57 protein-coding genes and 3 rRNA genes (1 of these 60 running past the window's edge) are annotated in these 56,769 nt (G+C 69.3%); 59 read left to right on the top strand and 1 reads right to left on the bottom strand.

The genetic code is table 11. The features are described from left to right. Positions 1-117: 117 nt before the first annotated feature. The 57 genes from rpoB (at position 118) to aspS (ending at position 53,861) form a co-directional block, all read left to right on the top strand. The gene (gene rpoB, locus ACI3EY_RS11260; RefSeq protein WP_405036468.1) at positions 118-3,591 is read left to right on the top strand and encodes a DNA-directed RNA polymerase subunit beta; all 3,474 of its coding nucleotides are present in this window, start codon (positions 118-120) and stop codon (positions 3,589-3,591) included. 122 nt (positions 3,592-3,713) lie between these two features. After that, a complete protein-coding gene (locus tag ACI3EY_RS11255; protein WP_405036469.1) occupies positions 3,714-7,640 on the top strand; it encodes a DNA-directed RNA polymerase subunit beta' in 3,927 nt (1,308 codons plus the stop codon). 393 nt (positions 7,641-8,033) lie between these two features. Next, a complete protein-coding gene (gene rpsL / locus ACI3EY_RS11250; protein ID WP_010148679.1) occupies positions 8,034-8,408 on the top strand; it encodes a 30S ribosomal protein S12 in 375 nt (124 codons plus the stop codon). Beyond that, complete coding sequence (rpsG, locus tag ACI3EY_RS11245; protein ID WP_405036470.1) at positions 8,408-8,878, top strand: 30S ribosomal protein S7; 471 nt, start codon at positions 8,408-8,410, stop codon at positions 8,876-8,878. The genes rpsL and rpsG overlap by 1 nt, the downstream gene beginning before the upstream one ends. A gap of 45 nt (positions 8,879-8,923) precedes the next feature. Then, positions 8,924-11,026 carry an elongation factor G gene (gene fusA / locus ACI3EY_RS11240; protein WP_405036471.1) on the top strand — a complete coding sequence of 701 codons (2,103 nt, stop codon included), beginning with the start codon at positions 8,924-8,926 and terminating at the stop codon, positions 11,024-11,026. Between the two features lie 112 nt (positions 11,027-11,138). Then, positions 11,139-12,332 carry an elongation factor Tu gene (gene tuf / locus ACI3EY_RS11235; RefSeq protein ID WP_405036472.1) on the top strand — a complete coding sequence of 398 codons (1,194 nt, stop codon included), beginning with the start codon at positions 11,139-11,141 and terminating at the stop codon, positions 12,330-12,332. 99 nt (positions 12,333-12,431) lie between these two features. Further along, positions 12,432-13,058 carry a histone deacetylase gene (locus ACI3EY_RS11230; protein ID WP_405040460.1) on the top strand — a complete coding sequence of 209 codons (627 nt, stop codon included), beginning with the start codon at positions 12,432-12,434 and terminating at the stop codon, positions 13,056-13,058. Positions 13,059-13,355: 297 nt separating this feature from the next. Further along, the gene (gene rpsJ / locus ACI3EY_RS11225) at positions 13,356-13,664 is read left to right on the top strand and encodes a 30S ribosomal protein S10 (protein ID WP_006946210.1); all 309 of its coding nucleotides are present in this window, start codon (positions 13,356-13,358) and stop codon (positions 13,662-13,664) included. Between the two features lie 8 nt (positions 13,665-13,672). Next, complete coding sequence (rplC, locus tag ACI3EY_RS11220) at positions 13,673-14,335, top strand: 50S ribosomal protein L3 (protein ID WP_405036514.1); 663 nt, start codon at positions 13,673-13,675, stop codon at positions 14,333-14,335. Between the two features lie 4 nt (positions 14,336-14,339). Then, positions 14,340-14,990 (top strand): 50S ribosomal protein L4, encoded by a 651-nt coding sequence (rplD, locus tag ACI3EY_RS11215; RefSeq protein WP_405036474.1) that lies wholly within the window; start codon positions 14,340-14,342, stop codon positions 14,988-14,990. Continuing rightward, positions 14,987-15,289 (top strand): 50S ribosomal protein L23, encoded by a 303-nt coding sequence (rplW, locus tag ACI3EY_RS11210; RefSeq protein WP_405036475.1) that lies wholly within the window; start codon positions 14,987-14,989, stop codon positions 15,287-15,289. Before rplD ends, rplW begins: the two co-directional genes overlap by 4 nt. A gap of 38 nt (positions 15,290-15,327) precedes the next feature. Beyond that, the gene (gene rplB / locus ACI3EY_RS11205; RefSeq protein ID WP_405040459.1) at positions 15,328-16,158 is read left to right on the top strand and encodes a 50S ribosomal protein L2; all 831 of its coding nucleotides are present in this window, start codon (positions 15,328-15,330) and stop codon (positions 16,156-16,158) included. Between the two features lie 19 nt (positions 16,159-16,177). Beyond that, positions 16,178-16,459, top strand: a complete 282-nt coding sequence (gene rpsS / locus ACI3EY_RS11200; RefSeq protein ID WP_405036477.1) for a 30S ribosomal protein S19 — start codon at positions 16,178-16,180, stop codon at positions 16,457-16,459. Positions 16,460-16,494: 35 nt separating this feature from the next. Next, complete coding sequence (gene rplV / locus ACI3EY_RS11195; RefSeq protein ID WP_405036515.1) at positions 16,495-16,860, top strand: 50S ribosomal protein L22; 366 nt, start codon at positions 16,495-16,497, stop codon at positions 16,858-16,860. Then, the gene (gene rpsC / locus ACI3EY_RS11190) at positions 16,860-17,714 is read left to right on the top strand and encodes a 30S ribosomal protein S3 (protein ID WP_405036478.1); all 855 of its coding nucleotides are present in this window, start codon (positions 16,860-16,862) and stop codon (positions 17,712-17,714) included. Before rplV ends, rpsC begins: the two co-directional genes overlap by 1 nt. After that, entirely contained in the window at positions 17,714-18,133 is a 420-nt protein-coding gene (rplP, locus tag ACI3EY_RS11185; RefSeq protein WP_405036479.1) for a 50S ribosomal protein L16, read from the top strand. The genes rpsC and rplP overlap by 1 nt, the downstream gene beginning before the upstream one ends. Beyond that, positions 18,133-18,399, top strand: a complete 267-nt coding sequence (gene rpmC, locus ACI3EY_RS11180) for a 50S ribosomal protein L29 (RefSeq protein ID WP_405036480.1) — start codon at positions 18,133-18,135, stop codon at positions 18,397-18,399. Before rplP ends, rpmC begins: the two co-directional genes overlap by 1 nt. 2 nt (positions 18,400-18,401) lie before the next feature. Then, a complete protein-coding gene (gene rpsQ, locus ACI3EY_RS11175) occupies positions 18,402-18,725 on the top strand; it encodes a 30S ribosomal protein S17 (RefSeq protein WP_405040458.1) in 324 nt (107 codons plus the stop codon). Between the two features lie 118 nt (positions 18,726-18,843). After that, positions 18,844-19,212: a 50S ribosomal protein L14 gene (rplN, locus tag ACI3EY_RS11170; RefSeq protein WP_405036482.1), complete on the top strand. Its 369-nt coding sequence runs from the start codon at positions 18,844-18,846 to the stop codon at positions 19,210-19,212. 3 nt (positions 19,213-19,215) lie between these two features. Further along, positions 19,216-19,569: a 50S ribosomal protein L24 gene (gene rplX, locus ACI3EY_RS11165; protein WP_405040457.1), complete on the top strand. Its 354-nt coding sequence runs from the start codon at positions 19,216-19,218 to the stop codon at positions 19,567-19,569. A gap of 14 nt (positions 19,570-19,583) precedes the next feature. Continuing rightward, positions 19,584-20,147, top strand: a complete 564-nt coding sequence (gene rplE, locus ACI3EY_RS11160; protein ID WP_405036516.1) for a 50S ribosomal protein L5 — start codon at positions 19,584-19,586, stop codon at positions 20,145-20,147. A 3-nt stretch (positions 20,148-20,150) separates the two neighbouring features. After that, the gene (locus ACI3EY_RS11155; protein ID WP_109473932.1) at positions 20,151-20,336 is read left to right on the top strand and encodes a type Z 30S ribosomal protein S14; all 186 of its coding nucleotides are present in this window, start codon (positions 20,151-20,153) and stop codon (positions 20,334-20,336) included. Between the two features lie 122 nt (positions 20,337-20,458). After that, positions 20,459-20,857 carry a 30S ribosomal protein S8 gene (gene rpsH, locus ACI3EY_RS11150; protein WP_405036484.1) on the top strand — a complete coding sequence of 133 codons (399 nt, stop codon included), beginning with the start codon at positions 20,459-20,461 and terminating at the stop codon, positions 20,855-20,857. Between the two features lie 28 nt (positions 20,858-20,885). Further along, the gene (gene rplF, locus ACI3EY_RS11145; RefSeq protein WP_405036485.1) at positions 20,886-21,425 is read left to right on the top strand and encodes a 50S ribosomal protein L6; all 540 of its coding nucleotides are present in this window, start codon (positions 20,886-20,888) and stop codon (positions 21,423-21,425) included. A gap of 3 nt (positions 21,426-21,428) precedes the next feature. Beyond that, positions 21,429-21,806: a 50S ribosomal protein L18 gene (gene rplR / locus ACI3EY_RS11140; RefSeq protein ID WP_405036486.1), complete on the top strand. Its 378-nt coding sequence runs from the start codon at positions 21,429-21,431 to the stop codon at positions 21,804-21,806. Positions 21,807-21,839: 33 nt separating this feature from the next. Further along, a complete protein-coding gene (gene rpsE, locus ACI3EY_RS11135; RefSeq protein ID WP_405040456.1) occupies positions 21,840-22,499 on the top strand; it encodes a 30S ribosomal protein S5 in 660 nt (219 codons plus the stop codon). Further along, entirely contained in the window at positions 22,499-22,681 is a 183-nt protein-coding gene (rpmD, locus tag ACI3EY_RS11130) for a 50S ribosomal protein L30 (RefSeq protein WP_066641584.1), read from the top strand. Before rpsE ends, rpmD begins: the two co-directional genes overlap by 1 nt. 2 nt (positions 22,682-22,683) lie before the next feature. Continuing rightward, entirely contained in the window at positions 22,684-23,151 is a 468-nt protein-coding gene (gene rplO, locus ACI3EY_RS11125; protein ID WP_405036488.1) for a 50S ribosomal protein L15, read from the top strand. Between the two features lie 173 nt (positions 23,152-23,324). Beyond that, positions 23,325-24,650 (top strand): preprotein translocase subunit SecY, encoded by a 1,326-nt coding sequence (gene secY, locus ACI3EY_RS11120; RefSeq protein ID WP_405036489.1) that lies wholly within the window; start codon positions 23,325-23,327, stop codon positions 24,648-24,650. Further along, positions 24,650-25,234, top strand: a complete 585-nt coding sequence (locus ACI3EY_RS11115; RefSeq protein ID WP_405040455.1) for an adenylate kinase — start codon at positions 24,650-24,652, stop codon at positions 25,232-25,234. The genes secY and ACI3EY_RS11115 overlap by 1 nt, the downstream gene beginning before the upstream one ends. Continuing rightward, positions 25,234-26,109, top strand: coding sequence for a type I methionyl aminopeptidase (gene map / locus ACI3EY_RS11110; protein WP_405036491.1), 876 nt, complete (start codon positions 25,234-25,236; stop codon positions 26,107-26,109). The genes ACI3EY_RS11115 and map overlap by 1 nt, the downstream gene beginning before the upstream one ends. 148 nt (positions 26,110-26,257) lie before the next feature. Beyond that, positions 26,258-26,479 (top strand): translation initiation factor IF-1, encoded by a 222-nt coding sequence (infA, locus tag ACI3EY_RS11105; RefSeq protein WP_010148648.1) that lies wholly within the window; start codon positions 26,258-26,260, stop codon positions 26,477-26,479. A 73-nt stretch (positions 26,480-26,552) separates the two neighbouring features. Then, positions 26,553-26,666: a 50S ribosomal protein L36 gene (gene rpmJ, locus ACI3EY_RS11100; protein ID WP_022925314.1), complete on the top strand. Its 114-nt coding sequence runs from the start codon at positions 26,553-26,555 to the stop codon at positions 26,664-26,666. Positions 26,667-26,872: 206 nt separating this feature from the next. Continuing rightward, positions 26,873-27,250: a 30S ribosomal protein S13 gene (gene rpsM, locus ACI3EY_RS11095; RefSeq protein WP_405036492.1), complete on the top strand. Its 378-nt coding sequence runs from the start codon at positions 26,873-26,875 to the stop codon at positions 27,248-27,250. Positions 27,251-27,364: 114 nt separating this feature from the next. Then, positions 27,365-27,772, top strand: a complete 408-nt coding sequence (gene rpsK, locus ACI3EY_RS11090) for a 30S ribosomal protein S11 (RefSeq protein WP_405036493.1) — start codon at positions 27,365-27,367, stop codon at positions 27,770-27,772. A gap of 27 nt (positions 27,773-27,799) precedes the next feature. Beyond that, positions 27,800-28,408 carry a 30S ribosomal protein S4 gene (rpsD, locus tag ACI3EY_RS11085; RefSeq protein ID WP_405036494.1) on the top strand — a complete coding sequence of 203 codons (609 nt, stop codon included), beginning with the start codon at positions 27,800-27,802 and terminating at the stop codon, positions 28,406-28,408. Positions 28,409-28,577: 169 nt separating this feature from the next. Next, entirely contained in the window at positions 28,578-29,597 is a 1,020-nt protein-coding gene (locus ACI3EY_RS11080; protein WP_405040454.1) for a DNA-directed RNA polymerase subunit alpha, read from the top strand. A gap of 21 nt (positions 29,598-29,618) precedes the next feature. Beyond that, a complete protein-coding gene (gene rplQ, locus ACI3EY_RS11075) occupies positions 29,619-30,233 on the top strand; it encodes a 50S ribosomal protein L17 (RefSeq protein WP_405036496.1) in 615 nt (204 codons plus the stop codon). Between the two features lie 106 nt (positions 30,234-30,339). Next, positions 30,340-31,188: a tRNA pseudouridine synthase A gene (locus ACI3EY_RS11070; RefSeq protein WP_405040453.1), complete on the top strand. Its 849-nt coding sequence runs from the start codon at positions 30,340-30,342 to the stop codon at positions 31,186-31,188. A gap of 9 nt (positions 31,189-31,197) precedes the next feature. After that, entirely contained in the window at positions 31,198-32,172 is a 975-nt protein-coding gene (locus ACI3EY_RS11065; protein WP_405040452.1) for a zinc-binding dehydrogenase, read from the top strand. 346 nt (positions 32,173-32,518) lie between these two features. Next, a 16S ribosomal RNA gene (locus ACI3EY_RS11060) occupies positions 32,519-34,046 on the top strand. 483 nt (positions 34,047-34,529) lie between these two features. Next, positions 34,530-37,657: ribosomal RNA gene (locus ACI3EY_RS11055) — 23S ribosomal RNA — on the top strand. Positions 37,658-37,738: 81 nt separating this feature from the next. Then, positions 37,739-37,855: ribosomal RNA gene (rrf, locus tag ACI3EY_RS11050) — 5S ribosomal RNA — on the top strand. Together the 16S, 23S and 5S rRNA genes form the textbook arrangement of a ribosomal RNA operon. Positions 37,856-38,209: 354 nt before the next feature. Beyond that, positions 38,210-38,980 (top strand): tetratricopeptide repeat protein, encoded by a 771-nt coding sequence (locus tag ACI3EY_RS11045; RefSeq protein ID WP_405040451.1) that lies wholly within the window; start codon positions 38,210-38,212, stop codon positions 38,978-38,980. Then, on the top strand, positions 38,977-39,828 hold the full coding sequence (locus tag ACI3EY_RS11040; protein WP_405040450.1) for an HAD-IIA family hydrolase: 852 nt from the start codon (positions 38,977-38,979) through the stop codon (positions 39,826-39,828). The genes ACI3EY_RS11045 and ACI3EY_RS11040 overlap by 4 nt, the downstream gene beginning before the upstream one ends. After that, positions 39,825-40,058, top strand: a complete 234-nt coding sequence (locus ACI3EY_RS11035) for a hypothetical protein (protein WP_405040449.1) — start codon at positions 39,825-39,827, stop codon at positions 40,056-40,058. Before ACI3EY_RS11040 ends, ACI3EY_RS11035 begins: the two co-directional genes overlap by 4 nt. After that, positions 40,055-40,924, top strand: a complete 870-nt coding sequence (locus tag ACI3EY_RS11030) for a TlyA family RNA methyltransferase (protein WP_405038896.1) — start codon at positions 40,055-40,057, stop codon at positions 40,922-40,924. Before ACI3EY_RS11035 ends, ACI3EY_RS11030 begins: the two co-directional genes overlap by 4 nt. Beyond that, the gene (locus ACI3EY_RS11025) at positions 40,921-41,853 is read left to right on the top strand and encodes an NAD kinase (RefSeq protein ID WP_405038895.1); all 933 of its coding nucleotides are present in this window, start codon (positions 40,921-40,923) and stop codon (positions 41,851-41,853) included. The genes ACI3EY_RS11030 and ACI3EY_RS11025 overlap by 4 nt, the downstream gene beginning before the upstream one ends. Beyond that, positions 41,850-43,625 (top strand): DNA repair protein RecN, encoded by a 1,776-nt coding sequence (gene recN / locus ACI3EY_RS11020; RefSeq protein WP_405040448.1) that lies wholly within the window; start codon positions 41,850-41,852, stop codon positions 43,623-43,625. The genes ACI3EY_RS11025 and recN overlap by 4 nt, the downstream gene beginning before the upstream one ends. After that, on the top strand, positions 43,622-44,800 hold the full coding sequence (steA, locus tag ACI3EY_RS11015; protein ID WP_405040447.1) for a putative cytokinetic ring protein SteA: 1,179 nt from the start codon (positions 43,622-43,624) through the stop codon (positions 44,798-44,800). Before recN ends, steA begins: the two co-directional genes overlap by 4 nt. Then, the gene (locus ACI3EY_RS11010) at positions 44,800-45,879 is read left to right on the top strand and encodes a copper transporter (protein WP_405040446.1); all 1,080 of its coding nucleotides are present in this window, start codon (positions 44,800-44,802) and stop codon (positions 45,877-45,879) included. Before steA ends, ACI3EY_RS11010 begins: the two co-directional genes overlap by 1 nt. Further along, positions 45,876-46,703: a hypothetical protein gene (locus ACI3EY_RS11005; protein ID WP_405040445.1), complete on the top strand. Its 828-nt coding sequence runs from the start codon at positions 45,876-45,878 to the stop codon at positions 46,701-46,703. Before ACI3EY_RS11010 ends, ACI3EY_RS11005 begins: the two co-directional genes overlap by 4 nt. Beyond that, positions 46,700-48,331, top strand: a complete 1,632-nt coding sequence (murJ, locus tag ACI3EY_RS11000) for a murein biosynthesis integral membrane protein MurJ (protein WP_405040444.1) — start codon at positions 46,700-46,702, stop codon at positions 48,329-48,331. Before ACI3EY_RS11005 ends, murJ begins: the two co-directional genes overlap by 4 nt. Positions 48,332-48,343: 12 nt before the next feature. Next, the gene (locus tag ACI3EY_RS10995; RefSeq protein WP_405040443.1) at positions 48,344-49,462 is read left to right on the top strand and encodes a glycosyltransferase family 4 protein; all 1,119 of its coding nucleotides are present in this window, start codon (positions 48,344-48,346) and stop codon (positions 49,460-49,462) included. 60 nt (positions 49,463-49,522) lie between these two features. Next, positions 49,523-51,214 (top strand): CTP synthase, encoded by a 1,692-nt coding sequence (locus tag ACI3EY_RS10990; RefSeq protein ID WP_405040442.1) that lies wholly within the window; start codon positions 49,523-49,525, stop codon positions 51,212-51,214. Beyond that, entirely contained in the window at positions 51,214-51,819 is a 606-nt protein-coding gene (locus tag ACI3EY_RS10985; RefSeq protein ID WP_405038887.1) for an NUDIX domain-containing protein, read from the top strand. Before ACI3EY_RS10990 ends, ACI3EY_RS10985 begins: the two co-directional genes overlap by 1 nt. Positions 51,820-52,043: 224 nt before the next feature. Then, positions 52,044-53,861 carry an aspartate--tRNA ligase gene (gene aspS, locus ACI3EY_RS10980; protein WP_405038886.1) on the top strand — a complete coding sequence of 606 codons (1,818 nt, stop codon included), beginning with the start codon at positions 52,044-52,046 and terminating at the stop codon, positions 53,859-53,861. A gap of 67 nt (positions 53,862-53,928) precedes the next feature. Here the strand turns inward: aspS and ACI3EY_RS10975 are convergent, their stop codons facing one another. Then, positions 53,929-54,729 (bottom strand): GNAT family N-acetyltransferase, encoded by an 801-nt coding sequence (locus ACI3EY_RS10975; RefSeq protein WP_405038885.1) that lies wholly within the window; start codon positions 54,727-54,729, stop codon positions 53,929-53,931. On the opposite strand from ACI3EY_RS10975, the gene ACI3EY_RS10970 reads away from it, so the two are divergent. Together ACI3EY_RS10970 and alaS are read left to right on the top strand one after the other, a co-directional pair. Then, complete coding sequence (locus tag ACI3EY_RS10970; RefSeq protein WP_405038884.1) at positions 54,709-56,166, top strand: replication-associated recombination protein A; 1,458 nt, start codon at positions 54,709-54,711, stop codon at positions 56,164-56,166. The two genes, ACI3EY_RS10975 and ACI3EY_RS10970, sit on opposite strands and share 21 nt — an antisense overlap. Positions 56,167-56,202: 36 nt before the next feature. After that, positions 56,203-56,769, top strand: partial view of an alanine--tRNA ligase gene (gene alaS / locus ACI3EY_RS10965; protein WP_405038883.1) — the 5' portion only. It continues 2,127 nt past the right edge of the window; 567 of the gene's 2,694 nt are visible here — the first part of the coding sequence; the start codon lies at positions 56,203-56,205; its stop codon lies off the right edge, out of view.

Here is a 56,769-nt window from a genome sequence, read left to right as displayed (position 1 = left end):
GTGCGCGCCCCGGCCGGTCGACCGAGGCGCCTGACACCCTCGAATCGCGCTGTATCCGAAGCAGGTCCTGGTCACGCCTGACCGCCGCTCAACCATAGGCCCGTGGAAGGACCATCCTTGGCTGCCTCGCGCACTGCGAAGAAGACTGTGTCCACCGCTCAGACGGCGTCCGGCCGCCTGAGCTTTGCAAAGATCCGGGAGCCGATGGAGGTCCCAGACCTCCTCGCTCTCCAGACGGAGAGCTTCGACTGGCTCCTGGGCAACGAGGCCTGGCAGGCGCGGGTCGCCGCTGCCCAGGCCGAGGGACGTGACGACATCCCGGCCGCCTCCGGTCTGGAGGAGATCTTCGAGGAGATCTCCCCGATCGAGGACTTCTCCGGTTCCATGTCGCTCAGCTTCCGGGACCACCGGTTCGAGGAGCAGAAGTACACGGTGGAGGAGTGCCAGGAGAAGGACATGACCTACTCCGCGCCGCTCTTCGTGACCGCGGAGTTCATCAACAACTCCACCGGTGAGATCAAGAGCCAGACGGTCTTCATGGGCGACTTCCCGCTGATGACCCCGCGCGGCACGTTCATCGTCAACGGCACCGAGCGTGTCGTCGTCTCCCAGCTGGTGCGAAGCCCGGGCGTCTACTTCGAGCGCAGCCTCGACAAGACCTCCGACAAGGACATCTACTCCTCCAAGGTCATCCCGAGCCGCGGCGCCTGGCTGGAGTTCGAGATCGACAAGCGCGACCAGGTGGGCGTGCGCGTCGACCGCAAGCGCAAGCAGAGCGTCACCGTCCTGCTCAAGGCCCTGGGCTGGACCAACGAGCGGATCCTCGAGGAGTTCGGCGACTACGAGTCGATCCGCCTCACCCTGGAGAAGGACCACACCACCAACCAGGACGAGGCGCTGCTCGACATCTACCGCAAGCTGCGTCCGGGCGAACCGCCCACCAAGGAGGCCGCGCAGACGCTGCTGGAGAACCTCTACTTCAACCCCAAGCGCTACGACCTGGCCAAGGTCGGCCGGTACAAGCTGAACAGCAAGCTGGGTCAGCAGGCGCCGCTGGGTGACTCGGTGCTCGCCATCGACGACATCGTGGCCACCATCAAGTACCTCGTCGCGCTGCACGCCGGCGAGGTCACGGTGCCCAGCCCGAGCGGCGAGGTACCGGCCGAGGTCGACGACATCGACCACTTCGGCAACCGTCGTCTGCGCAGCGTCGGCGAGCTCATCCAGAACCAGGTCCGTACCGGCCTGTCCCGGATGGAGCGCGTCGTCCGCGAGCGGATGACCACCCAGGACGTCGAGGCGATCACGCCCCAGACGCTGATCAACATCCGGCCGGTCGTCGCCTCCATCAAGGAGTTCTTCGGCACCAGCCAGCTGTCCCAGTTCATGGACCAGAACAACCCGCTCTCCGGGCTCACCCACAAGCGTCGTCTCTCGGCGCTGGGCCCCGGCGGCCTGTCCCGTGACCGGGCCGGCATGGAGGTCCGTGACGTCCACACCAGCCACTACGGCCGGATGTGCCCGATCGAGACCCCTGAGGGACCGAACATCGGTCTGATCGGGTCGCTGGCCTCCTACGGCCGGATCAACCCGTTCGGCTTCGTCGAGACCCCCTACCGGCGGGTCAAGGACAACAAGGTCACCGACGTCGTGGACTACCTCTCGGCCGGCGAGGAGGACCGTTTCGTCATCGCGCAGGCCAACGCCCAGCTGGCTGACGACGGCACCTTCCTCGACGAGCGCGTGCTGGTCCGGGCCCGTGACGGCGAGGCCGTCGACGTGCCCGCCGAGGACGTGGACTACATGGACGTCTCGGCGCGCCAGATGGTCTCCGCCGCGACCGCGATGATCCCGTTCCTCGAGCACGACGACGCCAACCGCGCCCTGATGGGTGCCAACATGCAGCGTCAGGCGGTGCCGCTGGTCCAGGCCGAGGCCCCGCTGGTCGGGACCGGTATGGAGCACCGCGCCGCGCTCGACTCCGGCGACGTCGTCCGGGCCATCAAGCCCGGCGGGGTCCAGGAGGTCTCCGCGGACCTGGTCACCGTCGCCAACGACGACGGCACCTACCAGTCCTACCGGATCAACAAGTTCACCCGCTCCAACCAGGGCAACTGCTACAACCAGCAGGTCCGGGTGGACGTGGGTGACCGCGTGGAGGCGGGTCAGCTCATCGCCGACGGTCCCGCCACCGACGGTGGCGAGATGGCGCTAGGACGCAACCTGCTCGTCGCGTTCATGCCGTGGGAGGGCTACAACTACGAGGACGCGATCATCCTGTCCCAGCGGTTGGTGCAGGACGACGTGCTCTCCTCGATCCACATCGAGGAGCACGAGATCGACGCCCGTGACACCAAGCTGGGTCCGGAGGAGATCACTCGGGACATCCCGAACGTCTCCGACGACGTGCTGGCCGACCTGGACGAGCGCGGCATCATCCGCATCGGTGCCGAGGTCCGCGACGGCGACCTGCTGGTCGGCAAGGTCACGCCCAAGGGCGAGACGGAGCTGACCCCGGAGGAGCGCCTGCTGCGCGCCATCTTCGGCGAGAAGGCGCGCGAGGTCCGCGACACGTCGATGAAGGTCCCGCACGGCGAGACCGGCACGGTCATCGGCGTCAAGGTGTTCGACCGCGAGGAGGGTGACGAGCTGCCCCCGGGCGTGAACCAGCTGGTGCGCGTCTACGTCGCCAACAAGCGGAAGATCACCGACGGCGACAAGCTCGCCGGCCGGCACGGCAACAAGGGCGTCATCTCGCGCATCCTGCCCGTCGAGGACATGCCGTTCCTGGAGGACGGCACCCCGGTGGACGTCATCCTCAACCCGCTGGGCGTGCCCGGCCGGATGAACATCGGCCAGATCCTGGAGCTGCACCTCGGCTGGGCCGCGGCGCAGGGCTGGGAGATCGTCGACAACCCCGAGTGGGCCGAGCTGATCCCGTCGGACGCCCGCACCGCACCGCCCCGGACCCGGGTCGCCAGCCCGGTCTTCGACGGCGCCCGCGAGGAGGAGATCGCCGGTCTGCTCGACTCGACGACCCCGACCCGTGACGGCGACCGGCTGATCGGTCGCAGCGGCAAGACGAAGCTCTACGACGGTCGCTCCGGCGAGCCGTTCCCCGAGGACATCTCCGTCGGCTACATGTACATCCTCAAGCTGCACCACCTCGTGGACGACAAGATCCACGCGCGCAGCACGGGTCCGTACTCGATGATCACCCAGCAGCCGCTCGGTGGTAAGGCGCAGTTCGGTGGACAGCGCTTCGGTGAGATGGAGGTGTGGGCGTTGGAGGCCTACGGCGCCGCCTACGCGCTGCAGGAGCTGCTCACCATCAAGTCGGACGACGTCACCGGCCGGGTGAAGGTCTACGAGTCGATCGTCAAGGGCGACAACGTCCCCGAGCCGGGGATCCCGGAGTCCTTCAAGGTGCTCATCAAGGAGATGCAGTCGCTGTGCCTGAACGTCGAGGTCCTCTCCTCGGACGGCAGCCACATCGACCTGCGCGAGTCGGACACCGAGGTGTTCCGCGCCGCCGAGGAGCTCGGGATCGACCTGAGCCGCCGCGAGCCCTCCTCGGTCGAGGAAGTCTGATCGAGGAGCGCGCGTAGCGCCCGCTCCTCGCACGTAGGTCGCCGGGCGGAGCCCGACAGCTCCGCCCGGCGACAAAGCAGAACGAATTCTTTAATGCATACCTGACGACAAGGGAGCACGAAGTGCTGGACGTCAACTTCTTCGACGAGCTGCGGATCGGCCTGGCCACGGCCGAGGACATCCGCACCTGGTCCCACGGCGAGGTCAAGAAGCCGGAGACCATCAACTACCGCACCCTGAAGCCCGAGAAGGACGGCCTCTTCTGCGAGAAGATCTTCGGCCCCACCCGGGACTGGGAGTGCTACTGCGGCAAGTACAAGCGGGTCCGCTTCAAGGGCATCATCTGCGAGCGCTGCGGCGTCGAGGTGACCCGGGCCGGGGTGCGCCGTGAGCGGATGGGCCACATCGAGCTCGCCGCCCCGGTCACCCACATCTGGTACTTCAAGGGTGTCCCGAGCCGGCTGGGCTACCTGCTGGACCTGGCGCCGAAGGACCTGGAGAAGGTCATCTACTTCGCGGCCTACATGATCACGCACGTGGACGTGGACGGTCGTCACGACGACCTGCCCAGCCTCGAGGCGCAGATCCAGACCGAGAAGAAGCAGCTGGAGACCCGGCGTGACTCCGACGTCGAGACCCGCGCCAAGAAGCTCGAGTCCGACATCGCCGAGCTGGAGGCCGAGGGCGCCAAGTCCGACGCCAAGCGCAAGGTCAAGGACGGCGCCGAGCGCGAGATGAACCAGATCCGGCGTCGCGCCGACGCGCAGATCGAGCGCCTGGAGCAGGTCTGGGACCGGTTCAAGAACCTCAAGGTCCAGGACCTCGAGGGCGACGAGATCCTCTACCGCGAGATGCGTGACCGCTTCGGCATGTACTTCGAGGGCGGCATGGGTGCCGCGGCGCTGCAGAAGCGCCTCAAGAGCTTCGACCTGGACGCCGAGGCCGACTCGCTGCGCGAGATCATCGCCAACGGCAAGGGGCAGCGCAAGACCCGCGCCATCAAGCGGCTCAAGGTCGTCAGCAGCTTCCAGCACACCAAGAACGAGCCGGCCGGCATGGTCCTGGACTGCGTCCCGGTCATCCCGCCGGACCTGCGGCCGATGGTCCAGCTGGACGGTGGCCGGTTCGCGACCTCCGACCTCAACGACCTCTACCGCCGCGTCATCAACCGCAACAACCGCCTCAAGCGGCTGCTCGACCTCGGCGCCCCCGAGATCATCGTGAACAACGAGAAGCGGATGCTGCAGGAGGCCGTCGACAGCCTCTTCGACAACGGCCGTCGCGGCCGCGCGGTGACGGGCCCGGGCAACCGGCCCCTGAAGTCGCTGTCCGACATGCTCAAGGGGAAGCAGGGTCGCTTCCGGCAGAACCTGCTGGGCAAGCGCGTCGACTACTCCGGCCGTTCGGTCATCGTGGTCGGCCCGCAGCTGCGCTTGCACCAGTGCGGTCTGCCCAAGCAGATGGCGCTGGAGCTGTTCAAGCCGTTCGTGATGAAGCGCCTGGTGGACCTGGACCACGCGCAGAACATCAAGTCCGCCAAGCGGATGGTGGAGCGTGGCCGGCCGGTCGTCTGGGACGTGCTGGAAGAGGTCATCACCGACCACCCGGTGCTGCTCAACCGGGCACCCACCCTGCACCGCCTGGGCATCCAGGCCTTCGAGCCGCAGCTGGTCGAGGGCAAGGCCATCCAGATCCACCCGCTGGTCTGCACCGCCTTCAACGCCGACTTCGACGGCGACCAGATGGCGGTCCACCTGCCGCTGTCCGCGGAGGCGCAGGCCGAGGCCCGGATCCTCATGCTCAGCTCCAACAACATCCTCAAGCCGGCCGACGGCCGACCGGTGACCATGCCCACCCAGGACATGATCATCGGCCTGTTCCACCTCACCTCGCCGACCCTCGCCGGTGACCCCGGCGCGGCCTGGCTGGTGGACGAGGACGGCACCAAGCACCTGCGCAGCTTCGGCTCCGTGGCGGAGGCCCAGATGGCCTTCGACGCCGGGCAGATCGGTCTGGGCACCCAGATCCGGCTGCGCCTGAACCAGACGGCACCGCCGCTGGGCTTCGAGCTGTCCGAGGACGCGGTGGTGAGCGAGGACGGGGTCGTCGAGACCTTCGTCATGGAGACCACGCTGGGCTGCGCGCTCTTCAACGACGCGCTGCCGCCGAACTACGACTACGTCAACGAGGTCGTCGACAAGAAGCGTCTGTCCGGGATCGTCAACGACCTGGCCGAGCGCTACACCAAGGCGCAGGTCGCGGCCAGCCTGGACTCGCTCAAGGACGCCGGCTTCTACTGGGCGACCCGCTCGGGCACCACGGTGGCCGTCTCGGACGTGCAGACGCCGGAGCGCAAGATCGAGATCCTGTCCACCTACGAGGCCAAGGCCGCGAAGGTGCAGCTGCAGTACGAGCGTGGTCTGATCACCGACGACGAGCGCCGTCAGGAGCTCATCGAGATCTGGACCCAGGCGACCAACGAGGTGGCCAAGGAGCTCGAGACGACGATGCCCAAGGACAACACCATCTACCGGATGGTCACCTCGGGCGCCCGAGGCAACTGGTTCCAGCTGCGGCAGATCGCGGGTATGCGTGGCCTGATGGCCAACCCGAAGGGCGAGATCATCCCGCGTCCGATCAAGTCGAACTTCCGCGAGGGCCTGTCCGTCCTGGAGTTCTTCATCTCGACGCACGGCGCCCGTAAGGGGCTGGCGGACACCGCGCTGCGGACCGCCGACTCCGGGTACCTCACCCGTCGTCTGGTCGACGTCAGCCAGGACGTCATCATCCGCGAGAACGACTGCGGCACCGACCGCGGCTTCGTGATGCCGATCGCCCAGCGGGGCGCCGACGGCGCGCTGCGCGAGCACGACGACGTGGAGACCTCGGTCTACGCCCGCTCGCTGGTGGGTGACGTCGAGGTGGACGGCGAGGTGCTGGCCGAGAACGGCATGGACCTCGGCGACGTGGTCATCGACCGCCTGGTCGCGGCCGGTGTCGAGGAGGTCAAGGTCCGTTCGGTCCTGACCTGCGAGTCGCTGGTCGGCACCTGCGCGAAGTGCTACGGCCGCAGCCTGGCGACCGGCAAGCTGGTCGACATCGGCGAGGCCGTGGGCATCATCGCGGCGCAGTCGATCGGTGAGCCCGGCACCCAGCTGACGATGCGGACCTTCCACACCGGTGGTGTGGCCGGTGACGACATCACCCAGGGTCTGCCGCGTGTGGTCGAGCTCTTCGAGGCACGCACCCCGAAGGCGGTCGCCCCGATCGCCGAGGCGACCGGCCGGATCGAGGTGGAGGACACGGACAAGAGCCGTCGCCTCCTGCTCACCCCGGACGACGGCTCGGACGAGCACGCCTACCCGGTCAGCAAGCGGGCCCGCCTGCTGGTCGCCGACGGCGACCACGTCGAGGTCGGCACCCAGCTGGTGGTCGGCGCGATCGACCCGAAGCAGGTGCTGCGCATCCTCGGTCCGCGGGCCACCCAGCAGCACCTGGTCGACCAGGTGCAGGGTGTCTACCGCCAGCAGGGCGTGTCGATCCACGACAAGCACATCGAGGTCATCGTCCGGCAGATGCTGCGTCGGGTGACGATCATCGAGGCCGGCCAGACCGAGCTCCTCCCGGGCACCCTCGCCGAGCGTGGGCGCTTCGAGACCGAGAACCGTCGGGTCGTCTCCGAGGGCGGACGTCCGGCCTCCGGTCGTCCGGAGCTGATGGGCATCACCAAGGCGTCGCTGGCGACCGACAGCTGGCTGTCGGCGGCCTCCTTCCAGGAGACCACCCGCGTCCTCACCGAGGCCGCGATGGAGGCCAAGAGCGACCCGCTGCTGGGCCTGAAGGAGAACGTCATCCTCGGCAAGCTGATCCCCGCCGGGACCGGCCTGAACCGTTACCGCAACCTCACCGTGGAGCCCACGGAGGAGGCGAAGGCCGAGGCCTACGCGGTGCCGGACTACGAGGACTTCGACTACGCGGGTGCCTTCGGCCAGGGCAGCGGCGAGGCCGTGCGCCTCGACGACGTCCCGGTCGACGACCGCCGCTTCTGAGCAGCTGAGCACCGCCAGGGGCGGGTATGCCGTGACCCACGGCATACCCGCCCCTGGCGTCTGTCCCGGGTCGGTCCCCACGCCCGGGCGGCCGCTGCCGCCGCCCGGTGATGATTTGGCCGGACCCCCCGGCTGCCGGTAGTCTGGAGAGCCGTGTGTGGGCTAGGTCCTGCACGCGAGCGGGTGCACCTCACCCGCACCACCTCCCGCCGGGCAGCCCGCCCTGGTCCCCGTGCCGCAGCTGCGGCGCACCGGAGCAGGACGGGAAGTGCAGGGGGGAGCAGCGTGACCGACACACCCGAGGTCGGGTGCGCCGGGAGCGCACAACCCAAGGAGCGTGCCACGGGCAGCAGCCCGGGCGCACGAGAGACCACGACGACTGACGGAGAATCAGTGCCTACGATCAACCAGCTTGTCCGCAAGGGCCGGCAGGACAAGGTCAAGAAGACCAACTCCCCGGCCCTCAAGGGCAACCCGCAGCGCCGCGGCGTCTGCACCCGCGTCTACACGACCACCCCCAAGAAGCCGAACTCCGCCCTGCGCAAGGTCGCCCGTGTGCGGCTGACCAGCGGCGTCGAGGTGACGGCCTACATCCCGGGTGTCGGTCACAACCTGCAGGAGCACTCGATCGTGCTCGTGCGCGGTGGCCGGGTGAAGGACCTGCCCGGTGTCCGCTACAAGATCATCCGTGGCTCGCTCGACACCCAGGGTGTCAAGGGTCGCAACCAGTCCCGCTCCCGGTACGGCGCGAAGAAGGAGAAGAAGTAATGCCTCGTAAGGGCCCTGCTCCCAAGCGTCCGCTGATCAACGACCCGGTCTACGGCTCGACCCTGGTCACCCAGCTGGTCAACAAGATCCTGACCGACGGCAAGAAGTCCACCGCCGAGCGCATCGTCTACGGCGCCCTGGAGGGCTGCCGCGCCAAGTCCGGCACGGACCCGGTGCAGACCCTCAAGCGCGCGCTGGACAACGTCAAGCCCGCCCTCGAGGTGAAGTCCCGCCGCGTCGGTGGCGCCACCTACCAGGTGCCGATCGAGGTCAAGCCGAACCGGTCCACGACCCTGGCCCTGCGCTGGTTGGTCGGCTACTCGCGGCAGCGCCGTGAGAAGACGATGACCGAGCGGCTGATGAACGAGATCCTCGACGCCAGCAACGGTCTGGGTGCCGCGGTCAAGCGCCGCGAGGACACCCACAAGATGGCTGACGCCAACAAGGCGTTCGCGCACTACCGCTGGTAAGCGGCACCCCGAACCCTTCCCGACCCGAACCAGAGAAGAGAGACTGTGGCACTCGACGTCCTCACGGACCTCAACAAGGTCCGCAACATCGGCATCATGGCTCACATCGATGCCGGCAAGACGACGACCACCGAGCGGATCCTGTTCTACACCGGTATCAACTACAAGATCGGTGAGACCCACGACGGTGCATCCACGATGGACTGGATGGAGCAGGAGCAGGAGCGCGGCATCACCATCACGTCGGCCGCGACGACCTGCTTCTGGAAGGACTCCCAGATCAACATCATCGACACCCCCGGGCACGTCGACTTCACCGTCGAGGTGGAGCGGTCGTTGCGGGTGCTCGATGGTGCGGTCGCCGTCTTCGACGGCAAGGAGGGCGTGGAGCCGCAGTCCGAGACGGTGTGGCGCCAGGCGGACAAGTACGACGTCCCGCGCGTCTGCTTCGTCAACAAGATGGACAAGCTCGGTGCGGACTTCTACTTCACCGTGCAGACCATCAAGGACCGCCTGGGCGCGACTCCGCTGGTGATCCAGCTGCCGATCGGTGCCGAGAACGACTTCATCGGCGTCGTCGACCTGGTCAAGATGCGCGCCCTCACCTGGCGCGGCGAGGTCGCGATCGGTGAGGACTACACCGTCGAGGAGATCCCGGCCGACCTGCAGGACAAGGCCGCCGAGTACCGCGAGAAGCTCGTGGAGCAGGTCGCGGAGTCCACCGACGAGCTGATGGAGAAGTACCTCGACGCCGGTGAGCTGACCGAGGACGAGCTGGTCGCGGGGATCCGCGAGCTGACCGTCACCTCCCAGGCCTACCCGGTGCTGTGCGGCTCGGCGTTCAAGAACAAGGGCGTGCAGCCCATGCTCGACGCCGTCATCTCCTACCTGCCCTCGCCCCTGGACGTCCCGCCGATGGTCGGCCACGACGTCAAGGACGAGGAGGTCGAGATCATCCGCAAGCCCTCCTCCGACGAGCCCTTCGCGGCGCTGGCCTTCAAGGTCGTGACGCACCCGTTCTTCGGTCGTCTCACCTACGTCCGGGTCTACTCGGGCCGGGTCGAGGCCGGAACCGGCGTGCTCAACGCCACCAAGGGCTCCAAGGAGCGCATCGGCAAGCTGTTCCAGATGCACTCCAACAAGGAGAACCCGGTCGAGTTCGCAACCGCCGGCCACATCTACGCGATGATCGGCCTCAAGAACACGACCACCGGGGACACCCTCTCCGACAGCGCCAAGCCGGTGCTGCTGGAGTCGATGAGCTTCCCGGAGCCGGTCATCCACGTGGCGATCGAGCCCAAGACCAAGAGCGACCAGGAGAAGCTGTCCACGGCGATCCAGAAGCTCGCCGAGGAGGACCCCACCTTCTCCGTGAAGCTGGACGAGGAGACCGGCCAGACCGTCATCGGCGGGATGGGCGAGCTCCACCTGGACATCCTGGTCGACCGGATGAAGCGTGAGTTCAAGGTCGAGGCGAACGTGGGCGCCCCCCAGGTCGCCTACCGGGAGACCATCCGCAAGACGGTCGAGAAGTACGACTACACCCACAAGAAGCAGACCGGTGGGTCGGGCCAGTTCGCCAAGGTCCAGATCCGGCTCGAGCCGATGGAGACCACCGACGGTGAGCTCTACGTGTTCGAGAACGCGGTCACCGGTGGTCGTGTGCCGAAGGAGTACATCCCCTCGGTCGACCACGGCATGCAGGACGCCATGCAGCTCGGCATCCAGGCCGGCTACCCGGTGGTGGGCATCAAGGCCACGCTGCTGGACGGCGCCTACCACGACGTCGACTCCTCGGAGATGGCGTTCAAGATCGCCGGCTCGATGGCCTTCAAGGAGGCGTCGCGTCGGGCCGACCCGGTCCTGCTCGAGCCGACCATGGCCGTGGAGGTCCGGACCCCGGAGGAGTACATGGGTGAGGTCATCGGCGACATCAACGCGCGCCGTGGCCAGATCCAGTCCATGGAGGACGTCTCGGGCGCCAAGGTCGTCCGCGGTGTCGTGCCGCTCTCCGAGATGTTCGGGTACGTTGGTGACCTTCGGTCCAAGACCCAGGGACGCGCCAACTACACGATGCAGTTCGACTCCTACGCCGAGGTTCCCCGGAACGTCGCGGAGGAGATCATCAAGAAGGTCCGCGGCGAGTGAGCTGACTCACTCCGTCCGCGGAGTGATGGACCGAGCAACACCCATCCATTGAACGTCGTCACGGCCCCGCGCCGATGACGGTCGCACATCGCAAGTCCAGGAGGACACCCAAGTGGCGAAGGCCAAGTTCGAGCGGAGCAAGCCGCACGTCAACATCGGCACCATCGGTCACATCGACCACGGTAAGACGACCCTGACTGCTGCCATCTCCAAGGTGCTGCACACCAAGTACCCGGACCTGAACGAGGAGTCGGCCTTCGACTCCATCGACAAGGCTCCGGAGGAGAAGCAGCGCGGGATCACGATCTCGATCGCGCACATCGAGTACCAGACCGAGAAGCGCCACTACGCGCACGTCGACTGCCCCGGTCACGCCGACTACGTGAAGAACATGATCACCGGCGCGGCGCAGATGGACGGTGCGATCCTCGTGGTCGCGGCGACCGACGGTCCGATGCCGCAGACCAAGGAGCACGTCCTCCTGGCCCGCCAGGTCGGCGTCCCCTACATCGTGGTGGCCCTGAACAAGGCCGACATGGTGGACGACGAGGAGATCATGGAGCTCGTCGAGATGGAGGTCCGCGAGCTGCTGTCCTCCTACGAGTTCCCGGGTGACGACCTGCCGGTCGTGCGCATCTCCGCGCTGAAGGCGCTGGAGGGCGACGAGAAGTGGGGCCAGAGCATCCTCGAGCTCATGGACACGGTGGACGAGTACATCCCCGAGCCCGAGCGTGACCTGGACAAGCCGTTCATGATGCCCGTCGAGGACGTCTTCACGATCACCGGTCGTGGAACCGTCGTCACCGGCCGTATCGAGCGCGGCATCCTCAAGGTCAACGAGGAGATCGAGATCGTCGGTATCCGTCCTGGCTCGACCAAGACGACCGTCACCGGCATCGAGATGTTCCGCAAGCTGCTCGACGAGGGTCGTGCGGGCGAGAACGTCGGTCTGCTGCTGCGTGGCACCAAGCGTGAGGACGTCGAGCGCGGCCAGGTCATCGTGAAGCCGGGCACCATCACCCCGCACACCGAGTTCGAGGCGCAGGCCTACATCCTGTCCAAGGACGAGGGTGGCCGTCACACGCCGTTCTACGACAACTACCGCCCGCAGTTCTACTTCCGTACCACGGACGTGACCGGCGTCGTGCACCTCCCCGAGGGCACCGAGATGGTCATGCCGGGCGACAACACCGACATGAAGGTCGAGCTCATCCAGCCGATCGCCATGGAGGACGGCCTGATGTTCAACATCCGTGAGGGTGGCCGCACCGTCGGCGCCGGTCGGGTCACCAAGATCCTCAAGTGAGGATCTGAGTTCCCCGCCCCGCACGGCGAGGTCGAGCCCCCGTCACCAGCTGGTGACGGGGGCTCGTCCGTGTCCGGGGCCGTGTGACACGCTGTGTCCATGCTGCTGTGGTACGCCAGTTACGGCTCCAACCTGTGCCGGGACCGCTTCCTCACCTACCTGCACGGGGGACGGGCCGTCGGTGCCGCACGCGGCCATGCCGGGGCGCGGGACCGGAGCCTTCCGCTCGGCGACCAGCCGCTGCACCTGCCCGGGGGTCTGCACTTCGCCGGGACGTCGACGACCTGGGGTGGGGGAGGGATGGCGTTCTACGACCCCTCGGTGCCGGGGGAGGTGCTGGCCCGGGCATACCTGGTCACCGAGGAGCAGTTCGCGGACGTCGCAGCCCAGGAGATGCGGCGGCAGCCGGGAGCCGACAGCCACGAGGGTGCGGCGGTCGCCGCCGCGCTGTCCCAGGGCAGGCACGTCGGGGGGCCGGGGAACTACGAGACCGTCCACCGGGTCGGTGAGATCGATGGTGACCCGGTGGTGACCTTCACCGCGGACGTGCCGTCCCGGATCCCCACCAACCCCCCGGTGGCGGCCTACCTGCAGGTGATCGCCCGCGGCCTGCGGACGGGTCACGGGCTCGGCCCGGTCGAGGTGACGGACTACCTGATGCGCAGCCCGGCGGTCGGTGAGCACTGGGAGCGGGCGGACGTGCACCGTCTCGCGGTCGCCGCCTGAACCCCGATTTGAGGTCCGGGTGCGCGCCGTGGCACACTAGGCAGGTTGCTTGACGCGTGCTGCACACCCACGTGTGCGTCACCGGCCGTCGACACGCGGATCCGACAGGGTCCCGGGTGATGGCAGCGCAAGCCCCGGCGCGAGAATCGCCGGCACGGACACCGCCCCGGTCATGAGCAGGACGACGGGGATGCGTCCGCGGAGAGGGCGACACGCCCGACCGCGGGGGCCGGTGATCCTGCCGAGTGGCCGGCCAAGATTGTTCCAGCATGACGACGAGAGAGAGTCAGACAAGCGATGGCGGGACAGAAGATCCGCATCCGGCTTAAGTCGTATGACCACGAAGTCATCGACAGCTCGGCGCGCAAGATCGTTGACACGGTGACCCGTGCTGGCGCCACGGTGGTCGGCCCAGTGCCGCTCCCGACGGAGAAGAATGTCTTCTGCGTCATCCGGTCGCCGCACAAGTACAAGGACAGCCGCGAGCACTTCGAGATGCGCACGCACAAGCGCCTGATCGACATCGTCGACCCCACGCCCAAGGCGGTCGACTCGTTGATGCGTCTCGACCTGCCGGCGGACGTGAACATCGAGATCAAGCTGTGAGTGTGACGATGACGACGACCACGACGACGAGCCGCACCTTCAAGGGCATCCTCGGCGAGAAGCTCGGGATGACCCAGGTCTGGGACGCCGACAACAAGCTGGTACCTGTGACGGTCATCAAGGCCGGTCCGGCTGTCGTCACCCAGGTCCGCAACGTCGGGACCGACGGTTACGACGCGGTGCAGATCGCCTACGGGACGATCGACCCGCGGAAGGTGACGCAGCCGCTCAAGGGCCACTTCGCCAAGGCCGGGGTCACCCCGCGCCGGCACATGGTCGAGCTGCGCACCGCCGACGCCGCCGAGTACGAGCTCGGTCAGGAGCTGACGGCCGAGACCTTCGAGGGTGGACAGACGGTCGACGTGACCGGGACCACCAAGGGCAAGGGCTTCGCCGGCGTCATGAAGCGCCACGGCTTCCACGGCGTGGGTGCCTCGCACGGTGCCCACCGTAACCACCGCAAGCCCGGCTCCATCGGTGGCTGTGCCACCCCGGGGCGGGTCTTCAAGGGTATGCGCATGGCCGGCCGGATGGGCGGCGTGCGTCAGACCACCTCGAACCTGACCGTCCATGCCGTGGACGCAGAGAAGGGCCTGCTGCTGATCAAGGGTGCCGTTCCCGGCGCCCGTGGCGGCGTGGTCCTCGTGCGCACGGCCGCGAAGGGTGCGTGACCTCATGACCTCCATCACCATCACCAAGCCCGCCGGTGGCGACGCCGGCACGGTGGAGCTGCCCGCCGAGCTCTTCGACGTGCAGACCAACGTGCCGCTGATCCACCAGGTGGTCGTCGCGCAGCTGGCCGCAGCCCGCGCCGGGACGCACTCCACCAAGACCCGCGGCGAGGTCCGCGGCGGTGGACGCAAGCCGTACCGGCAGAAGGGCACCGGTCGTGCCCGCCAGGGTTCGACGCGTGCGCCGCAGTTCGCCGGCGGTGGCACCGTCCACGGTCCGCAGCCCCGCAACTACGCGCAGAAGACGCCCAAGAAGATGAAGGCCGCCGCCCTGCGCGGGGCCCTGTCGGACCGGGCGCGTCACGGCCGCATCCACGTGCTGACCGCCCTGGTCGAGGGGGAGAGCCCCTCCACCCGGAGCGCCCGCTCCGCGATCGCGGCGCTGGCGGACCGGCCGAACTTCCTCGTGGTCCTGCACCGCGAGGACGAGCTGGGCCTGCGCAGCGTGCGCAACATGCCCGACGTGCACGTGCTGTTCGTCGACCAGCTCAACACCTACGACGTGCTGTGCGCCGACGACGTGGTCTTCACCCAGGCTGCGCTCGACGTCTTCATCTCGGGCGGCAGCGCCAAGAACGCCGAGGAGACCAAGTGAGCACCCTGATCAGCCGCAAGGACCCGCGCGACGTCCTGCTCTCGCCCGTGGTGTCGGAGAAGTCGTACGCGCTGCTGGACCAGGGCAAGTACACCTTCCTGGTCGACCCGCGTGCCAACAAGTCGGAGATCAAGAAGGCCGTCGAGTCGGTCTTCGGCGTGAAGGTCTCCACCGTGCACACGATGAACCGCTCGGGCAAGGCCCGCCGTACCCGGTTCGGGATGGGCAAGCGCAAGGACACCAAGCGCGCGATCGTGACGCTGCGCGAGGGCACCATCGACATCTTCGGCACGCTCTGAGCCGGGACACTGAGACGAGAAGCTAGAGGAATCCCAGTATGGCTATCCGCAAGTACAAGCCGACGACTCCGGGCCGCCGTGGCTCGAGCGTGGCCGACTTCGTCGAGGTGACCCGCTCCACTCCGGAGAAGTCCCTGGTCAAGCCGTTGTCGAAGTCCGGTGGACGCAACGCGTCCGGTCGGATCACCACGCGCCACATCGGTGGCGGGCACAAGCGTGCCTACCGCGTGATCGACTTCCGCCGGAACGACAAGGACGGCGTCAACGCCAAGGTCGCCCACATCGAGTACGACCCCAACCGGACCGCGCGCATCGCGCTCCTGCACTACACCGACGGCGAGAAGCGGTACATCATCGCGCCGAACCGGCTGAAGCAGGGCGACGTGATCGAGAACGGCCCGTCCGCCGACATCAAGCCCGGCAACAACCTGCCGCTGCGCAACATCCCGGTCGGTACCGTGATCCACGCGATCGAGCTGCGGCCCGGTGGCGGGGCCAAGATCGCCCGCTCCGCCGGCGCCCGCGTGCAGCTGGTGGCCAAGGAGGGTCCGATGGCCCAGCTGCGGATGCCCTCCGGCGAGATCCGCAACGTCGACGCACGCTGCCGCGCCAGCATCGGCGAGGTCGGCAACGCCGAGCAGAGCAACATCAACTGGGGCAAGGCCGGCCGTATGCGGTGGAAGGGCACCCGCCCGACCGTCCGCGGTGTGGTGATGAACCCGGTCGACCACCCCCACGGTGGCGGTGAGGGTCGTACCTCCGGTGGTCGCCACCCGGTGAGCCCCTGGGGCCAGCCCGAGGGCCGTACCCGTAAGCCCAACAAGCCCAGCGACAAGCTGATCGTTCGTCGTCGCCGCAAGAAGCGCTGAGTAGGAGTGAGACGCAAGCATGCCTCGTAGCCTCAAGAAGGGTCCGTTCATCGACGACCACCTCGCCAAGAAGGTGGACGCGCAGAACGAGGCCGGCACGAAGAACGTCATCAAGACCTGGTCCCGCCGATCGATGATCAGCCCCGACATGCTCGGCCACACGCTGGCCGTGCACGACGGCCGCAAGCACGTCCCGGTCTTCGTGACCGAGTCGATGGTCGGCCACAAGCTCGGTGAGTTCGCTCCGACCCGCACGTTCAAGGGTCACGAGAAGGACGACAGGAAGGGCCGGCGGCGATGACGACCACCACCAACACCAGCGAAGAAGGGATCGCCATGGCAGCCAGGGCACAGGCGCGGCACGTCCGCGTCACGCCGATGAAGGCCCGCCGTGTCGTGGACCTGATCCGCGGCAGGCGTGTGCACGACGCCCAGGCCCTCATGCGGTTCGCTCCGCAGAGCGCCAGCGAGGTCGTGCTCAAGGTCCTGAACAGCGCGGTCGCCAACGCACGCCACGCCGCCGAGAACTCCGGCACCGCCTTCGACGAGGCCAGCCTCGTCGTGACGGCCGCGTTCGTGGACGAGGGGCCCACCATGAAGCGGTTCCGGCCGCGGGCCCAGGGTCGCGCCAGCCGAATCAACAAGCGCACGAGCCACATCACCGTGGTCGTGGGCGAGCACATCAAGGGAGGTGCCCGCTGATGGGGCAGAAGATCAACCCGAACGGGTACCGTCTCGGCATCACGACCGACCACCGCAGCCGCTGGTTCGCCGACTCCACCAAGGAGGGTCAGCGTTACCGCGACTACGTGAAGGAAGACGTCGCGATCCGCGAGCTGCTGTCGACCGGTATGGACCGGGCCGGCATCTCGAAGGTCGAGATCGAGCGGACCCGTGACCGGGTCCGCGTGGACATCCACACCGCACGTCCGGGCATCGTCATCGGCCGCCGCGGCGCCGAGGCCGACCGCCTGCGTGGTGCGCTGGAGAAGCTCACCGGCAAGCAGGTCCAGCTCAACATCCTCGAGGTCAAGAACCCCGAGGTGGACTCGCAGCTGGTGGCCCAGGGCATCGCCGAGCAGCTCGCCGCGCGTGTCACCTTCCGTCGGGCCATGCGCAAGGGGATGCAGTCCTCCCTGCGCGCGGGCGCCAAGGGCATCCGCATCCAGTGCTCGGGCCGCCTCGGTGGCGCCGAGATGTCCCGCTCCGAGTTCTACCGAGAGGGCCGGGTGCCGCTGCACACGCTGCGCGCCAACATCGACTACGGCTTCTACGAGGCCAAGACGACGTTCGGTCGCATCGGTGTGAAGGTCTGGATCTACAAGGGCGACATGACCGCCAAGGAGCTCGCCCGCGAGGAGGCCCAGGCCCCCCGCGGTGGTGGCGCCGACCGTCGCGGCGGCCGTGGTGGCCGTGGCCCGGGTGGCCCCGGCCCCGACCGTGGTGACCGCAGGGGTCGGGCCCCGCGTCGTGAGGAGTCGGCCTCGGCCCAGGCTCCCGCGGCGGAGGCGCCCCAGGCCGCTGCCCCAGCTACCACAGAGGGAGAGCAGTCCTGATGTTGATCCCCCGTCGAGTGAAGCACCGCAAGCAGCACCACCCGGACCGCACCGGCAAGGCCAAGGGCGGCACCGAGCTGGCGTTCGGCGACTACGGCATCCAGGCGCTCGCGCCGGCCTACGTCACCAACCGTCAGATCGAGTCCGCGCGTATCGCCATGACCCGGTACATCAAGCGTGGCGGAAAGGTCTGGATCAACATCTACCCGGACCGCCCGCTCACCAAGAAGCCCGCCGAGACCCGCATGGGTTCCGGTAAGGGTTCGCCGGAGTGGTGGATCGCCAACGTCAAGCCCGGGCGCGTCATGTTCGAGCTGTCCGGTGTGTCCGAGGACGTGGCCCGCGAGGCGCTGCGGCTGGCGATGCACAAGCTTCCGATGAAGTCCCGCTTCGTGTCCCGTGAGGGTGGTGACATCTGATGGCCGTCGGTTCCAAGAACCTGACCCCCGAGCAGCTGCGCGGCCTGGAGGCCGGCCCCCTGGCCGACGCTCTGGCCGAGGCCAAGAAGGAGCTGTTCAACCTGCGTTTCCAGTCCGCCACCGGCCAGCTGGAGAGCCACGGTCGGCTGCGCGCGGTCCGCAAGGACATCGCGCGCATCTACACCGAGATGCGCGAGCGTGAGCTCGGCATCGGCCGGGACAGGGCCGACGGCGAGACCGTCGACCAGAACGAGAAGGTGGGCTGAGGATGAGCGAGAGCACCCAGGAGACGCAGGTCGACACCCACGAGCCGAGCCAGAGCTCGCTCGGTCACGGTGGAGACCGTAACTACCGCAAGGTCCGTCAGGGCCTGGTGGTCAGCGACAAGATGGACAAGACCATCGTGGTGCAGGTCGAGGACCGTGTGAAGCACGCCCTCTACGGCAAGGTGCTGCGCACCACCCACAAGGTCAAGGTCCACGACGAGGACAACAGCGCCGGAGTCGGCGACCGCGTCCTCATCATGGAGACCCGCCCGCTGTCGGCCACCAAGCGCTGGCGCGTGGCGGAGATCCTCGAGAAGGCCAAGTAAGAACTCACCCGGGGGGCTGCCGCCCGCCGGGAACCCCCCGCAACACATTCACGACGTTCGGCCAGGCTCGACCCGCAGCACGCGGGAGAGGACCAGCTGACATCTAGGAGAACGAATAGTGATCCAGCAGGAGTCGCGACTGCGCGTCGCCGACAACACCGGTGCCAAGGAGCTCCTGTGCATCCGTGTGCTCGGTGGCTCCGGCCGCCGCTACGCGGGCATCGGAGACACCATCGTGGCCACCGTCAAGGACGCGATCCCCGGCGGCAACGTCAAGAAGGGCGATGTCGTCAAGGCGGTCGTCGTGCGCACCAAGAAGGAGCGTCGTCGTCCCGACGGCAGCTACATCCGTTTCGATGAGAACGCGGCGGTCATCCTCAAGACCGACGGGGACCCCCGTGGTACCCGCATCTTCGGCCCGGTGGGTCGGGAGCTGCGTGACAAGCGGTACATGAGGATCGTCTCGCTCGCACCGGAGGTGATCTGAGCCATGGCGAAGATGAAGATCAAGAAGAACGACCTGGTCCAGGTCATCGCGGGCAAGGACAAGGGTCTGCAGGGCAAGGTCATCGCGGTGCACACCGAGACCGGCCGCGTCCTCGTGGAGGGCGTCAACCGGATCACCAAGCACACCCGTGCCGGTGGTCAGCGGGGCGTCAACACCGGCGGCATCCAGGTCCAGGAGGCGCCGATCCACATCTCCAACGTGATGGTGGTCGACGCGGAGACCAAGAAGCCGACCCGCATCCGGACCCGCGTCGACAGTGTCGAGCGCGGCGACGGCACGGGCCGGGACAAGACGGTGCGCACCCGTGTCGCGGTGCGCTCGGGTAAGGACATCTGAGCATGACTGAGACGATGACGGACAACGCCACCGAGGCGCCGCGGCTGAAGGCCCGGTACCGGGCGGAGATCACGCCGGCCATGACCAGCGAGTTCGGCTACACGAACCCGATGCAGGTCCCCGGCCTGGTGAAGATCACCGTGAACATGGGCGTCGGCGAGGCGGCCCGTGACAGCAAGCTGATCGAGGGCGCGATCCGTGACCTGACCACGATCACCGGCCAAAAGCCGTCGGTGACCAAGGCACGCAAGTCGATCGCCCAGTTCAAGCTGCGCGAGGGTATGCCGATCGGCACCCACGTGACGCTGCGCGGTGACCGCATGTGGGAGTTCCTGGACCGTCTGCTGTCGCTGGCGCTCCCGCGCATCCGCGACTTCCGCGGTCTGTCCCCCCGGCAGTTCGACGGTAACGGCAACTACACCTTCGGCCTGACCGAGCAGTCGATGTTCCACGAGATCGACCAGGACAAGATCGACCGGGTCCGCGGCATGGACATCACGGTCGTCACCACCGCCAAGACCGACGACGAGGGCCGGGCGCTGCTCAAGCACCTGGGCTTCCCGTTCAAGGAGAACTGACCGATGGCCAAGACCGCCCTAGTCAACAAGGCGAACCGCAAGCCGAAGTTCAAGGTGCGTGGCTACACCCGCTGCCAGCGGTGCGGCCGTCCGCACTCGGTCTACCGCAAGTTCGGCCTGTGCCGGATCTGCCTGCGTGAGATGGCGCACCGCGGCGAGCTGCCCGGCGTGACCAAGTCGAGCTGGTGAGACGGGGAGCTCCCCGTCCCGCCGCACGACATACCTGACCAACCGACGTCACCCCTACCTGGAACATCGAAGGTCGCCCGGACACCCGGGGGAAACCGCGATGAGAAAGGGCATGAAGCCCCATGACCATGACCGACCCGATCGCGGACATGCTGACCCGGATCCGTAACGCCAACTCGGCGCACAAGGACCAGGTCACCATGCCGTACTCCAAGCTCAAGGCGAACATCGCCGACATCCTGAAGGCCGAGGGCTACATCGCCTCCTGGTCCAGCGCGGATGCCGAGGTGGGTATGAGCCTGTCCATCGACCTCAAGTACGGCCCCAACCGTGAGCGCTCCATCGCCGGTGTGCGTCGCGTCTCCAAGCCGGGCCTGCGTGTCTACGCGAAGTCCACCAACCTGCCCCGCGTGCTGGGCGGCCTCGGAGTGGCGATCCTGTCCACCTCCTCGGGTCTGCTCACCGACCGTCAGGCAGCCGAGAAGGGCGTCGGCGGCGAAGTGCTCGCCTACGTCTGGTGACCGGAAAGTACGAAAGGAGCTCTTAGAAATGTCTCGTATCGGACGACTTCCCGTCACCATCCCCTCCGGCGTCGACGTGGCCATCGATGGCTCGACCGTCACGGTGAAGGGTCCCAAGGGCCAGCTCGCGCTGGACGTCGTGGACCCCATCTCCGTCGCCCAGGGCGAGGACGGCAGCATCGAGGTCACCCGGCCCAACGACGAGCGCGACTCGCGCTCCCGCCACGGCCTGACCCGCAGCCTCATCGCCAACATGGTCGAGGGTGTGACCAGCGGCTACACCAAGAAGCTGGAGATCCACGGCACCGGCTACCGGGTGCTGGCGAAGGGCAGCGACCTCGAGTTCGCGCTCGGCTACAGCCACTCCATCACGATCAAGGCCCCGGAGGGCATCACCTTCGCGGTCGAGAACCCCACCCGGTTCTCGATCTCGGGCATCGACAAGCAGCAGGTCGGCGAGGTCGCTGCCAACATCCGCAAGCTCCGCAAGCCCGACCCGTACAAGGGCAAGGGTGTGCGGTACGAGGGTGAGCAGATCCGCCGCAAGGTCGGAAAGGCTGGTAAGTAAGCCATGGCACAGATCATCGTCAAGCGCGCCAAGAGCAAGAGCGCGGCCCGTGGCCGTCGCCACCTGCGCCTGCGCAAGAAGATCAGCGGGACGGCCGAGCGTCCCCGCATCGTCGTGAACCGGTCCTCGCGCCACGTCTTCGTCCAGCTCGTGGACGACACCCGGAGCGCCACCCTGGTCTCCGCCTCGACCATGGAGGCCGACCTGCGCGCCCTGGACGGGGACAAGACCGCCAAGGCACGACGCGTCGGCGAGCTCATCGCCGAGCGCGCCAAGGCCGCCGGCGTCGAGTCCGCGGTCTTCGACCGTGGTGGTAACCGTTACGCCGGCCGTGTGGCCGCCATCGCGGAGGGCGCCCGCGAGGGCGGCCTGTCGCTCTGACAGACCCGACAGACAAGGAAAGAGGAACTTCCTATGGCTGGTGACTTCCAGCGCCGCGGCTCCGGTGGCAGCAGTGCCACCGGTGACGCCCGCGACAACCGTCGGGGCAACCGCGACAACAACCGAGACAACCGCGGCGGCCGCGGTGGTCAGGACGACCGCAACCAGTACCTGGAGCGCGTCGTCACGATCAACCGTGTGTCCAAGGTCGTCAAGGGCGGCCGCCGCTTCAGCTTCACCGCGCTCGTCGTGGTGGGTGACGGCGGCGGCACCGTCGGCGTCGGCTACGGCAAGGCCAAGGAGGTGCCCGCCGCGATCGCCAAGGGCGTGGAGGAGGCGAAGAAGAACTTCTTCCGCGTCCCCAAGATCGCCGGCACCATCCCGCACCCGGTCCAGGGTGAGGCCGCTGCCGGTGTCGTCATGCTCAAGCCGGCCAGCCCGGGTACCGGTGTCATCGCCGGTGGCCCGGTCCGCGCCGTCCTCGAGTGCGCCGGCATCCACGACGTGCTGAGCAAGTCGCTCGGCTCCAGCAACTCGATCAACATCGTGCACGCCACCGTTGCGGCGCTGCAGGGTCTCGAGCAGCCGGAGGCAGTGGCGGCCCGCCGGGGCAAGACGCTCGAGGAGGTGGCCCCGATGGCGATGCTGCGTGCTCGTGCCGAGGCCGCCGCCGAGGCGAAGGCTGGTGCCTGATGAGCAAGCTCAAGGTGACCCAGATCAAGTCCACCGTCGGCACCAAGCACATGCACCGGGAGACCGTCCGGAGCCTGGGCCTGAAGCGGATCGGTGACACCGTCGTCAAGGAAGACCGCCCCGAGTTCCGGGGGATGGTCCGCACGGTCGCCCACCTGGTGACCGTCGAGGAGGTTGACTGACCATGGCAGACACGAAGGCGACGTCGGAGCACGCGCTGAAGGTCCACCACCTGCGTCCGGCCCCGGGTGCCAAGACCGCCAAGACCCGTGTGGGTCGTGGCGAGGCGTCCAAGGGCAAGACGGCAGGACGTGGCACCAAGGGCACCAAGGCCCGCTACCAGGTGCCGGCCACGTTCGAGGGTGGCCAGACCCCGATGCACATGCGGCTGCCCAAGCTGCGGGGTTTCAAGAACCCGTTCAAGGTGACCTACCAGGTCGTCAACCTGGACATGCTCGCCAGCCTGTTCCCCGAGGGGGGCACCGTGAGCGCCCAGGAGATGGTCGCCAAGGGTGCCGTCCGCAAGGGCCAGCCCGTCAAGGTGCTGGGCAGCGGGGACATCTCCGTCAAGCTCGACGTGACGGCGCACAAGTTCTCGGCCTCCGCCAAGGAGAAGATCGAGGCGGCCGGCGGTTCGGTCACCGAGGTCTGAGCTTCACCGCAGTGACCACGTGAGGCCCTGCGTCGCCACGGCGACGCCAGGGCCTCACGTGTTTCCACCCCCGCACCCACCCGGGTGTTATCGTCATCAGCGATCCATGCTCGCTCCTCGGGCGCGCCGCCGTCCGAGCTGCGCGTGACCCGGGGACCCACAGGAGGACCTGAATGCTCTCCGCCTTCGCGCGCGCGTTCAAGACGCCGGATCTTCGGAAGAAGATCCTCTTCACGCTCGCCATCATGACGTTGTACCGGCTCGGGACGCACATCCCGACGCCCGGTGTCGACTACGGACTCGTGCAGCAGTGCCTCAACACGGCGCAGCTGTCCGGCAACGTGCTCGGCATGGTGAACCTGTTCTCCGGTGGCGCCATGGTGCAGCTGTCGATCTTCGCGCTGGGCATCATGCCCTACATCACCGCGGCGATCATCGTGCAGCTGCTGACCGTGGTCATCCCTCGCTTCGAGCAGCTCAAGAAGGAGGGGCAGGCGGGCCAGACGAAGATGACCCAGTACACCCGCTACCTCACCATCGGGCTCGCGGTGCTGCAGGCGTCCACGCTGGTGACGATCGCACGGGAGCCGGCCCGGTTGTTCGGGGCCAGCTGTGCCTCGGTGATGCCGGACGACGGCATCTGGACCCTCACGCTGATGGTGCTGACGATGACCGCCGGTACCGGGCTGATCATGTGGCTCGGTGAGCTGATCACCGAGAAGGGCGTCGGCAACGGCATGTCCCTGCTGATCTTCATCTCGATCGCCGCGGGCTTCCCCGGTGCCCTCGGCTCGATCTACCAGTCGTCGGTGTCCACCTTCGTGCTGGTGATGCTGATGGGTCTGGCGATCATGACCCTGGTCGTCTACGTCGAGCAGTGCCAGCGCCGGATCCCGGTGCAGTATGCCAAGCGGATGGTCGGCCGACGCCAGTACGGCGGGACCTCGACCTACATCCCGCTGAAGCTCAACATGGCCAACGTGATCCCGATCATCTTCGCCAGCTCGATCCTGATGCTGCCCTCGCTGATGGCCAACTTCAACCGGCCCACCGACCCGGGCGCCTCCGCGCCGGGATGGGTGACCTTCATCGACCGGTACCTGTCCATGGGGGTGGCCGGGTCCGGTACGCACTGGGCCTACATGCTCATCTACGCGGCGATGATCATCTTCTTCTGCTTCTTCTACACGTCGGTGACGTTCAACCCGACCGAGGTCGCGGACAACATGAAGCGCTACGGCGGCTTCATCCCCGGCATCCGGGCCGGGCGCCCCACCGCGGAGTACCTGCAGTACGTCATCACCCGGATCACCACCCCCGGCTCGCTCTACCTGGCCGGCCTGGCGCTGATCCCGCTGATCGCGTTCAACGTGCTCTCGGTCCAGGACTTCCCGCTCGGCGGTGCCTCGATCCTGATCATCGTGGGCGTCGGTCTGCAGACGGTGAAGCAGATCGAGTCCCAGCTGCAGCAGCACGACTACGAAGGGTTCCTCCGGTGATGCGACTGATCATGCTGGGCCCGCCCGGTGCCGGCAAGGGCACCCAGGCCGCCCGGGTGTCCGCCGCCCACGACGTCCCGGCGATCTCCACCGGTGACATCTTCCGCGCGAACATCAAGGACGAGACCCCGTTGGGTCTGCAGGTGAAGCAGATCACCGCCTCCGGTGGCTACGTCCCGGACGAGGTCACCAACGCGATCGTCCGGGACCGGCTCGGCGCCGAGGACGCGGCGAGCGGGTTCCTGCTCGACGGGTACCCGCGGACCCCCGGTCAGGTGGAGGCGCTGGACGAGATGCTCGGTGGCGCCGGGCACGCGCTCGACGCCGTGGTCGAGCTCACCGTGGACACCGACGAGGTCGTCCAGCGGTTGCTGACGCGGGCCCAGGATCAGGGTCGCGCGGACGACACCGAAGAGGTCATCCGCGAACGGATGCGCATCTACGCCGAGGAGACGGCGCCGCTGGCCGCCGTCTACAAGGAGCGGGGGCTGCTGCGCCGGGTGGACGGTATGGGGACGGTGGACGAGGTGACCGCGCGGATCGAGGCGGTTCTCGCCCCGGCGTCGGACCAGACCCCCGGCTGATGTCGCTGCTGCGTCGTCGACCGCGTATCGAGGCCAAGACCCCCGAGCAGCTGCTGGCCATGCGCCGTGCCGGGCTGGTGGTGGCCGACACCCTGGCGCTGGTACGTGAGCGTGCCGTGGCCGGGACCAGCACCCGTGAGCTCGACGTCCTCGGTGAGGAGTCGATCCGCACCGCCGGCGCGACGCCCAGCTTCCTGGGCTACCACGGCTTCCGTGGGAGCCTGTGCATCTCGGTCAACGACGAGGTGGTCCACGGGGTCCCGGGGGAGCGGGTGCTGGCCGACGGCGACCTGGTCTCGATCGACTGCGGGGCCATCGTCGACGGCTGGCACGGGGACGCGGCGCTGACCCTGGTCGTCGGCGGTCGGGAGTCCGGCACCGCCGCGGACGTCGCCCTGATGGACGACACCGAGGCCTGTCTCTGGGCCGGCATCGCGGCACTGCGCCCGGGCGGCCGGCTCTTCATGGTGGGCGAGGCCATCGAGACGAGCGTCGACGAGGCGCTGGAACGTCGTCGTGCGGCGGGAGTGCCCGGGGTGGAGGCCTACGGGATCCTCGAGGACTACACCGGCCACGGCATCGGCCGGGAGATGCACATGGAGCCGCACGTGCCCAACTACGCGGTCACCTCCAGCGGGCCGCAGGTACCTGTCGGGGCGACGCTGGCGATCGAGCCGATGGTCACGCTCGGCACGATCGAGACCAGCACGCTGGCCGACGACTGGACCGTGGTCACCGACGACGGCAGCCGTGCCGCGCACTGGGAGCACACGGTCGCGGTGACCGACCGGGGTCTGTGGGTGCTGACCGCGCACGACGGGGGAGAGTCCGGACTGAGCGGGGCCGGCGCCGTCTTCGCGCCGCTGTCCGACTGAGGCGCCCCGGGGACCGACGACGACCGGCGCCGGAGCGGTGCCGGGGGAGGGTGCCCGCCGCGATTAGGGGCTGGGTTGCTCTTCACGTATGATGACATGTCGGTCCCTGTGGGCCGACAGCAGTGCAGTCACGCGAAAAGTGGAGGACATGGCGAAGAAAGACGGTGTCATTGAGATCGAGGGCTCGGTAGTCGAAGCCCTCCCGAACGCGAACTTCCGGGTGGAGCTGACCAACGGACACGTTGTGCTGGCCCACATCTCCGGCAAGATGCGTCAGCACTACATCAGGATCCTCCCCGAGGACCGGGTGGTGGTGGAGCTCAGCCCGTACGACCTGACTCGCGGCCGGATCGTCTTCCGGTACCGCTGACGAATGGTCCTCCGGGCCCATTCCGCACGCACCACGACCGAACAGATCAACACCCACAAAAGGCAGGCAGGCCATGAAGGTTCAGCCGAGCGTGAAGAAGATCTGTGACAAGTGCAAGGTCATCCGGCGTCACGGCCGGGTCATGGTGATCTGCGACAACCTGCGCCACAAGCAGCGCCAGGGCTGAGCAGAGAGCACCTCGCACGCGTCGCAGCTTCCAGGCGTCGACGACACAACTGAATACCGACATCACAGCAGCACCCGACCCTCGCCCGACAGCGGGACGTCACCTCCGGCCGCGAGAGCCGGGGACCGCGGGCGAACGAGCCCACCAGAAGATGCGGACCGGTGCTGCACCAGACTCTCGTACCTGATCACTAGGAGCACTGCCAGATGGCACGACTCATCGGTGTCGACCTTCCGCGCGACAAGCGCGTCGAGGTCGCTCTCACCTACATCTTCGGCGTGGGCCGTACCCGCGCCGTGAAGACGCTGGAGACGACGGGCGTCGACCCGTCCATCCGCGTCAAGGACCTGACGGAAGAGCAGCTGGTCGCGCTGCGCGACCACCTCGAGGGCGAGTACCGCCTCGAGGGCGACCTGCGCCGTGAGGTGGCCGCCGACATCCGCCGCAAGGTGGAGATCGGCAGCTACCAGGGGATGCGGCACCGCCGCGGCCTCCCCGTGCACGGTCAGCGCACCAAGACCAACGCGCGGTCCCGCAAGGGCCCCAAGCGCACCGTCGCCGGCAAGAAGAAGGCCGGCAAGTAATCACCGTCGGGGGTTCCGCCCCCGACCACCCCCGCAGGACGGCTCCCACCCCCGGGTGCAGGTCCGGACACCAGCGGGACCGAGACACTTGCTCTTCCCTCAGGAGAATCACACATGCCCCCCAAGAGCCGTCAGGCCCCCGGCGCGCGCAAGGTGCGCCGCAAGGAGAAGAAGAACGTCGCCCTCGGGCAAGCTCACATCAAGAGCACGTTCAGCAACACCATCATCACGATCACCGACCCCACGGGTGCCGTGATCGCCTGGTCCTCGTCGGGCCAGGTCGGTTTCAAGGGTTCGCGTAAGTCGACCCCGTACGCCGCGCAGATGGCCGCCGAGGCCGCCGCGCGCCGTGCCATGGACCACGGCATGCGCAAGGTGGACGTCTTCGTCAAGGGACCGGGGTCCGGTCGCGAGACCGCGATCCGCTCCCTCACCGCTGCGGGCCTGGAGGTCGGCGCGATCAGCGACGTGACCCCCCAGGCGCACAACGGAGTCCGTCCGCCCAAGAAGCGCCGTAACTGAGCCCCGGAAAGGTCTAGGTAGAACATCATGGCCCGTTACACCGGTCCCATCACCAAGAAGTCCCGTCGGCTCAAGGTCGACCTCGTCGGCGGCGACAAGAACTTCGACCTGCGTCCCTTCCCCCCCGGGCAGCACGGCCGCCGCCGCAGCCAGGAGAAGGAGTACCTGACCCAGCTGCAGGAGAAGCAGAAGGCCCGCTTCACCTACGGCGTCATGGAGAAGCAGTTCCGTCGCTACTACGCCGAGGCGGCCCGCCGCCCCGGCAAGACCGGCGCGAACCTGCTCGTCATCCTCGAGTCGCGGCTCGACAACGTGATCTACCGGGCCGGTCTGGCCCGCACGCGTCGCGCCTCGCGTCAGCTGGTCTCGCACGGCCACTTCCTGGTCAACGGCCAGCGCGTGGACGTCCCGTCCTACCGGGTGGAGCAGTACGACATCATCGAGGTGCGGAAGCAGTCCGTGGAGACCTTCCCGTTCGAGCTGGCCCGCCAGACCTATGGCGACCGCCCGGTCCCGGCCTGGATGAAGGTCGTCCCCGGTTCGCTGAAGGTGCTCATCCACCAGCTGCCCACCCGTGAGCAGATCGACACGATCCTCACCGAGCAGCTGATCGTCGAGCTCTACTCGAAGAACTGATCGGTGGGGCCCAGGCCCCCACGCACCTGCCGGGGCGATGCCCCGGCGCACGTGCAGGTATGTCGTCCAGGACGGCATACCTGCACGTCCGGCCCTCCCGAGGACAGAGTCGGGAGCGCCTCGCACACGCGGCGTCATATAGCGGTCGCCCGTGGAAAGGACAAGAACAGTGCTCATCGCACAGCGCCCCACCCTCTCCGAGGAGGTCGTCTCCGACACTCGTTCGCGGTTCGTCCTCGAACCGCTGGAGCCGGGCTTCGGCTACACCCTCGGCAACTCCCTGCGTCGCACCCTGCTCTCGAGCATCCCCGGCGCCTCGCTGACCAGCATCCGCATCGACGGCGTGCTGCACGAGTTCTCCACGATCCCCGGGGTCAAGGAGGACGTCACCGAGATCATCCTGAACCTCAAGAGCCTGGTCGTCTCCAGCGAGCACGACGAGCCGGTCGTGATGTACCTGCGCAAGCAGGGCGCCGGCCCCGTCACCGCTGCGGACATCGCCCCGCCCGCCGGCGTCGAGGTGCACAACCCCGACCTGCACCTGGCGACGCTGAGCGACTCCGGCAAGATCGAGATGGAGATGACGGTCGAGCGCGGCCGTGGCTACGTCTCGGCGCAGCTGAACAAGTCCGGCGAGCAGGAGATCGGCCGCATCCCGGTCGACTCGATCTACTCCCCGGTGCTGGCCGTGACCTACAAGGTCGAGGCCACCCGTGTCGAGCAGCGGACCGACTTCGACCGCCTCGTGGTCGACGTGGAGTCCAAGAGCTCGATCACGCCGCGCGACGCGGTCGCCTCCGCCGGCCGCACCCTCGTCGAGCTCTTCGGGCTGGCGCGGGAGCTGAACGTGGAGGCCGAGGGGATCGAGATCGGTCCCTCCACCGGCGACGGCGCGCTGGCGTCCGACCTCGCCCTGCCGATCGAGGAGCTGGACCTGACCGTCCGGTCCTACAACTGCCTCAAGCGCGAGGGGATCCACACCGTGGGCGAGCTCGTCGGACGCAGCGAGGCGGACCTGCTCGACATCCGCAACTTCGGTGCGAAGTCGATCGACGAGGTCAAGGACAAGCTCGCCGAGATGGGCCTGGCGCTCAAGGACAGCCCTCCCGGGTTCGAGGGTGCGGCCGCCTACGAGGACGGGTCCTACGACGAGGGCGACGCCGCCTTCGCCGAGGACGAGCAGTACTGAGATACGAGCTAAGGAGAACTCATGCCTGCCCCCAAGAAGGGTCCGCGCCTCGGCGGCGGTCCGGCGCACGAGCGCCTGATCCTGTCCAACCTGGCGACCGCCCTCTTCGAGCACGACCGGATCACCACCACCGAGGCGAAGGCCAAGCGGCTGCGCCCGCTGGCCGAGCGGCTGGTCACCTTCGCCAAGAGCGGTGACCTGCACAACCGTCGCAAGGTGCTCGCCACCATCCGCGACAAGGGTGTGGTGCACCGGCTGTTCACCGAGATCGCCCCGGACGTCGCCGACCGTCAGGGCGGTTACACCCGGATCACCAAGATCGCGCCGCGCAAGGGCGACAACGCGCCGATGGCCGTGATCGAGCTGGTCCGTGAGCCGGTCGCCAAGAAGGCCGTCGTCACCCAGGCCGAGGGCGCCACCCGGCGCGCGGCCAAGGATGACGCCAGCACCTCCGACGCCCCGGCGGCGGCCGCCCCGGCCGAGGTCGTGGAGGTCAACGACGAGGCCTCCGAGGACACCACCGAGGCCGCGATGGTCTCCGCCGGTGCCGACGACGCGACCGAGGGGTCGAACGACGACGGTGCCGAGGAGTCGAACGACGACGCCACCTCGAAGGACGACGACACGAAGGCCTGAGGCCGACGTCGAGAGCCGGGCACATACCACCGTGCCGGCAGCGGGTCACCTCCCTCCGGGGAGGTGGCCCGTTCTCGTGCACCCGGGGGTGCGGCACCATGGTGGGGTGCGTATCCGACTCGACCTGGCCTACGACGGCACGTCCTTCTCCGGTTGGGCCCGGCAGCCGGGGCTGCGCACCGTGGAGGACACCCTGGCGACGGGGCTGGGCACCGTGCTGCGGATGGAGCCGCCGGGGTTGACGGTCGGCGGTAGGACCGATGCCGGGGTGCACGCCAGGGGGTCGGTCTGCCACCTGGACCTGGACGAGCCGGTATGGGCCGCCGTGCCCGGCCGCTCCGACCGGTCCCCCGGGGAGGCGCTGGTGACCCGGCTCGCGGGAGTGCTCCCCGACGACGTGGTGGTCCGCTCGGCGGTCGCCGTGGACGGGGACTTCGACGCACGCTTCTCTGCGCTGCGACGTCGGTACACGTACCGGTTGCTGGACCGGCCGCACCTGCTGGACCCGCTGCGTCGGCGGGACACCGTCGTCGTCCGGCGCGCGCTGGACGTGGACGCGATGCACCGTGCGGGCGGGACCCTGCTGGGCCTGCAGGACTTCGCCGCCTACTGCAGGGCGCGCGCGGGGGCGAGCACGATCCGCACGCTGCTCGAGTTCTCCTGGGAGCGGGGCGACGACGGTGTGCTGGTCGGCACGGTGGTGGCCGACGCCTTCTGCCACAGCATGGTCCGGGCCCTGGTGGGCAGCGTCGTCCCCGTCGGACACGGTGCCCGAGGCACCGGCTGGCCGCGCGAGGTGCTGGCCGGGGGTATGCGGGACCCGGGGGTCCGGGTGATGCCGGCGCACGGGTTGTGCCTGGAGGAGATCGCCTACCCGGCCTCACCGGTGGACCAGGTGGACCGTGCGCGGGAGAGCCGGGCGCTGCGGACGTCGACACACCCCGAGGATGGCTAGGCTGCCGACATGCTGGCTGCCTACGTCGAGACCATCCATGCCGAGGACCCGCTGCGGGGGTTGGTGGTGGGGGAGCGGCCGGAGCCGGAGGAGCGCGCGGGCTGGAGCGTGCTCCCGGTGGTCGCGGCCGGGCTGAACCACCACGACCTGTGGTCCCTGCGCGGTGTCGGGCTCGGCGAGGACGCACTGCCGATGATTCTCGGCTGCGACGGCGTCGCCGAGCACCCGGAGCTCGGCGAGGTCGTGGTGTACCCCGTGGTGACGGGGACGCCCGGCTGGAGCGGTGACAGCACGCTGGACCCGCGCCGGAGCCTGCTGTCGGAGCACCACCAGGGCACCCTGGCCGAGTACGTCCGCGTGCCGGAGGGCGCATGGGTGCCCCGACCGGAGCACCTGGACGCCGTCGAGGCGGCCGCCCTCTCCACGGCCTGGCTGACGGCATACCGGATGCTCTTCGTGCGGGCCGACGTCCGCCCCGGCGACACGGTGCTCGTGCAGGGCGCAGCCGGCGGTGTGGCCACCGCCCTGATCCAGCTGGGGGCCGCGGCCGGCCTGACCGTCTGGGTGACCGGGCGGGAGGCCGGCAAGCGTGGACGCGCTCTGCAGCTGGGGGCGGACGCCGCCTTCGAGCCGGGGGAGCGGTTGCCGCGTCGGGTGGACGCCGTCCTCGAGAGCGTGGGCGCGGCCACCTGGTCGCACTCGGTCAAGGCGCTGCGCCCGGGCGGGACGATCGTCATCTGCGGAGCCACCAGCGGGGACGCGCCAGAGCGGGCGGAGCTCACGACGATCTTCTTCAAGCAGCTGCGCGTGCTCGGCTCGACCATGGGCACCCTGGAGGAGCTGGCCGCGCTGTGCCGGTTCGTCTCCCAGCGACGTATCCGCCCCGTCGTGGAGGCCAGGTTCCCGCTGGAGCGGGCGGGTGAAGCGCTGGAGCGCCTGTACCGCGGAGACGTCGTCGGCAAGCTCGGGATCACCGTGCGCTGAGGCCAGGACAGGGCAGGTTTGCACCGGGGCCGAGGCAGGTGTAGTGTTGCGCTTCGCTGCAGACGCGGAAGCGGAGCAGCCCAGCACGACGGTCTCCCGATCATCCGGACCACCTGCTCAGCAGGATTTGGAACGGGCCGGGACAGTCCGCTAGGCTGGAGAGGTTGCCCCGAGCGGGAACACCCCACCAGGGTGTGAAAGCCGGTGTGCGTCCGATTCTTGAGAACTCAACAGCGTGTTTGTTTTTTGATGCCATTTGTTTGTTGCCATGGCGTCTGCCGGTTGTCGGTGGGTGTTGTGGTTGTTTTTTTGCTAGTGATCTGGCTCTGGATAAGGGTTTAGGTTTTTATCGGAGAGTTTGATCCTGGCTCAGGACGAACGCTGGCGGCGTGCTTAACACATGCAAGTCGAACGATGAAGCGGTGCTTGCACCGTGGATTAGTGGCGAACGGGTGAGTAACACGTGAGTAACCTGCCCTTCACTCTGGGATAACGCCGGGAAACTGGTGCTAATACTGGATATGACACCAACCTGCATGGGTATGGTGTGGAAAGCTTTTGCGGTGGAGGATGGACTCGCGGCCTATCAGCTTGTTGGTGGGGTAATGGCCTACCAAGGCGACGACGGGTAGCCGGCCTGAGAGGGTGACCGGCCACACTGGGACTGAGACACGGCCCAGACTCCTACGGGAGGCAGCAGTGGGGAATATTGCACAATGGGCGAAAGCCTGATGCAGCGACGCCGCGTGAGGGATGACGGCCTTCGGGTTGTAAACCTCTTTCAGCTCTGACGAAGCTTTATTGTGACGGTAGGAGCAGAAGAAGCACCGGCTAACTACGTGCCAGCAGCCGCGGTAATACGTAGGGTGCGAGCGTTGTCCGGAATTATTGGGCGTAAAGAGCTTGTAGGCGGTTTGTCGCGTCTGCTGTGAAAGCCCGGGGCTTAACCCCGGGTCTGCAGTGGGTACGGGCAGGCTAGAGTATGGTAGGGGAGACTGGAATTCCTGGTGTAGCGGTGGAATGCGCAGATATCAGGAGGAACACCGATGGCGAAGGCAGGTCTCTGGGCCATTACTGACGCTGAGAAGCGAAAGCATGGGGAGCGAACAGGATTAGATACCCTGGTAGTCCATGCCGTAAACGTTGGGCGCTAGGTGTGGGTCCCATTCCACGGGATCCGTGCCGCAGCTAACGCATTAAGCGCCCCGCCTGGGGAGTACGGCCGCAAGGCTAAAACTCAAAGGAATTGACGGGGGCCCGCACAAGCGGCGGAGCATGCGGATTAATTCGATGCAACGCGAAGAACCTTACCAAGGCTTGACATACACCGGACGACTGCAGAGATGTGGTTTCCCTTTGGGCTGGTGTACAGGTGGTGCATGGTTGTCGTCAGCTCGTGTCGTGAGATGTTGGGTTAAGTCCCGCAACGAGCGCAACCCTCGTTCTATGTTGCCAGCACGTGATGGTGGGGACTCATAGGAGACTGCCGGGGTCAACTCGGAGGAAGGTGGGGATGACGTCAAATCATCATGCCCCTTACGTCTTGGGCTTCACGCATGCTACAATGGCCGGTACAAAGGGCTGCGATCCCGTGAGGGGGAGCGAATCCCAGAAAGCCGGTCTCAGTTCGGATTGGGGTCTGCAACTCGACCCCATGAAGTCGGAGTCGCTAGTAATCGCAGATCAGCAACGCTGCGGTGAATACGTTCCCGGGCCTTGTACACACCGCCCGTCAAGTCACGAAAGTCGGTAACACCCGAAGCCGGTGGCCCAACCCCCTTGTGGGGAGGGAGCTGTCGAAGGTGGGACTGGTGATTGGGACTAAGTCGTAACAAGGTAGCCGTACCGGAAGGTGCGGCTGGATCACCTCCTTTCTAAGGAGCATCATGTAAGCATCCACTCCTTTGGGGTGGGTGCGTGGCCTCGTTGGTGCCCGTTCGTGGTGCCCGGGGTTGCTCTGTTACGGGTGGAACATCAAAGAACTGTCGCTGCCAGCTGGTGGCGTGCTGTGTGTGAGTACGACCTGGGTGTCCCTGTGAGGGGATGGCCGGGTGTGGAAAGCGTGCGGTGCGGTGCTGCTGGGGGTGCAAACACGCTGTTGGGTCCTGAAGGATCGGGCCCTTCCCACTGTCCTGGTGGTGGTGTCTCGTGCGCGGTTGTCGCGTGCGGGTCGCCGGCCACGGGGGGAGTACGGGTTGGTTCCGGTGTCTTCGTTGGGCTGGGGCCATGGTGGTCTGTCATACCCGCGTCTGCTGGTGAGTTTGGTCTTGCTGGTGGGTGTGTGTGGTGGCAGCAGGAGCTGTGGTGGCTGGTTGTTGGTTGAGAACTGTACAGTGGACGCGAGCATCTTTGTGGCTTGTTAAGTTTTTAAGAGCGCACGGTGGATGCCTTGGCACTAGGAACCGAAGAAGGACGTAGGAATCTGCGATAAGCCTCGGGGAGTCGATAACCAGACTGTGATCCGAGGGTGTCCGAATGGGGAAACCCGGCCAGCTTCATCGCTGGTCACCCGCACCTGAATATATAGGGTGTGTGGAGGGAACGTGGGGAAGTGAAACATCTCAGTACCCACAGGAAGAGAAAACAACATGTGATTCCGTGAGTAGTGGCGAGCGAAAGCGGATGAGGCTAAACCGGTCTTGTGTGATACCTGGTAGGGGTTGCAGGGTCGGGGTTGTGGGAACGATCGTACTGGGTCTACCAGCCTGGTGCGCAGTGATAAATCGCGTGGTGTAGGTGAAAGGTCTGGAAAGGCCTGGCGTAGACGGTGAGACCCCGGTAACCGAAACATCCGTGACTGCGTGTGTCGTCTCCCGAGTAGTACGGGGCCCGAGAAATCCCGTACGAATCTGGCAGGACCACCTGCTAAGCCTAAATATTCCCTAGTGACCGATAGCGGACAAGTACCGTGAGGGAAAGGTGAAAAGTACCCCGGGAGGGGAGTGAAATAGTTCCTGAAACCGTGCGCTTACAATCCGTCGGAGCCTGCACTTGTGTGGGTGACGGCGTGCCTTTTGAAGAATGAGCCTGCGAGTTAGTGCTCAGTGGCGAGGTTAACCCGTGTGGGGAAGCCGTAGCGAAAGCGAGTCCGAATAGGGCGTTTGAGTCGCTGGGTCTAGACCCGAAGCGGAGTGATCTACCCATGGCCAGGGTGAAGCGCGGGTAAGACCGCGTGGAGGCCCGAACCCACTTAGGTTGAAAACTGAGGGGATGAGCTGTGGGTAGGGGTGAAAGGCCAATCAAACTCCGTGATAGCTGGTTCTCCCCGAAATGCATTTAGGTGCAGCGTCATGTGTTTCTTGCCGGAGGTAGAGCTACTGGATGGCTGATGGGCCCTACCGGGTTACTGACGTCAGCCAAACTCCGAATGCCGGTAAGTGAGAGCATGGCAGTGAGACTGCGGGGGATAAGCTTCGTAGTCGAGAGGGAAACAGCCCAGATCACCAGCTAAGGTCCCAAAGCGTGTGCTAAGTGGGAAAGGATGTGGAGTTGCGATGACAACCAGGAGGTTGGCTTAGAAGCAGCCATCCTTGAAAGAGTGCGTAATAGCTCACTGGTCAAGTGATTCCGCGCCGACAATGTAGCGGGGCTCAAGCACACCACCGAAGCTGTGGCATTAGTACTTTGCTCAGCCTGTCCTCTTGAAGGGCAGGTTCAGGCGTGCTGATGGGTAGGGGAGCGTCGTGCCGGGAGAGAAGCATCCGAGTGATCGAGGTGTGGATCCGGCACGAGTGAGAATGCAGGCATGAGTAGCGAATGAAGAGCGAGAAACTCTTCCGCCGAATAACCAAGGTTTCCAGGGTCAAGCTAATCTGCCCTGGGTAAGTCGGGACCTAAGGCGAGGCCGACAGGCGTAGTCGATGGACATCCGGTTGATATTCCGGAACCGGCGAAGAACCGCCCAGTACCGAATCTTGTGATGCTAAGCGCCTGAAGCCCTCCACCGGGTTCACCTTCGGGTGTTCCCAGGGGGGTGGAACGCGTGACCCGAACTGGTAGTAGGTAAGCGATGGAAGGACGCAGGAAGGTAGCCTCCGCGTGGCGATGGTAGTCCACGTCGAAGAGCGCAGGGCCGGGGAGTGGTAAATCCGCCCCATCAGTGCCCGAGGCTTGATCGTGACCGCGTATGCGGGAAGCAGGGTGATCCTATGCTGCCAAGAAAAGTTCCTAGCGAGGTTCTAGCCGCCCGTACCCCAAACCGACTCAGGTGGTTAGGTAGAGAATACTAAGGCGATCGAGTGAATCGTGGTTAAGGAACTCGGCAAAATGCCCCCGTAACTTCGGGAGAAGGGGGGCCGGAGACGTGAAACCCTTCACGGGTTAGCGTCGATGGCCGCAGAGACCAGGGAGAAGCGACTGTTTACTAAAAACACAGGTCCGTGCGAAGTCGCAAGACGATGTATACGGACTGACGCCTGCCCGGTGCTGGAACGTTAAGGGGACGGGTTAACCGTAAGGTGAAGCTCTGAACTTAAGCGCCAGTAAACGGCGGTGGTAACTATAACCATCCTAAGGTAGCGAAATTCCTTGTCGGGTAAGTTCCGACCTGCACGAATGGCGTAACGACTTCTCCACTGTCTCAACCACGAACTCGGCGAAATTGCACTACGAGTAAAGATGCTCGTTACGCGCAGCAGGACGGAAAGACCCCGGGACCTTTACTATAGTTTGGTATTGGTGTTCGGTACGGCTTGTGTAGGATAGGTGGGAGACTGTGAAGCGGACACGCCAGTGTTCGTGGAGTCAACGTTGAAATACCACTCTGGTCGTTCTGGATATCTAACCTCGGTCCGTGATCCGGATCAGGGACAGTGCCTGATGGGTAGTTTAACTGGGGCGGTTGCCTCCTAAAGAGTAACGGAGGCGCCCAAAGGTTCCCTCAGCCTGGTTGGCAATCAGGTGGCGAGTGTAAGTGCACAAGGGAGCTTGACTGTGAGACAGACATGTCAAGCAGAGACGAAAGTCGGGACTAGTGACCCGACGGTGGCTTGTGGAAGCGCCGTCGCTCAACGGATAAAAGGTACCCCGGGGATAACAGGCTGATCCTGCCCAAGAGCTCATATCGACGGCATGGTTTGGCACCTCGATGTCGGCTCGTCGCATCCTGGGGCTGGAGTCGGTCCCAAGGGTTGGGCTGTTCGCCCATTAAAGCGGTACGCGAGCTGGGTTTAGAACGTCGTGAGACAGTTCGGTCCCTATCCGCTGCGCGCGTAGGAAACTTGAGGAGAGCTGTCCCTAGTACGAGAGGACCGGGATGGACGAACCACTGGTGTGTCAGTTGTCCTGCCAAGGGCACCGCTGATTAGCTACGTTCGGACGTGATAACCGCTGAAAGCATCTAAGCGGGAAGCACACTTCGAGATGAGGTTTCCATCACCCTTTGGGTGGAGAGGCTCCCAGCTAGACTACTGGGTTGATAGGCCGGACGTGGAAGCACAGTAATGTGCGTAGCTGACCGGTACTAATAAGCCGATAACTTAACAAACACCAAACACAAACGATGTTCGCGTCCACTTTACGGTTCCCGACCCATAACCAACCCTGCCCGGGTTGAGGTCGAACATGTTACGGCGGTCATAGCGTCAGGGAAACGCCCGGTCACATTCCGAACCCGGAAGCTAAGACTGACTGCGCCGATGGTACTGCACCGGAAACAGTGTGGGAGAGTAGGACACCGCCGGACCACCATTAGAAACACGAAGCAAGGGGCTCACCCCCCACAAAAAGGGGGTGAGCCCCTTCTTCACGTCCACACCCACCCCCTGACACACTGGGGTGTGGCGCCCGTCGGTGGCGCCTGCGGCGCACCGTGACGAGAGGAAGACCACCTGTGGACCAGAACCGTGGAGGCGAGCGGCGTCCCGGCCGTGAGGGTGGTCGGGACGTCCGTGGGGGACGCCCAGAGCGTGGCGGTCGGGACCGCGGGGGCCGCGACGAGCGTGGGGGACGCCCGGACCGTGGGAGCCGCGGGGGCCGTGATGATCGGTCGTCCCGGGCGAGCGGCCCGGACGACCGCGATGCACCGCGCCGCCAGTGGGTGGAGCGCGCGCCACGTCCAAGGGATCCCGAGCTGCCCGAGGGCGTGGACGCCGGTGGGCTCGACCGGTCGCTGCGGACGGAGCTGCGCACCCTCAGCAAGGAGAACGCGGAGGGGGTCGGTGGCCACCTGGTGATGGTGGGCCGCGCGCTGGACGTGGAGGACTTCGACCTGGCGCTGGCGCACGCCGAGGCAGCCTCACGACGAGCCGGACGGGTGGCCATCGTGCGTGAGTCGCTGGGACTGGTCCACTACCGCCGCGGCGAGTGGTCCCGTGCCCTGGCCGAGTTCAGGACGGCACGACGGTTGTCCGGGACGCACCACCTGCTGCCGCTGATGGCGGACGCGGAGCGAGGCCTCGGCAGGCCGGAGCGTGCCCTGGAGCTGGCGGCCACGCCGGAGGCGAAGACCCTGGCGTCGGCCGAGCAGGTCGAGCTGGCCATCGTGGTCGCGGGGGCCCGGGGAGACCTCGGCCAGCACGCCGCCGCCGTGCTGCACCTGTCGGAGCTCGTCCGCCGTACGACGGACCGGGACCCCTGGGCCGCGCGTCTGCGCTACGCCTACGCGGCCGCGCTGGAGGCGGACGGGGCCACCGACCAGGCGCAGACCTGGTATGCCCGCGCCGCCGCGGTCGACGCCCTGCAGGAGACGGACGCCGCCGAGCTGCTGGGTGAGGAGGAGGCCCCCTGGGTGGTGGACCTGGACGACGGTGAGGACGAGCAGGCGGACGGGGGCGGGCCCCCGGCACCAGGGGCCGGCACGCGGCAGTGATCCGCGGCCTGCTGTGCGACCTGGACGGCGTCGTCTACCGCGCGCACGCCGCCTGCCCCGGCGCGGTCGAGGGGCTGGCGTCGGCCAGGGCTGCCGGTGTGCAGGTCCTGTTCATGACCAACAACGCCTCGCGTCCGCCGGGCACCGTGGCGGACCAGCTCCGTGAGCTGGGCGTGCCCGCCGACGAGACGGACGTCCTCACGGCGTCCCAGGTCGCGGCGGAGGAGCTCGTAGAGCGCCGTCCGGACCTTCTCGCGTCCGACATGGTGCTGACCGTGGGTGGACCCGGGGTGCGCCTCGCGCTGCAGGAGGCCGGGTTCAGCACCCTCGACCCGGGGGAGGTGGCACGGCGGGCGCAGGAGGGGCCCGAGCAGGGCGAGCAGGCTCCCGGTGAGCGGATCGGCGCCGTCGTCCAGGGCTACGGCCCCGAGGTCGACGTGGCCGCCCTCACCGAGGCGACCTACGCCATCCGGGCGGGTGCCACCTGGGTGGCCACCAACGACGACGCGACGCTGCCCACCGACCGTGGGCTGGCGCCCGGCAACGGTGCCCTGGTGCGGGCCGTCGCGCACGCCACCGGGGCGGAGCCGGTGGTCACCGGCAAGCCGCACGCACCGGCATACCGGGTGGCGTTGCGGCGTCTGGGCCTGCCCCTGGACCAGGTGCTAATGGTGGGGGACCGGTCGGACACCGACATCGCCGGCGCCCGCGCCGTCGGACTGGCCAACGCCCTGGTCCTCACCGGGGTGTCCTCCAGGGACGAGGCGGAGTCCGCGGTCCCGGAGCAGCGTCCCGACCACGTCGCCGGGACCATCCCCGAGCTCGCGCACCTGTGGGGTGGGCGATGAGCATCGACGACCCCGGGCCCGCGACACCCACCGGCGACGGTGCCGTTCCGCCCCGGACCGGGGACGCCGAGGTGGACCTCGCGCTGGAGGATCTCGACGAGGGGCTGCAGGGCAGCGGCGAGGAGCAGCTGGAGGCGCTCACCCGCGCCCACCGGCGGCTGCAGGCGCGCCTGTCGGACCCCACCGAGCAGCCCGCTCCTCCCGGGCAGGCCCGGCCCGGGCCCCGGTGAGCCAGCGTCTGGACGTCACCCTCGTCTCCCGCGGGCTGGCGGCCAGCAGGACCCAGGCGCAGACCCTGGTGCGGGCGGGCCTGGTGCGGGTGGACGGGACCGTGGTGACCCGACCGGCGACGCCGGTGCCGGACGGTGGCGTCGAGGTCGAGGTGCTGACGTCGGGGGTCGAGGGCGAGGCGGCGTGGATCCTGCGGGGCTGGGTGGGACGCGGCGCGCTGAAGCTCGACCACGCCCTGGAGCGGTGGCCGGTCCCGGTGGCCGGCCGCCGCTGCCTCGACGTCGGGGCCTCCACCGGGGGGTTCACCCAGGTGCTGCTCGAACGGGGCGCGGCGCAGGTGCGGGCGCTGGACGTGGGGCACGGCCAGCTGGACCAGCGACTGGCCCGGGACCCGCGTGTCGTCGAGGTCTCCGGCACCTCCGTCCGGGGCCTCACCGGCGCCGAGGTCGGCGGACCGGTCGACCTGCTGGTCGCCGACCTGTCCTTCATCTCGCTGGCGCTCGTGCTGGCGGACCTCGCCACCCTGACCCGACCCGGCGCCGATCTCGTTCTGCTGGTCAAGCCGCAGTTCGAGGTGGGACCCGAAGGTCTGGGCAGGGGCGGGCTGGTGCGGTCCTCGGAACGGCGCGAACGGGTGCTGGCCGAGCTGGACGCCCGCGCCCGCACGCTGGGGTTGGCACCGCTGGACCTGGACCACTCCCCGGTGACCGGCACCCACGGCAACATCGAGTACCTGTGGTGGCTGCGTCGCTGCCCTCACCCCGGCCCCTGTCCGGTGCCGGCGGACGGCATGATGGGCTGTGGTCCCGGCGCCGCCGCGCTGGGGAGCCGTCGCAGGGAACTCGTCCAGGAGGAGAAGGCATGAGCCGACGCATCATGCTGGTCACGCACCCCACCCGTGCGGAGGTGCACGACCTCACCTCCGTCTTCGCCGAGCGCCTGGGGCGGCACGGGATCGAGCTCGAGGTGGTCGCCCAGGCGGAGCCGACGCACCAGGTGGTCACCGACCAGAAGGTGGTCTCCCTGAAGAGCCCGGTGCCCTCCCACGTGGATGCTCGCGGCTGCGAGCTGGTGGTCGTCGTCGGCGGGGACGGGACCATCCTGCGCGGGGCCGAGATCGCCCGCCCGGCCGGGATCCCGCTGCTCGGGATCAACCTGGGACGGGTCGGCTTCCTCGCCGAGGCCGAGAAGGACGACATCGAGGCGATCGTCACCCGGATCATCGACCGCGACTACCGCATCGAGGAGCGGATGACGCTCGAGGTGGACGTCATCCACCAGGGCCGGGTGGTCTGCCACAACTGGGCGCTGAACGAGGCCAGCGTGGAGAAGTCGGCGCGCGAGCGCATGCTCGAGCTGGCCGTCGAGGTCGACGGACGGCCGCTGTCCACCTGGGGCTGCGACGGGGTGGTGATGGCGACACCGACCGGGTCCACGGCGTATGCCTTCTCCGGGGGAGGTCCGGTCGTCTGGCCGGACGTGGAGGCCCTGCTGGTGGTGCCCATCTCCGCGCACGCCCTCTTCGCCCGCCCGGTGGTGCTGGGTCCTGACACCCACCTCGCCGTGGAGGTGGTGCCGCACAGCCACGTCACCGGGGTGATGTGGTGCGACGGCCGCCGCACCGTCGAGCTGCCGCCCGGCGCCCGGATCGAGGTGCGACGCTCGAGCACCCCGGTGCTGCTCGCGCGGTTGGGGGACGAACCCTTCACCGACCGGCTGGTGGCCAAGTTCGCGCTGCCCGTGACCGGCTGGCGCGGGCCCGCCACCGGTGCCGGACCGGAGGGCACCGCGTGACCCTGCGGCGTATCCGGATCCAGCACCTGGGCGTCATCGAGGAGGCCGAGCTCGACCTGGCGGAAGGCCTGAACGTCATCACCGGGGAGACGGGTGCCGGCAAGACGATGCTGGTCAGCGGACTGGGCCTGCTGCTCGGGGAGCGGGCCGACCCCGGTCTGGTCCGCAGCGGTGCCACCCGGGCCGTGGTCGAGGGCGAGGTCGACGTGCCGGTCGACCACCCTGCCGCGGTCCGGGTCCAGGAGGCGGGCGGTGACGTGGAGGACGGTCTCATCCTGGTCCGCACCGTCCCCGCCGAGGGACGTTCCCGGGCCAGCGTGGGCGGCCGCAGCGCCCCGGTCTCGGTGCTCGCCGAGGTCGGCCACCACCTCGTGGCCGTGCACGGGCAGGCCGACCAGTGGAGGCTGCGCGACGCGGACCAGCACCGGGTGCTGCTGGACGTGGCCGGTGGCGAGGAGCTGGCCCGGGCGAGCGCCCGCTACGCAGGGGTCTGGCAGCGGTGGCAGCAGCTGCGCTCGCGCCTCCAGGAGCTGTCCCGCAGCGCCACAGAGCGGGGGCTACGGGTGGACGCGCTGCGGGTGGCGCTGCAGGAGATCGAGCGGGTCGCCCCGGTGGAGGGCGAGGAGGACGACCTGCGCGCGGAGGCCGACCGGCTCACCTACGCCGAGGACCTGCGCGGGGCCGCCCAGGGCGCTCACGACGCCCTGGTGGGCGGCGACCCGGCCTCGGGCGCGGTGGAGTCGGAGTCGTCGTCGGTGGCCGCGCTGCTGTCCACCGCCGCCGGTGCCCTGGCCTCCGCGGCGGACCACGACACCGAGCTCGCCGACCTGCTCCGGCGGGTCCAGGAGCTGAGCTACCTCGCCTCCGACCTCGCACCGGACCTGGCCGCGTACGCGACCGGGGTGGAGATCGACCCGGAGCGGCTGGACGCCGTGCACGCCCGTCGGGCCGAGCTCTCGGCCCTGATGCGGCGCTACGGCGGCAGCACCGCGGAGGTGCTGGCCCTGGGCGAGAAGGCATCACGGGAGCTGGCCGCCATCGACGTCTCCGACGAGGACCTGGCCGAGCTCCGTCAGCAGCTGGAACAGTCCCGGGCCGAGGTGGGGCGGGCGGGGGCCGAGCTGAGCACGCTGCGCGGACAGACCGCGCAGCACGTCGGGGAGCGGGTGACGCAGGAGCTGACGCACCTGGCGATGGGCTCGGCCACCGTGGTCGTGGACGTGTCCCCGCGCCTGGTGGACGGCGAGGACGGCGAGGCCGTGGACGGGGCGGTGGAGCTGCCGGACGGCAGCCGCGCCGTGGCGACCCGGCACGGGCTGGACGTGGTGGAGATCCGGCTGGCGGCCAACCCTGGGGCACCGCCCCGGACGGTCACCCGCGCCGCCTCCGGCGGTGAGCTGTCCCGGGTGATGCTGGCGCTGGAGCTGGTCTGCGGCGACGCCTCCGTGCCCACCTACGTCTTCGACGAGGTGGACGCCGGGGTGGGTGGTGCCGCGGCGCTGTCCCTCGGGGGGCGGCTGGCGCAGCTGGCGAAGCATGCGCAGGTGGTGGTGGTCACCCACCTGGGCCAGGTCGCCGCCCAGGCGGACCGGCACCTCGTGGTGCGCAAGAGCACCGACGGCCAGGTCACCCGCAGCGGCGTGGTGGCCGTCGAGGGCGCGGAGCGGGAGGCGGAGCTGGCCCGGATGCTGGGCGGCCTCGCGGACTCCGACGCCGCGCTCGAGCACGCCCGGGAGCTGCTCGCCCGACGTGCGACGATGGACCCCGGATGAGCAGCCCCCGTCGCGCACGCGCCCACGACCCGTCCGTGCCGGTCACCGGCACCGCGCGGGTCGATCCGCGTACCAAGAACCTCACCTCGCGGCTGCAGCACGGGGACATCGCGGTCATCGACCACGCCGACCTCGACCAGGTCAGCGCCAACGCCCTGGTCGCCTGCGCGCCGGCCGCGGTCGTCAACGCTGCGGCCTCGACCACCGGCACCTACCCCAACATGGGGCCGCAGATCCTGATGGAGGCGGGCATACCACTGCTGGACCGGGCCGGACCCGAGGTGATGGCCGTCGGCGAGGGGGTGCGAGTCACCGTCGTCGGGGACGAGCTGCGGGTCGACGACCAGGTGGTCGCCCGGGCCGTCCGGATGACCAGCCTGATGGTGGACGAGCAGCGCGAGGACGCCCGGAGCCGGCTCTCGGAGCAGATCGAGGCGTTCTCGCACAACACGATGGAGTACGTCCGCGCCGAGCGCGAGCTGCTCCTGGACGGCATCGGGGTCCCCGAGCTGCGGACCCGCTTCACCGGCCGGTATGCCCTCGTCGTGGTCCGCGGGTACCACTACAAGGAGGACCTGCAGACCCTGCGCCCGTTCCTGCGGGAGGCGCGCCCGGTGCTGATCGGCGTCGACGGCGGAGCGGACGCCCTGCTGGAGATGGGGCATACCCCGGACATGGTGGTCGGCGACATGGACTCCGTCTCGGACCGCGCCCTGACCAGCGGGGCCGAACTCGTCGTGCACGCCTACCGCGACGGTCGTGCCCCGGGCCTGGAGCGGGTGCAGGCGTTGGGCGTCACCGACGCGGTCGTGCTGCCCGCCCCGGGCACCAGCGAGGACATCGCGATGCTGCTCGCCGACGAGCTGGGTGCCGAGCTGATCGTCGCGGTCGGCACCCACGCCACCCTGGTGGAGTTCCTGGACAAGGGGAGGCAGGGGATGGCCAGCACCTTCCTGACCCGGCTCCGGATCGGCAACAAGCTGGTCGACGCCAAGGGGGTGAGCCTGCTCTACCGGGCCCGCATCCCCACGGTGTCCCTGGTCTGGCTGGTGCTCGCCGGCCTGGTGGCCCTCTTCGTGGCCCTGTCCGCGACCCCCGGCGGACGCGCCCTGCTCGGGGTCCTGGCCGTACGATGGGACGACGTCGTGGCGTGGATCGAGAGGTTGTTCGCATAGTGGTCGACTTCCGTTACCACCTGGTGTCGCTGGTCGCGGTGTTCATCGCCCTGGCCGTGGGGATCGTGCTGGGGGCCGGTCCGCTGCGCGAGGGCATCTCCGACACCCTGGACGAGGAGGTCGCCCAGCTGCGCACCGAGCGCACCGAGCTGCGCAACGAGCTGGCCACCCTCACCGCCCGCGCCGCCGCCAAGGACGAGGCCCTGGAGCTGGTCGGGGGGCGTGCCGTCGCCGGGACCCTGTCCGGCTCCCGGGTCGCCGTGCTGACGCTGCCCGGCGCCGACCGGAACCGGGTGGCGGGTGTCGAGGAGCGGGTGGACGAGGCCGGTGGTGCGCTGGTGCTCCGAGCCGACCTCGACGACGACTGGGAGCGGGCCGTCGCCGAGGACGACGTCGCGGCCCTGGTGACCGAGCTGTCCGCCTCCCTCGCCCTGCCCGAGCCCCGCGAGGGCGACGCCCCGACGCTGGCCACCGTGGTCGCGGCCACGTTGGCCGGGTCCGACCAGGACACCCAGGTCGGTGCCTGGCTCGCCGCGGGCGACCGGCTGGAGGAGCAGGGGCTGCTGGACCTCACCTGGCAGGAGGGTCCGGGCGCCCAGATCACCGACCGCCGGCCCCCGGACGTGCTGCTCGTCGTCGGTGGCGGGCTGGGGGTGCTCGCCCAGGACCCCGAGGACGAGCAGGCCCTGGCGGCGCTGGAGACACGCCTGGACCTGGTCGATGCGCTGGCCGCTCTGGAGCTGCCGACCCTGGTCGCGGCCCCCGGCACCGAGACCGACCCGACGGCCCCCTCGGCCGGCACCGACCCGCTGGTGGTCGCCGTGCGGGACGACAACGCGGTCGCGGACGCGGTCTCCACGGTGGACAACCTGGAGAGCGCCGCCGGGGTGCTCGCCGGCACCCTCGGCCTGGCCTGGGAGCTGCAGCAGGAGACCGGCCACTACGGCCTCGGCGACGGCGCCCAGGCGCCCGTGCCCGCCCCGCCGCCGCAGCGTCTGGTGACCAGTCCGGTCCCCGGCGACGAGGCCGACGTCACCGAGCCGGTGCCCGACGACGCCGCCACCACCACGAGCCCGTGAGGCGACACCGCGCGGGCACCGTGCTCGCCGTGGCCGCCGGGGTCGGGACGGCCGCGGTGCTGCGCGCCGCGCACCGGACCGGTCGGCTGCCCGGCGGCAGCGCTCGCTGGGAACGCACCAACCACCGCGGCGACCCGGTCTCCCTCACCGAGGGGGTGGCCCTGGCGGGCGGGGCCGGGCTGCCCCTGCTGCTGCTCGACCCCCCGGCCGGGTGCGCGGTGCTGCTGGCCGGGGTCGCCGGCGCGGTGGACGACCTCGGGGGGCGCACCGACGTCAAGGGGCTGCGCGGACACCTGGGGGCGCTGGCCGAGGGCGAGCTGACCACCGGGGCGCTCAAGGTGCTCACCCTGGGGGTGGCCGGGCTGGGGGCGGTGCTCTGGTCGGACCGCGAGCGGTGCAGGGACGGGAACGGGGAGGGGCGTCGTCGGGTGCGGGTGGACACCCTGGCCGGTGCCGCGGTGGTGGCCGGCTCGGCGAACCTGGCCAACCTGCTCGACCTGCGGCCGGGGCGGGCGCTCAAGGTGGCGCTCGCGGCCTCGCTGCCCCTGCTCGACGGGCCACCTGCCGCGGCCACCACGCTGGGCGCCGGGCTGCTGGTGCTGCCCGAGGACCTGCGTGGCAGGACCATGCTCGGTGACACCGGCGCCAACGCCCTGGGTGCCGGGATCGGGGTCGCCGCCGTGCAGGCGCTCCCGGCGCGCGGTCGGTGGGTCCTGCTGGCCGGCATCACGACGCTCACGCTGGTCAGCGAACGGGTCAGCTTCACCCGGGTCATCGAGTCCACCCCGGTGCTGCGCGAGATCGACCGCTGGGGTCGGTGGTGAGCGGACCCAGCGCCCGGATCGGCAGCCAGGGCCTGGTCGCGGCGGCGGGCCTGGTGGCGCTCGTCACCCTGGGGGCCCGGGTGGCCGGGGTGCTGCGTTGGCTCGCGTTCTCGCACGCCGTGGGCGCCACCTGCGTGGGGCAGGTCTACGTCACCGTCAACACGGTGCCCAACGTCCTCTTCGAGGTGGCCGCCGGTGGGGCGCTGGCCGCGGTGGCGGTGCCGCTCATCTCCCGCCAGCTGGGTCTCGGCGACGAGGGACGAGCGGACCGGATCGCGTCGGCACTGCTCGGCTGGAGCCTGCTGGTGCTGCTGCCGCTCTCCCTGGTGGCGGCGCTGGCGGCCGGTCCGATCAGCGCGCTGCTGCTGACCATGTCGCCGGAGGCGACGGGCTGCGTGCCGCAGGACGCCCGGGACGCCGGGGCCCTGATGCTGCTGCTGTTCGCGCCGCAGGTGCTGCTCTACGGGCTCGGGATCGTGCTGGCCGGCGTGCTGCAGGCCCACCGCCGGTTCCTCACGGCGGCGCTGGCGCCGCTGCTGTCCAGCGTCGTGGTCATCGCCGTCTACCTGGCCTTCGGAGCGGTCTTCGACGCGACCGCCCCGCTGTCCGAGCTGCCCACCGGTGCCCTGGTGCTGCTGGCCGGAGGGACCACCCTGGGGGTGGCGGCCCTGAGCCTGCCGCTGCTGGTCCCGATCTCCCGGCTGGGGGTGCGCTGGCGCCCGACCCTGCGCTTCCCCGCCGGGTCCGGGCGGATCGCCGGAGCACTGGCGGTGGCCGGGGTCGCCGCGGTGGCCGCGCAGCAGGTGTTCACCGTCGTGGTGCTGCTGCTGACGAACGTCTCCGGGGTCGGCGGCATCACCGTGTGGACCTACGCGCAGACCGTCTACCTCCTCCCGTACGCCGTGCTGGTGGTGCCGCTGGCGACCGCCGCCTTCCCCCGCCTGACCGACGACCCGGGCACCGCGGTGCCCACCCTGCGCCGGACGGTCCTGGCGGCGACCGTCGCCGCGGTGGCCGCCGCCGGGGCGCTGGTCGCCGCCCGGAGGGAGATCGGGACGGTCTTCCTGGCCCTGGACCGGGGCCGCGACGGTGCCGGTCGGCAGGCCCTCGAGGCGTTGCCCGGCACGCTCGGCGCGCTCGCACCCGGCCTGGTCGGGTTCGCCCTCGTCGCGGTGCTGGGTCGGGCCCTCTACGCGGCGCAGCGGCCCCGGGAGGCGGCGGCCGGTGTGGTCCTCGGCTGGGCGGTCGCCGGACTGCTGCCGCTGCTCCTGGTGGGCAGCGCGCCGGAGGTGGGCCAGGTCCTGGTGCTGCTGGCGGTCGGCTCCTCGGTGGGGATGACCCTGGCCGGGGGCACGCTGGCCGTGCTCACCCGGCGCGCGTGGGGAGCCGCGGCGATGCGCGGCTGGGGCCGCGCCCTCGGCGCGGCGCTCGTCGGGGCGGTGGTCGCGACCAGCGCCTGGGAGCTGATCCCGGTCGACCCCCAGGGCTGGGTGAGCGCGGTGGCCTGGGGCGTCGCGGCCGGTGCCGTGGTGGTGGCGGCGGTGCTGGCCGCCCTCGCCGTGCTGGACCGGGACGCCTGGTCCCTGGTCCGTGGCCAGGTGCGGGCACGGGTCGGCGGACGGGACTGAGAGGGTGGGCCCATGCGCGTGCTCCTGGTGACCGCCCTGGTCGGCGGCGGTGTCGGCGCCCACGTCCGTCAGCTCGCCGCCGGCCTGGTCGGTCGCGGGCACCAGGTGGTGGTGGCCTGCCCCGCGGAGGTCGCCCGCCGCTTCGACCTGCCCGGGGTCGGTGCCCGGGTGCTGCCGGTGGAGCTGGGGCACCGGGTGCGTCCCGGCGCCGACCACGCGTCCCGCCGCCGGCTCCGGGAGGCGATGGCCGGGGTCGACGTCGTGCACGCGCACGGTATGCGTGCGGGTGCCGCGGCCGCCCTCGCTCGGCCCCGGCACGGCCCGGGCCTGGTGGTCACCTCCCACAACGGCCCGCCCGCGGGCGGCGCCGGGATGGTCTACGAGCTGCTGGAGCGGGTGGTCTGCCGCCGCGCGGACCTGGTGCTGGGGGTGTCCCCGGACCTGGTCGACCGGGCCGCCCGGCGAGGTGCCCCGGCCACCGGCCCGGCGGTGGTGCCCGCCGAGGTCTCACCCCTCGGTCCGGGAGAGCACGGGACGGTACGGGACCGGCTGCGGGCCGAGCTGGGACTGCAGGAGGGACAGCTGCTGGTGCTGAACGTGGGCCGTCTCGCCCCGCAGAAGCGGACGGAGGCGGCGGTGCGGGCATACCAGCGGGTCGTCGACGACCACCCCACGACGGTGCTCGCGGTGGCGGGGGAGGGCCCCGAGGCCGCCCGGCTGCACGAGCTGGCCGCCACCGGTCCCGGACAGGTGCGCTGGCTGGGGCACCGCGCAGACGTCCCCGCGCTGCTGGCCGCCGCCGACGTGGTGCTCTCCTCCGCCCGCTGGGAGGGTCAGCCGCTGGTGCTGCAGGAAGCCCTGGCCGCGGGTGCCCCCGTCCTGGCCACCGACGTCGGGGGGACGGCGGTCGTGCTGGGGGGCGCCGGCCGGCTGGTGCCCGGGGGTGACGACGACCAGGTGGCCGAGGACCTGGCCACCGTGCTCGGTGAGCTGCTCGCCGACCCGGCAGCCAGGGCGGAGCTCGGCCGACGCGCACTGGCCAGGGCCGCCGAGCTGCCCGACGGTGACGACGCCGTCGACGCGGTGCTCTCCTGCTACCAGCAGGTGCTGGCAGCGCGGGACGACGGCTGAGGCCGACATGCCCGAGGGGGTGTGCGACGCCCCGGCACCCGTCCCGTAGCATGTAAGCCCGTGGCGGAGACGACGAAACACATCTTTGTGACCGGAGGCGTCGCCTCCTCGCTCGGCAAGGGACTCACGGCCTCGAGCCTGGGCTTCCTGCTGCGGAGCCGGGGGCTGCGGGTGACGATGCAGAAGCTCGACCCCTACATCAACGTGGACCCGGGGACGATGAACCCGTTCCAGCACGGGGAGGTCTTCGTCACCGAGGACGGCGCCGAGTGCGACCTGGACATCGGGCACTACGAACGCTTCCTCAACACCGACCTGTGGGGGCGCTCCAACGTCACCACCGGGCAGATCTACAACGACGTCATCGCCAAGGAGCGTCGCGGGGACTACCTCGGTGACACCGTGCAGGTCATCCCGCACATCACCAACGAGATCAAGAGCCGGATGCGGGCCGCCGCCGAGCTGCCCGAGGGGGAGCGCCCCGACCTCATCATCACCGAGGTCGGCGGCACCGTCGGCGACATCGAGTCGCTGCCCTTCCTGGAGGCCGCCCGGCAGGTGCGCCACGACATCGGCCGCGCCAACGCCTTCTTCCTGCACGTGTCGCTGGTGCCCTACCTGGCCCCCAGCGGCGAGCTGAAGACCAAGCCGACCCAGCACTCGGTCGCCGCCCTCCGCCAGGTCGGTATCACCCCGGACGCCCTGGTGCTACGGGCCGACCGGCCGATCCCGGCCGGCATCAAGCGCAAGATCTCGATGATGTGCGACGTCGACTCGGACGCGGTCGCCGCCTGCGTCGACGCCCCCTCCATCTACGACATCCCCAAGGTGCTGCACACCGAGATGCTGGACGCCTACGTGGTGCGCCACCTGGGTATGCCTTTCCGCGACGTCGAGTGGTCCGCCTGGGACGCGCTGCTGCAGCGGGTGCACGAGCCGGAGCACCGGGTCGAGATCGCCCTGGTCGGCAAGTACGTCGACCTGCCGGACGCCTACCTGTCGGTGACCGAGGCCATGCGGGCCGGCGGGTTCCGGAACGACGCCCGGGTCGACATCCGCTGGGTCGCCTCCGACGACTGCCGCACCGAGGCCGGCGCCACCAAGGCCCTCGCCGGGGTGGACGCGGTGCTGGTCCCCGGCGGGTTCGGGGTGCGCGGCATCGAGGGCAAGATCGGCGCCCTGACCTGGGCCCGCGAGCGGAAGGTGCCCACCCTGGGCATCTGCCTCGGGCTGCAGGCGATGGTCATCGAGCACGCCCGGCACGTGGCCGGCATCGAGGGAGCCAGCTCCACCGAGTTCGACCCGGACACCCAGGCCCCGGTGATCGCGACGATGAAGGAGCAGAAGTCCTTCGTCGACGGTGCCGGTGACCTCGGGGGCACCATGCGCCTGGGCGCCTACCCGGCGGTGCTGCAGGAGGGCTCGGTGGTCGCCGAGGCCTACGGCGAGACCGAGGTCAGCGAGCGGCACCGGCACCGGTACGAGGTGAACAACCGCTACCGGGAGCAGCTCGCCGCCGCCGGGCTGGTCATCTCCGGCCAGTCGCCCGACGGGGGGCTGGTGGAGTTCGTCGAGCTGCCCCGTGAGGTGCACCCGTACTACGTCTCCACCCAGGCGCACCCGGAGTTCAAGTCCCGCCCCGACCACGCCCACCCGCTGTTCGCCGGGCTGGTGGCCGCCGCCCTGCAGGCCCAGCGCTCGCAGCGGCTGGTCGAGGTCGAGGGCCGGCCCCGTCTCGAGCTGCCCGACTGATGACGCTGTCCGCGCCCCGGCTGTCCCGGGCCGAGCTGGTCGACCTGCCGGGGGCCTGGCAGGTGCGCTCCAGCGAGGTGGTCCACCACGGGGCGGTGTGGGACGTCCGCCGCGACGAGGTCGAGCTGCCGGACGGCCCGGCCCACCGTGAGTACGTCCAGCACACCGGGGCGGTGGCCGTGCTGGCGCTGCGCGAGGACCGCGGCGAGCCGGAGATCCTGCTGGTCCGGCAGTACCGGCACCCGATCGCCGCCCAGGACTGGGAGGTCCCGGCCGGCCTGCTGGACGTCCCGGGGGAGCCCCTGGTGGAGGCGGCCCGGCGCGAGCTGGCCGAGGAGGCCGACCTGCGCGCGGAGGACTGGCAGGAGCTCATCAGCTTCACCCCCTCACCGGGTGGCCTGGACGAGGTCATCCACGTCTTCGTGGCGACCGGGCTCTCCGACGTGCCGCAGGACCAGCGGCACCACCGGGAGGGCGAGGAGTCCCAGATGCCGACCGCCTGGGTCGGGCTGCAGGACGTCGTCGACGCCGCCCTGGCCGGGCAGGTGCACAACGGGCCGATGATGCTCGCGGCCCTGGCCCTGGCCGCCCGACGCTCCGCGTAGACTCACCCCGTGCCCGGCGCGGCGTGACGACCCGCCGGTGACCCCACGGCATACCGTCCGAGGGGGAGCCACCCCGGCACCGTGCGTCCGACGTCACCGACGAGAGGCCGAGGAACCCCTCGGCAAAGGTGTGGTGGCACCGCGACCTGGCCCCCGCCCACACCTCCCGGGCTGCCTTCGCAGGGGGCAGCCGTCCTCTGCGGACCTGACCCGAGAGGACACTCATGCTCCGCACGCACCACGCCGGATCACTGCGCCCCCAGCACGTGGGCAGCACCGTCACCCTCACCGGCTGGGTGGCCAGACGCCGGGACCACGGCGGCGTCGCCTTCATCGACCTGCGCGACGCCTCCGGCATCGTCCAGGTGGTCGCCCGTGACGAGGTGCTGACCGGCACCGCCCACGACCTGCGCAGCGAGTACTGCGTCCAGGTCGTCGGCGAGGTCACCGCCCGCGCCGACAAGGACGTCAACCCCGACCTGCCCACCGGCGGGGTGGACGTCGTCGCCACCGGCATCGAGGTGCTCAGCGAGTCCGAGCCGCTGCCCTTCCAGATCGACGAGCGGGTGAGCGTCGGCGAGGAGGCACGCCTGGCGCACCGTTACCTGGACCTGCGCCGTCCGGGCGCCAACGCGGCCGGGGCCAACCTGCGGCTGCGGTCCCGGGTGAACGCCGCGGCCCGTGAGCTCCTCGGCGAGCGGGACTTCGTCGAGATCGAGACCCCGACCCTGACCCGGTCCACCCCCGAGGGGGCCCGTGACTTCCTGGTCCCGGCCCGCCTGCAGCCCGGCAGCTGGTACGCACTGCCGCAGAGCCCCCAGCTCTTCAAGCAGCTGCTCATGGTGGCCGGGATGGAGCGCTACTACCAGATCGCGCGCTGCTACCGCGACGAGGACTTCCGCGCCGACCGGCAGCCGGAGTTCACCCAGCTCGACATCGAGATGAGCTTCGTCACCCAGGAGGACGTCATCGAGCTCGGCGAGGCCGTCGCCCGGGCCGTCTGGCGCACCATCGGGGTCGAGCTCGACGCGCCCTTCCCGCAGATGACGTATGCCGACGCGATGGCCCGGTACGGCAGCGACAAGCCGGACCTGCGCTTCGACCTCGAGCTCACCGAGTGCACCGACTACTTCGCGGAGACCGGCTTCCGGGTGTTCCAGGCCGAGTACGTCGGCGCCGTGGTGATGCCGGGCGGGGCCGACCAGCCGCGGCGGCAGTTCGACGCCTGGCAGGAGTGGGCCAAGCAGCGTGGCGCGAAGGGCCTGGCCTACGTCACCGTCGGCGAGGACGGGACCCTCGGGGGCCCGGTCGCCAAGAACCTGTCGGACACCGAGCGGGACGGGCTGGCCGCGCACGTCGGTGCCGCCCCCGGTGACTGCGTCTTCTTCGCCGCCGGGGCGCGCAAGGCGTCCCGATCGCTGCTCGGCGCGGCCCGCCTCGAGATCGGCCACCGCACCGGTCTGGTCGACGAGTCCGCGTGGAGCTTCCTCTGGGTGGTCGACGCGCCCGTCTTCGAGCCGGCCTCCGAGGCCGTCGCCGCGGGCGACGTGGCCGTCGGCGGTGGCTCCTGGACCGCTGTCCACCACGCCTTCACCTCCCCGAAGGCGGAGTACCTGGACACCCTGGAGCAGGACCCGGGGGCCGCACTGGCCTACGCCTACGACCTGGTCTGCAACGGCAACGAGATCGGCGGCGGATCGATCCGTATCCACCGCCGGGACGTCCAGGAGCGGGTGTTCGCGATCATGGGCCTGTCCCAGGAGCAGGCGGAGGAGAAGTTCGGCTTCCTGCTCGAGGCGTTCAAGTACGGCGCCCCGCCGCACGGCGGGATCGCGTTCGGCTGGGACCGGATCGTGGCGCTGCTCGCCGGCACCGACTCGATCCGGGACGTCATCGCCTTCCCGAAGTCCGGGGGCGGCTACGACGCCCTGACCTCGGCCCCGGCGCCGATCACCCCGGAGCAGCGCAAGGAGGCGGGCGTCGACGCCCGCCCCGCGAAGGACGAGAAGGCGGGCGCGCCGGCGGACCCGGGCACCGTCTGAGCCGACCCGGGTCCAGCGGGGCGACCCGACCGAGACCGACCGACCTGACCGGGCGCAGTGCGTCCGGTCAGGTCGGGGTCAGGGCGCGCGAGTGCCAGGCCCGGGCGGTCCGGTAGCCCAACCGGCGGTAGACCCCTCGGGCGGTCGTGTTGTCGCTGAACATCCCCAGCGTGCAGGCGCCGTGCCGCTCCAGCGCCCACCGGGTCAGGGCCGCGGAGACGACGCCGGCCCACCCCTGGCCCCGGTGGCCGGCCGCCGTCACGATGCCGGCCAGGTGAGGGACGCCGGTGTCCTCCCGCTCGGCCCCGCCGATCACCACCAGCGCGCCCGCGGCGTCCCGGACGCCCATCCACCGGTGCACCCGGCCGGTGCCCACCTCGGTCCAGACCCTGGGGTTGTGCGACCGGGTGAAGGCGGTCAGCTCGGCGGCGTCCTGCCGGTCGTCCAGGGCGACGACCCGGCCCTCGCGCGGGTCCTGCGGCGGGGCGGTGGTCGTCCACATCCACTCCCAGTCGCCGCCCTCGCCCAGGTCCAGCACCTCGTGCGCCACCGGCCCGTGCTCCTGGGCCACCGACAGCGACCTCGCCCCCAGCCGGGACAGGTGGCCCCCGTCCCGCAGCTCCACCAGGGCGGCGCGGACCCGCCCGGCCTCCTCCGCCCGCCGGCCGTCGTCGAGCGGCGTCCCCGGGTGGCCCTGCGGGCGCAGCGGTGCCACCCAGAACCCCGGCCGGCGACCCAGCCGCTGGACCAGGGCCACCTCCTGGTGCACCCAGACCTCACCGGGCAGGGGGTCCGGCAGGCACCACCGGACCCAGGGGTCGTCGCCGGAGCGGGACAGCAGCTCGGTATGCCGGGTGAGACGGTGCACGGCGTTAGCCTGACAGGCGTGTCCGACCTCTTCTCCGCCGCCATCGACGACACCGGGGCCGGCGACGCCTCCGGCGCCCTGCTGGCCCCTTTGGCCGTCCGGATGCGGCCCCGCTCGCTGGAGGAGGTGGTGGGCCAGCGGGACGCGCTGCGCGCAGGGTCGCCGCTGCGCCGGTTGATCGAGGGGCACGCCGGGGCGGCCGGGCCGCTGTCCGCGATCCTGTGGGGCCCGCCCGGCACCGGCAAGACGACCCTGGCGCACCTGGTGGCGCACGCCGCCGAGCGCCGCTTCATCGAGCTGTCCGCCGTCACCGCCGGGGTGAAGGACGTCCGCGCGGTGATGGAGGGGGCGGTCCGGGAACGCTCGCTGCACGGCCGGCAGAGCGTGCTCTTCCTGGACGAGATCCACCGCTTCACCAAGGCGCAGCAGGACGCGTTGCTGCCCGGCGTGGAGAACCGCATCGTCATCCTGGTGGCGGCGACCACCGAGAACCCCTCGTTCAGCATCATCGCCCCGCTGCTGTCCCGGTCGGTGCTGGTCACCCTGACCACCCTGGACGACGCGGACGTGCGGGCCGTGCTGGCTCGCGCGCTCACCGACGAGCGTGGGCTGGCCGGCAGGTTCACCCTCGCCGAGGCCGCCACCGAGCACGTGGTCCGGATGGCCGGCGGGGACGCCCGCCGCGCGCTCACCACTCTGGAGGCGGCCGCCGGGGTCGCCGCCGACGACCGGGCGGCCGGCCGGGAGGACGAGGTCGTCGAGATCACCCTGGAGCAGGTGGAGCAGGCGGTGGCGCACGCCGCGGTCCGCTACGACCGGGCGGGCGACCAGCACTACGACGTGGCGAGCGCCTTCATCAAGTCGATGCGCGGCTCCGACGTGGACGCCGCCCTGCACTACCTGGCGCGCCAGCTGGAGGCGGGGGAGGACCCCCGATTCATCGCCCGCCGGGTGGTGATCGCCGCCAGCGAGGACGTCGGGATGGGCGACCCCACCGCCCTGCAGACCGCGGTCGCGGCGCTGCACGCGGTCGCCCAGATCGGGATGCCCGAGGCCCGGATCGTGCTCGCCCAGGCGGTGGTGCACGTGACCCTCGCCCCGAAGTCGAACGCCGCCTACGCCGGGATCAACGCGGCCGTCGCCGACGTGCGGGCCGGCCGGGGCGGACAGGTGCCCGCCCACCTGCGCGGCACCGGGTATGCCGGCGCGTCCCGGCTCGGTCACGGCCAGGGGTACCGCTACAGCCATGACGAGCCCGCCGGGGTCGGGCCCCAGCAGTACCTGCCGGACGACCTCGTCGAGGCGGACTACTACCACCCCACCGGCCGCGGCTGGGAGGAGCGGCTCGGCCCCCGTTGGCAGGAGCTGCGCCGCATCATCCGGGGCGGCCCACGGGTGCCGCCCGCGGGGTCCGGGACGGACGAGCCCGTCGACTAGAGTGGATCAGTCCCGTTCGACCACCGTAGGAGAGGCATGGAAACCGCCGAGATCCGCCGTCGCTGGCTGTCGTTCTTCGAGAGCAAGGGTCACACGGTGGTGCCGAGCGCCTCGCTGGTCACCTCGGACCCGACCCTGCTGTTCACGGTCGCCGGGATGGTGCCCTTCATCCCCTACCTGACCGGGCAGCAGACGCCCCCCTGGAACCGGGCCACCAGCGTGCAGAAGTGCGTCCGCACGCTGGACATCGAGGAGGTCGGCAAGACCACCCGGCACGGCACCTTCTTCCAGATGAACGGCAACTTCTCCTTCGGCGACTACTTCAAGGAAGGGGCGATCACCTACGCCTGGGAGTTCATCACCGGCTCCCAGGACGAGGGCTGCCTCGGCTTCGACGCCGACAGCATCTGGGTGACCGTGCTGGAGGGGGACGACGAGAGCGCCGAGATCTGGACCCGGGTCGCGGGGCTGCCCGCCGAACGCATCCAGCGCCGCGGGCTGGAGGACAACTACTGGCACACCGGCACCCCCGGTCCGGGCGGCCCCTGCAGCGAGATCTACGTCGACCGCGGCCCCGAGTTCGGCCCCGACGGCGGCCCCGTC

This window comes from Serinicoccus shuyuelongi (assembly GCF_045032955.1).
In the GTDB taxonomy this organism is placed as follows: Bacteria; Actinomycetota; Actinomycetes; order Actinomycetales; family Dermatophilaceae; genus Ornithinicoccus.
This window is presented reverse-complemented; position numbering and strand designations above follow the sequence as displayed.

Bases quoted from the DNA above. Each gene is read 5' to 3' on its own strand.
- rpsG (WP_405036470.1), top strand. From the start codon at position 8,408: ATGCCTCGTAAGGGCCCTGCTCCCAAGCGTCCGCTGATCAACGACCCG.
- ACI3EY_RS11230 (WP_405040460.1), top strand. From the start codon at position 12,432: ATGCTGCTGTGGTACGCCAGTTACGGCTCCAACCTGTGCCGGGACCGC.
- rpsJ (WP_006946210.1), top strand. From the start codon at position 13,356: ATGGCGGGACAGAAGATCCGCATCCGGCTTAAGTCGTATGACCACGAA.
- rplC (WP_405036514.1), top strand. From the start codon at position 13,673: ATGACGACGACCACGACGACGAGCCGCACCTTCAAGGGCATCCTCGGC.
- rplD (WP_405036474.1), top strand. From the start codon at position 14,340: ATGACCTCCATCACCATCACCAAGCCCGCCGGTGGCGACGCCGGCACG.
- rplB (WP_405040459.1), top strand. From the start codon at position 15,328: ATGGCTATCCGCAAGTACAAGCCGACGACTCCGGGCCGCCGTGGCTCG.
- rpsS (WP_405036477.1), top strand. From the start codon at position 16,178: ATGCCTCGTAGCCTCAAGAAGGGTCCGTTCATCGACGACCACCTCGCC.
- rplV (WP_405036515.1), top strand. From the start codon at position 16,495: ATGGCAGCCAGGGCACAGGCGCGGCACGTCCGCGTCACGCCGATGAAG.
- rpsC (WP_405036478.1), top strand. From the start codon at position 16,860: ATGGGGCAGAAGATCAACCCGAACGGGTACCGTCTCGGCATCACGACC.
- rplP (WP_405036479.1), top strand. From the start codon at position 17,714: ATGTTGATCCCCCGTCGAGTGAAGCACCGCAAGCAGCACCACCCGGAC.
- rpmC (WP_405036480.1), top strand. From the start codon at position 18,133: ATGGCCGTCGGTTCCAAGAACCTGACCCCCGAGCAGCTGCGCGGCCTG.
- rpsQ (WP_405040458.1), top strand. From the start codon at position 18,402: ATGAGCGAGAGCACCCAGGAGACGCAGGTCGACACCCACGAGCCGAGC.
- rplX (WP_405040457.1), top strand. From the start codon at position 19,216: ATGGCGAAGATGAAGATCAAGAAGAACGACCTGGTCCAGGTCATCGCG.
- rplE (WP_405036516.1), top strand. From the start codon at position 19,584: ATGACGGACAACGCCACCGAGGCGCCGCGGCTGAAGGCCCGGTACCGG.
- ACI3EY_RS11155 (WP_109473932.1), top strand. From the start codon at position 20,151: ATGGCCAAGACCGCCCTAGTCAACAAGGCGAACCGCAAGCCGAAGTTC.
- rpsH (WP_405036484.1), top strand. From the start codon at position 20,459: ATGACCATGACCGACCCGATCGCGGACATGCTGACCCGGATCCGTAAC.
- rplF (WP_405036485.1), top strand. From the start codon at position 20,886: ATGTCTCGTATCGGACGACTTCCCGTCACCATCCCCTCCGGCGTCGAC.
- rplR (WP_405036486.1), top strand. From the start codon at position 21,429: ATGGCACAGATCATCGTCAAGCGCGCCAAGAGCAAGAGCGCGGCCCGT.
- rpsE (WP_405040456.1), top strand. From the start codon at position 21,840: ATGGCTGGTGACTTCCAGCGCCGCGGCTCCGGTGGCAGCAGTGCCACC.
- rpmD (WP_066641584.1), top strand. From the start codon at position 22,499: ATGAGCAAGCTCAAGGTGACCCAGATCAAGTCCACCGTCGGCACCAAG.
- rplO (WP_405036488.1), top strand. From the start codon at position 22,684: ATGGCAGACACGAAGGCGACGTCGGAGCACGCGCTGAAGGTCCACCAC.
- secY (WP_405036489.1), top strand. From the start codon at position 23,325: ATGCTCTCCGCCTTCGCGCGCGCGTTCAAGACGCCGGATCTTCGGAAG.
- ACI3EY_RS11115 (WP_405040455.1), top strand. From the start codon at position 24,650: ATGCGACTGATCATGCTGGGCCCGCCCGGTGCCGGCAAGGGCACCCAG.
- map (WP_405036491.1), top strand. From the start codon at position 25,234: ATGTCGCTGCTGCGTCGTCGACCGCGTATCGAGGCCAAGACCCCCGAG.
- infA (WP_010148648.1), top strand. From the start codon at position 26,258: ATGGCGAAGAAAGACGGTGTCATTGAGATCGAGGGCTCGGTAGTCGAA.
- rpmJ (WP_022925314.1), top strand. From the start codon at position 26,553: ATGAAGGTTCAGCCGAGCGTGAAGAAGATCTGTGACAAGTGCAAGGTC.
- rpsM (WP_405036492.1), top strand. From the start codon at position 26,873: ATGGCACGACTCATCGGTGTCGACCTTCCGCGCGACAAGCGCGTCGAG.
- rpsK (WP_405036493.1), top strand. From the start codon at position 27,365: ATGCCCCCCAAGAGCCGTCAGGCCCCCGGCGCGCGCAAGGTGCGCCGC.
- rpsD (WP_405036494.1), top strand. From the start codon at position 27,800: ATGGCCCGTTACACCGGTCCCATCACCAAGAAGTCCCGTCGGCTCAAG.
- rplQ (WP_405036496.1), top strand. From the start codon at position 29,619: ATGCCTGCCCCCAAGAAGGGTCCGCGCCTCGGCGGCGGTCCGGCGCAC.
- ACI3EY_RS11065 (WP_405040452.1), top strand. From the start codon at position 31,198: ATGCTGGCTGCCTACGTCGAGACCATCCATGCCGAGGACCCGCTGCGG.
- ACI3EY_RS11035 (WP_405040449.1), top strand. From the start codon at position 39,825: ATGAGCATCGACGACCCCGGGCCCGCGACACCCACCGGCGACGGTGCC.
- ACI3EY_RS11025 (WP_405038895.1), top strand. From the start codon at position 40,921: ATGAGCCGACGCATCATGCTGGTCACGCACCCCACCCGTGCGGAGGTG.
- steA (WP_405040447.1), top strand. From the start codon at position 43,622: ATGAGCAGCCCCCGTCGCGCACGCGCCCACGACCCGTCCGTGCCGGTC.
- ACI3EY_RS10995 (WP_405040443.1), top strand. From the start codon at position 48,344: ATGCGCGTGCTCCTGGTGACCGCCCTGGTCGGCGGCGGTGTCGGCGCC.
- ACI3EY_RS10985 (WP_405038887.1), top strand. From the start codon at position 51,214: ATGACGCTGTCCGCGCCCCGGCTGTCCCGGGCCGAGCTGGTCGACCTG.
- aspS (WP_405038886.1), top strand. From the start codon at position 52,044: ATGCTCCGCACGCACCACGCCGGATCACTGCGCCCCCAGCACGTGGGC.
- ACI3EY_RS10970 (WP_405038884.1), top strand. From the start codon at position 54,709: ATGCCGGGTGAGACGGTGCACGGCGTTAGCCTGACAGGCGTGTCCGAC.